Annotated in this window: 51 protein-coding genes and 6 tRNA genes (1 of these 57 only partly in view); 39 read left to right on the forward strand and 18 right to left on the reverse strand. The window is 63.4% G+C overall.

The window, feature by feature from the left end:
* Positions 1–2: 2 nt before the first annotated feature.
* The 4 genes from AB6804_RS12240 (at position 3) to AB6804_RS12255 (ending at position 990) form a co-directional block, all read left to right on the forward strand.
* Positions 3–78, forward strand: a tRNA-Gly gene (locus AB6804_RS12240).
* Between the two features lie 81 nt (positions 79–159).
* Positions 160–235: transfer RNA gene (locus AB6804_RS12245), tRNA-Gly, on the forward strand.
* Between the two features lie 78 nt (positions 236–313).
* Positions 314–387 (forward strand) — tRNA-Cys (locus tag AB6804_RS12250).
* A gap of 108 nt (positions 388–495) precedes the next feature.
* The gene (locus AB6804_RS12255) at positions 496–990 is read left to right on the forward strand and encodes a GNAT family N-acetyltransferase (RefSeq protein ID WP_370886676.1); all 495 of its coding nucleotides are present in this window, start codon (positions 496–498) and stop codon (positions 988–990) included.
* On the opposite strand, the gene AB6804_RS12260 is transcribed toward AB6804_RS12255, so the two are convergent.
* Both AB6804_RS12260 and AB6804_RS12265 read right to left on the reverse strand, forming a co-directional pair.
* Positions 897–1,805, reverse strand: coding sequence for a cytochrome c oxidase assembly protein (locus tag AB6804_RS12260; RefSeq protein WP_370886677.1), 909 nt, complete (start codon positions 1,803–1,805; stop codon positions 897–899). The genes AB6804_RS12255 and AB6804_RS12260 overlap by 94 nt on opposite strands.
* Positions 1,806–1,807: 2 nt before the next feature.
* On the reverse strand, positions 1,808–2,488 hold the full coding sequence (locus tag AB6804_RS12265; protein WP_370886678.1) for an SCO family protein: 681 nt from the start codon (positions 2,486–2,488) through the stop codon (positions 1,808–1,810).
* Positions 2,489–2,703: 215 nt separating this feature from the next.
* Between AB6804_RS12265 and otsB the strand changes: the two genes are divergently transcribed.
* Complete coding sequence (gene otsB / locus AB6804_RS12270; protein ID WP_370886679.1) at positions 2,704–3,456, forward strand: trehalose-phosphatase; 753 nt, start codon at positions 2,704–2,706, stop codon at positions 3,454–3,456.
* Positions 3,456–4,838 carry an alpha,alpha-trehalose-phosphate synthase (UDP-forming) gene (gene otsA, locus AB6804_RS12275; RefSeq protein ID WP_370886680.1) on the forward strand — a complete coding sequence of 461 codons (1,383 nt, stop codon included), beginning with the start codon at positions 3,456–3,458 and terminating at the stop codon, positions 4,836–4,838. Before otsB ends, otsA begins: the two co-directional genes overlap by 1 nt.
* Positions 4,839–4,880: 42 nt before the next feature.
* Here otsA and AB6804_RS12280 read toward each other — a convergent pair whose 3' ends face one another.
* Entirely contained in the window at positions 4,881–6,761 is a 1,881-nt protein-coding gene (locus AB6804_RS12280) for an ABC transporter ATP-binding protein (protein ID WP_370886681.1), read from the reverse strand.
* 836 nt (positions 6,762–7,597) lie between these two features.
* Between AB6804_RS12280 and AB6804_RS12285 the strand changes: the two genes are divergently transcribed.
* The 3 genes from AB6804_RS12285 (at position 7,598) to AB6804_RS12295 (ending at position 10,301) form a co-directional block, all read left to right on the forward strand.
* Entirely contained in the window at positions 7,598–8,659 is a 1,062-nt protein-coding gene (locus tag AB6804_RS12285) for a glycosyltransferase family 4 protein (RefSeq protein WP_035959565.1), read from the forward strand.
* A gap of 292 nt (positions 8,660–8,951) precedes the next feature.
* Positions 8,952–9,782 (forward strand): hypothetical protein, encoded by an 831-nt coding sequence (locus AB6804_RS12290; RefSeq protein WP_370886682.1) that lies wholly within the window; start codon positions 8,952–8,954, stop codon positions 9,780–9,782.
* 45 nt (positions 9,783–9,827) lie between these two features.
* Positions 9,828–10,301, forward strand: a complete 474-nt coding sequence (locus tag AB6804_RS12295; protein WP_370886683.1) for a DUF2214 family protein — start codon at positions 9,828–9,830, stop codon at positions 10,299–10,301.
* Between the two features lie 91 nt (positions 10,302–10,392).
* Here the strand turns inward: AB6804_RS12295 and AB6804_RS12300 are convergent.
* The 4 genes from AB6804_RS12300 to AB6804_RS12315 form a co-directional block, all read right to left on the reverse strand.
* A tRNA-Val gene (locus tag AB6804_RS12300) sits at positions 10,393–10,467 on the reverse strand.
* A gap of 67 nt (positions 10,468–10,534) precedes the next feature.
* Positions 10,535–11,272 carry a DNA polymerase III subunit epsilon gene (gene dnaQ, locus AB6804_RS12305; RefSeq protein WP_370886684.1) on the reverse strand — a complete coding sequence of 246 codons (738 nt, stop codon included), beginning with the start codon at positions 11,270–11,272 and terminating at the stop codon, positions 10,535–10,537.
* 25 nt (positions 11,273–11,297) lie between these two features.
* Positions 11,298–11,759 carry a ribonuclease HI gene (gene rnhA / locus AB6804_RS12310; RefSeq protein ID WP_244794370.1) on the reverse strand — a complete coding sequence of 154 codons (462 nt, stop codon included), beginning with the start codon at positions 11,757–11,759 and terminating at the stop codon, positions 11,298–11,300.
* Positions 11,759–12,580, reverse strand: coding sequence for a class I SAM-dependent methyltransferase (locus AB6804_RS12315; RefSeq protein WP_035959561.1), 822 nt, complete (start codon positions 12,578–12,580; stop codon positions 11,759–11,761). The genes rnhA and AB6804_RS12315 overlap by 1 nt, the downstream gene beginning before the upstream one ends.
* Before the next feature lie 17 nt (positions 12,581–12,597).
* Between AB6804_RS12315 and gloB the strand changes: the two genes are divergently transcribed.
* The 7 genes from gloB (at position 12,598) to AB6804_RS12350 (ending at position 22,486) form a co-directional block, all read left to right on the forward strand.
* Positions 12,598–13,449 (forward strand): hydroxyacylglutathione hydrolase, encoded by an 852-nt coding sequence (gene gloB, locus AB6804_RS12320; protein WP_370886685.1) that lies wholly within the window; start codon positions 12,598–12,600, stop codon positions 13,447–13,449.
* A gap of 159 nt (positions 13,450–13,608) precedes the next feature.
* A complete protein-coding gene (locus AB6804_RS12325) occupies positions 13,609–15,258 on the forward strand; it encodes a transglycosylase SLT domain-containing protein (protein ID WP_370886686.1) in 1,650 nt (549 codons plus the stop codon).
* A 114-nt stretch (positions 15,259–15,372) separates the two neighbouring features.
* A complete protein-coding gene (locus AB6804_RS12330; RefSeq protein ID WP_370886687.1) occupies positions 15,373–16,605 on the forward strand; it encodes an MFS transporter in 1,233 nt (410 codons plus the stop codon).
* Positions 16,606–16,944: 339 nt separating this feature from the next.
* Positions 16,945–18,087 carry a glutamine-hydrolyzing carbamoyl-phosphate synthase small subunit gene (gene carA, locus AB6804_RS12335; protein WP_370886688.1) on the forward strand — a complete coding sequence of 381 codons (1,143 nt, stop codon included), beginning with the start codon at positions 16,945–16,947 and terminating at the stop codon, positions 18,085–18,087.
* A gap of 38 nt (positions 18,088–18,125) precedes the next feature.
* On the forward strand, positions 18,126–21,380 hold the full coding sequence (gene carB / locus AB6804_RS12340; protein ID WP_370886689.1) for a carbamoyl-phosphate synthase large subunit: 3,255 nt from the start codon (positions 18,126–18,128) through the stop codon (positions 21,378–21,380).
* A 114-nt stretch (positions 21,381–21,494) separates the two neighbouring features.
* Positions 21,495–21,971 carry a transcription elongation factor GreA gene (gene greA / locus AB6804_RS12345; RefSeq protein ID WP_035959558.1) on the forward strand — a complete coding sequence of 159 codons (477 nt, stop codon included), beginning with the start codon at positions 21,495–21,497 and terminating at the stop codon, positions 21,969–21,971.
* Positions 21,971–22,486, forward strand: coding sequence for a DUF4149 domain-containing protein (locus AB6804_RS12350; RefSeq protein WP_370886690.1), 516 nt, complete (start codon positions 21,971–21,973; stop codon positions 22,484–22,486). The genes greA and AB6804_RS12350 overlap by 1 nt, the downstream gene beginning before the upstream one ends.
* 52 nt (positions 22,487–22,538) lie before the next feature.
* On the opposite strand, the gene AB6804_RS12355 is transcribed toward AB6804_RS12350, so the two are convergent.
* Complete coding sequence (locus AB6804_RS12355) at positions 22,539–23,078, reverse strand: YhbY family RNA-binding protein (RefSeq protein ID WP_035959556.1); 540 nt, start codon at positions 23,076–23,078, stop codon at positions 22,539–22,541.
* 327 nt (positions 23,079–23,405) lie between these two features.
* Here AB6804_RS12355 and AB6804_RS12360 point away from each other — a divergent pair, with 327 nt between their 5' ends.
* The 11 genes from AB6804_RS12360 to phoR all read left to right on the forward strand — a co-directional run bounded on the left by AB6804_RS12360 (position 23,406) and on the right by phoR (position 35,555).
* Positions 23,406–24,080: an RlmE family RNA methyltransferase gene (locus tag AB6804_RS12360; protein WP_035959555.1), complete on the forward strand. Its 675-nt coding sequence runs from the start codon at positions 23,406–23,408 to the stop codon at positions 24,078–24,080.
* A 173-nt stretch (positions 24,081–24,253) separates the two neighbouring features.
* Positions 24,254–26,140, forward strand: a complete 1,887-nt coding sequence (gene ftsH, locus AB6804_RS12365; protein WP_035959554.1) for an ATP-dependent zinc metalloprotease FtsH — start codon at positions 24,254–24,256, stop codon at positions 26,138–26,140.
* 178 nt (positions 26,141–26,318) lie between these two features.
* Positions 26,319–27,131, forward strand: a complete 813-nt coding sequence (folP, locus tag AB6804_RS12370; protein WP_370886822.1) for a dihydropteroate synthase — start codon at positions 26,319–26,321, stop codon at positions 27,129–27,131.
* 100 nt (positions 27,132–27,231) lie between these two features.
* The gene (gene glmM / locus AB6804_RS12375) at positions 27,232–28,590 is read left to right on the forward strand and encodes a phosphoglucosamine mutase (protein ID WP_370886691.1); all 1,359 of its coding nucleotides are present in this window, start codon (positions 27,232–27,234) and stop codon (positions 28,588–28,590) included.
* 205 nt (positions 28,591–28,795) lie between these two features.
* On the forward strand, positions 28,796–29,827 hold the full coding sequence (pstS, locus tag AB6804_RS12380) for a phosphate ABC transporter substrate-binding protein PstS (RefSeq protein ID WP_035959550.1): 1,032 nt from the start codon (positions 28,796–28,798) through the stop codon (positions 29,825–29,827).
* Positions 29,828–29,945: 118 nt separating this feature from the next.
* Positions 29,946–30,929: a phosphate ABC transporter permease PstC gene (gene pstC / locus AB6804_RS12385; RefSeq protein WP_035959549.1), complete on the forward strand. Its 984-nt coding sequence runs from the start codon at positions 29,946–29,948 to the stop codon at positions 30,927–30,929.
* Positions 30,930–30,979: 50 nt separating this feature from the next.
* Positions 30,980–31,813 carry a phosphate ABC transporter permease PstA gene (pstA, locus tag AB6804_RS12390; RefSeq protein WP_370886823.1) on the forward strand — a complete coding sequence of 278 codons (834 nt, stop codon included), beginning with the start codon at positions 30,980–30,982 and terminating at the stop codon, positions 31,811–31,813.
* A gap of 15 nt (positions 31,814–31,828) precedes the next feature.
* On the forward strand, positions 31,829–32,704 hold the full coding sequence (pstB, locus tag AB6804_RS12395) for a phosphate ABC transporter ATP-binding protein PstB (RefSeq protein ID WP_370886692.1): 876 nt from the start codon (positions 31,829–31,831) through the stop codon (positions 32,702–32,704).
* A gap of 41 nt (positions 32,705–32,745) precedes the next feature.
* The gene (gene phoU / locus AB6804_RS12400) at positions 32,746–33,450 is read left to right on the forward strand and encodes a phosphate signaling complex protein PhoU (RefSeq protein WP_370886693.1); all 705 of its coding nucleotides are present in this window, start codon (positions 32,746–32,748) and stop codon (positions 33,448–33,450) included.
* Positions 33,451–33,489: 39 nt separating this feature from the next.
* Positions 33,490–34,191, forward strand: coding sequence for a phosphate regulon transcriptional regulator PhoB (gene phoB / locus AB6804_RS12405; RefSeq protein WP_244794381.1), 702 nt, complete (start codon positions 33,490–33,492; stop codon positions 34,189–34,191).
* Positions 34,192–34,241: 50 nt separating this feature from the next.
* Positions 34,242–35,555: a phosphate regulon sensor histidine kinase PhoR gene (gene phoR / locus AB6804_RS12410; protein ID WP_370886694.1), complete on the forward strand. Its 1,314-nt coding sequence runs from the start codon at positions 34,242–34,244 to the stop codon at positions 35,553–35,555.
* Between the two features lie 25 nt (positions 35,556–35,580).
* On the opposite strand, the gene ppk1 is transcribed toward phoR, so the two are convergent.
* Entirely contained in the window at positions 35,581–37,668 is a 2,088-nt protein-coding gene (gene ppk1 / locus AB6804_RS12415; protein ID WP_370886824.1) for a polyphosphate kinase 1, read from the reverse strand.
* 206 nt (positions 37,669–37,874) lie between these two features.
* Here ppk1 and ppx point away from each other — a divergent pair, with 206 nt between their 5' ends.
* Entirely contained in the window at positions 37,875–39,386 is a 1,512-nt protein-coding gene (gene ppx / locus AB6804_RS12420) for an exopolyphosphatase (RefSeq protein WP_370886695.1), read from the forward strand.
* A 13-nt stretch (positions 39,387–39,399) separates the two neighbouring features.
* Here the strand turns inward: ppx and AB6804_RS12425 are convergent, their stop codons facing one another.
* Positions 39,400–40,191, reverse strand: coding sequence for a GNAT family N-acetyltransferase (locus AB6804_RS12425; RefSeq protein WP_370886696.1), 792 nt, complete (start codon positions 40,189–40,191; stop codon positions 39,400–39,402).
* A gap of 117 nt (positions 40,192–40,308) precedes the next feature.
* Positions 40,309–40,767 (reverse strand): histidine phosphatase family protein, encoded by a 459-nt coding sequence (locus AB6804_RS12430; RefSeq protein ID WP_370886697.1) that lies wholly within the window; start codon positions 40,765–40,767, stop codon positions 40,309–40,311.
* A gap of 107 nt (positions 40,768–40,874) precedes the next feature.
* Between AB6804_RS12430 and AB6804_RS12435 the strand changes: the two genes are divergently transcribed.
* The 3 genes from AB6804_RS12435 to AB6804_RS12445 all read left to right on the forward strand — a co-directional run bounded on the left by AB6804_RS12435 (position 40,875) and on the right by AB6804_RS12445 (position 41,469).
* A tRNA-Pro gene (locus AB6804_RS12435) sits at positions 40,875–40,951 on the forward strand.
* A gap of 72 nt (positions 40,952–41,023) precedes the next feature.
* Positions 41,024–41,200, forward strand: a complete 177-nt coding sequence (locus tag AB6804_RS12440; RefSeq protein ID WP_370886698.1) for a hypothetical protein — start codon at positions 41,024–41,026, stop codon at positions 41,198–41,200.
* Positions 41,201–41,325: 125 nt separating this feature from the next.
* The gene (locus AB6804_RS12445; RefSeq protein WP_370886699.1) at positions 41,326–41,469 is read left to right on the forward strand and encodes a hypothetical protein; all 144 of its coding nucleotides are present in this window, start codon (positions 41,326–41,328) and stop codon (positions 41,467–41,469) included.
* Positions 41,470–41,480: 11 nt separating this feature from the next.
* Here the strand turns inward: AB6804_RS12445 and AB6804_RS12450 are convergent, their stop codons facing one another.
* The 3 genes from AB6804_RS12450 to AB6804_RS12460 form a co-directional block, all read right to left on the reverse strand.
* Positions 41,481–41,792, reverse strand: a complete 312-nt coding sequence (locus tag AB6804_RS12450; protein WP_035959843.1) for a hypothetical protein — start codon at positions 41,790–41,792, stop codon at positions 41,481–41,483.
* A gap of 46 nt (positions 41,793–41,838) precedes the next feature.
* Complete coding sequence (locus AB6804_RS12455; RefSeq protein WP_370886700.1) at positions 41,839–42,588, reverse strand: peptidoglycan DD-metalloendopeptidase family protein; 750 nt, start codon at positions 42,586–42,588, stop codon at positions 41,839–41,841.
* Between the two features lie 113 nt (positions 42,589–42,701).
* Complete coding sequence (locus AB6804_RS12460; protein WP_370886701.1) at positions 42,702–43,613, reverse strand: aldose epimerase; 912 nt, start codon at positions 43,611–43,613, stop codon at positions 42,702–42,704.
* 526 nt (positions 43,614–44,139) lie between these two features.
* On the opposite strand from AB6804_RS12460, the gene AB6804_RS12465 reads away from it, so the two are divergent.
* From AB6804_RS12465 to AB6804_RS12475, 3 genes are all read left to right on the forward strand, one after another.
* Positions 44,140–44,970, forward strand: coding sequence for an undecaprenyl-diphosphate phosphatase (locus AB6804_RS12465; RefSeq protein ID WP_370886702.1), 831 nt, complete (start codon positions 44,140–44,142; stop codon positions 44,968–44,970).
* 62 nt (positions 44,971–45,032) lie between these two features.
* Positions 45,033–45,109 (forward strand) — tRNA-Arg (locus AB6804_RS12470).
* A 480-nt stretch (positions 45,110–45,589) separates the two neighbouring features.
* Positions 45,590–46,048, forward strand: coding sequence for a hypothetical protein (locus tag AB6804_RS12475; protein WP_370886703.1), 459 nt, complete (start codon positions 45,590–45,592; stop codon positions 46,046–46,048).
* Positions 46,049–46,113: 65 nt separating this feature from the next.
* Here the strand turns inward: AB6804_RS12475 and AB6804_RS12480 are convergent, their stop codons facing one another.
* Positions 46,114–47,676 (reverse strand): acid phosphatase, encoded by a 1,563-nt coding sequence (locus tag AB6804_RS12480; protein WP_370886704.1) that lies wholly within the window; start codon positions 47,674–47,676, stop codon positions 46,114–46,116.
* 251 nt (positions 47,677–47,927) lie between these two features.
* Between AB6804_RS12480 and AB6804_RS12485 the strand changes: the two genes are divergently transcribed.
* From AB6804_RS12485 to AB6804_RS12495, 3 genes are all read left to right on the forward strand, one after another.
* Positions 47,928–49,244 carry a cytochrome-c peroxidase gene (locus AB6804_RS12485; protein ID WP_370886825.1) on the forward strand — a complete coding sequence of 439 codons (1,317 nt, stop codon included), beginning with the start codon at positions 47,928–47,930 and terminating at the stop codon, positions 49,242–49,244.
* 88 nt (positions 49,245–49,332) lie between these two features.
* On the forward strand, positions 49,333–49,731 hold the full coding sequence (locus AB6804_RS12490) for an RT0821/Lpp0805 family surface protein (protein ID WP_370886705.1): 399 nt from the start codon (positions 49,333–49,335) through the stop codon (positions 49,729–49,731).
* A 22-nt stretch (positions 49,732–49,753) separates the two neighbouring features.
* Positions 49,754–50,215 carry an NUDIX hydrolase gene (locus tag AB6804_RS12495; RefSeq protein WP_370886706.1) on the forward strand — a complete coding sequence of 154 codons (462 nt, stop codon included), beginning with the start codon at positions 49,754–49,756 and terminating at the stop codon, positions 50,213–50,215.
* 28 nt (positions 50,216–50,243) lie between these two features.
* Here the strand turns inward: AB6804_RS12495 and AB6804_RS12500 are convergent, their stop codons facing one another.
* A complete protein-coding gene (locus tag AB6804_RS12500; RefSeq protein ID WP_370886707.1) occupies positions 50,244–51,221 on the reverse strand; it encodes a transporter substrate-binding domain-containing protein in 978 nt (325 codons plus the stop codon).
* Between the two features lie 97 nt (positions 51,222–51,318).
* The gene (locus AB6804_RS12505) at positions 51,319–53,028 is read right to left on the reverse strand and encodes a glutamine--tRNA ligase/YqeY domain fusion protein (RefSeq protein WP_370886708.1); all 1,710 of its coding nucleotides are present in this window, start codon (positions 53,026–53,028) and stop codon (positions 51,319–51,321) included.
* 321 nt (positions 53,029–53,349) lie between these two features.
* Between AB6804_RS12505 and AB6804_RS12510 the strand changes: the two genes are divergently transcribed.
* Complete coding sequence (locus tag AB6804_RS12510; RefSeq protein ID WP_035959522.1) at positions 53,350–53,562, forward strand: hypothetical protein; 213 nt, start codon at positions 53,350–53,352, stop codon at positions 53,560–53,562.
* Positions 53,563–53,631: 69 nt separating this feature from the next.
* Here the strand turns inward: AB6804_RS12510 and AB6804_RS12515 are convergent, their stop codons facing one another.
* Entirely contained in the window at positions 53,632–54,852 is a 1,221-nt protein-coding gene (locus AB6804_RS12515; protein WP_370886709.1) for a CaiB/BaiF CoA transferase family protein, read from the reverse strand.
* A gap of 215 nt (positions 54,853–55,067) precedes the next feature.
* Between AB6804_RS12515 and alaS the strand changes: the two genes are divergently transcribed.
* Positions 55,068–56,984, forward strand: partial view of an alanine--tRNA ligase gene (gene alaS, locus AB6804_RS12520; RefSeq protein WP_244794398.1) — the 5' portion only. Its footprint extends 708 nt past the window's final position; only the first 1,917 of its 2,625 coding nucleotides appear in the window; it begins with the start codon at positions 55,068–55,070; the stop codon falls past the right edge of the window.

Raw genomic sequence — 56,984 nt, forward strand, 5'->3', positions numbered from 1 at the left:
ATGCGGGAGTAGCTCAGTTGGTAGAGCGCAACCTTGCCAAGGTTGAGGTCGCGAGTTCGAGCCTCGTCTCCCGCTCCAGTTTGAAAGTTTCGGTGTAAGCAGCGCCCATCTGTTCGGTCGGCGAAGCGGCATCGGAAAAGCAGTAGCAGCGCAGGATATGCGGGAGTAGCTCAGTTGGTAGAGCGCAACCTTGCCAAGGTTGAGGTCGCGAGTTCGAGCCTCGTCTCCCGCTCCAGTCAAAGGGGAAGCAAAGCTTCCCTTTTTGTTTGGTAGACTGGCCGACTCAGATTGGCTGGCAAGCCACACCGCTTATGGCGCGATAGCAAAGCGGTTATGCAGCGGCCTGCAAAGCCGTTTAGACCGGTTCGACTCCGGTTCGCGCCTCCATTTAAAAAGCCCTGACTCGTCAGGGCTTTTTCTTTTTCCGCGGCGTTTTGCTCCGGCTGCCTCGCGGCATAATTGCGGCACGCCGCAAGGCCTCCGATACCTACAACGATGACCACCCAACTCTCCGACCTCGAGTGGCACTGGAAGCGCTTCGATGACCTGACCACCGCCGAAGTCTACGACATGCTCGCCGCGCGCAGCGCCGTGTTCGTCGTCGAGCAGAACTGCGTGTACGGCGATATCGACGGGCTCGATACCGACGCATGGCATCTGCTGGCCTACGGCAAAGGCGAGACGCGCCCGAAACTCGCCGGCTATCTGCGCGTGCTGTTGCCGGGTCATCCGGACGAAAACGAAAAGGACGTCCGTATCGGCCGCGTGCTGACGACCGTCGGCTTCCGCGGCATGAAGCTCGGCAACGCGATGCTTCAGCGCGCGCTCGAGGAAATCCTCAAGCAGTGGCCCGACCAGCCGGTCAGCCTGCATGCGCAGGCGCACTTGCAGCGCTTTTACGGCGCGTTCGGGTTCGTCGCTTCGTCGGGGGTGCACGACGAAGATGGCATCCCGCATGTCTGGATGCGCCGTCCCGGCTTCGACTCCTGACGCAACCGCGCGCGCGCCGACAATCGCAGCCAGTGGCGCAGCGCGATCAGCGCGCCGATCACACTCATCATCGAGCCGGGAATCCAGAGCAACAGTCCGCCGATCTGCTGGTCGCGCATCGGCGTGATCCAGGTGAACGCACGGCCGCAAATCGAATAGATCGGATACAGCTCGCGCGGCGTGAAGAAGATGAACGCGCCGAGCATGATCTGCGGCGGAATCGCGGCGATCACCACGAGAATGCGCCGGCCGGGTGCGAGCCGCGCGGGCGGCGCGGGACGCGGGTCGAGCACGAGCCACCAGAAAAGCAGGCCGTCGATCACCATGCTCCAGTTCATTACGCGATAGAGCCGGTAATCGAGCATCGCCTCGAAGTGAATCGGCGATAGCAGCCAGAAGTAGATCAGCCCGACGAACAGCGTCAGCGCGACAACCGGGTTGAACACGATATCGAACATTGTGCGTACGACGCGAGTCTGCGCGGCCGGACGCAGCCAGCGCCGCCGCCATTGGAACGGCACGCCTGCGCGCAGCGCCGCCCCCGGATACGACAGCGCAGTCAGGAAGGGCCCGAGGTGATGCAGCACCAGATGCTGCAGCCGATGCATGAAGAACTCGTGCTCGAAAAAGTAATCGAGCCGCGTGTGCAGCGCCACGTAGAGCGCACTCAATCCGGCCCAGAAAGCGATACGGCGCGATATCGACACGCGCGCATGCCGTGCGCCGCGCGCAAACAGCACGGCGGCGACGAGTATCGCGATCACGACCGTCGGCGACGGCTCCCACGGATCGAGCCAGTAGAGCAGCGTCGTCATCGTCAGGCGTCCTTCGCGTGGATGACGCGGCGCAGATCGGCAACGATGGCGTCGATCGAATCCCGGTCCGTGGCGAGCAGGCGCGCGTGGCCGTCGCGATCGAAGATATACACCGCCGAACTGTGCGTCACTTCGTATGCGCCGTTCGGATCGCGCTTCTCCATCTGATACGCCACGCGATAACGCTGCGCGATGGCTTCGATCGCGCGATCGGCGCCTGTCAGGCCGACGGCGTGCCGGTCGTCGAAGGCGCGGACATACGCGTGCAGGAGCGCGGGCGTATCGCGGGCGGGATCGACGGAAACGAACGCGATGCGCGCCGCGTCGGCATCCAGCCCGAGTTGCTGGAGCACCTGCATGAGACGCGCCATCGTTTCCGGGCAGACATCGGGGCAGTGCGTATAGCCGAAGTAGACGAGCGTCGCGCGGCCCATAAAAGATCGGCCGGTGACGTGCGCGCCGGTGTCATCGGTGAGAGAGAAGTCGAGGTCGGGCAGATGCCCGGAGACGTCGGTCAGATGCCACGGTTCGGCAGGCCGCGAGCACGCGGCCAGCGCCCAGAAGAAAACGAGAGGGATGAACCTGCGCCAGCGCAGAACACGCGAAACCGGCGAAACGGGGAACGAAGCGTGCATCGAAAACGGTGAAAGCGGCGTGCGGCGGGGGTTTGATGGCATGAACATCTATCGCAAAATACACGTCTTCGAGGCCGGAGGTGGCGCATCATCTATCCTGCGGCCTATTTTTGAGACGATTTGCCGCATACTTCAGGCTCGCCGAAAGCCGGACGAGCGAATCCGTAAGTCGCGCGTGTCGGAAATCGAAAGCTGGCGCACGTAACATGCGCGCCTCGGCCTTCGGCTCGCGCCACACGAGGCAAACCACAGGCTAAAGATCGATGCAAATTCTTCCCGATTCCCTGTCTCTTGCCGAGACCGCGTTCTTCTTCGATTTCGACGGCACACTCGTCGAACTCGCTTCGACGCCCGACGGCATTTTCGTGCCGCGTTCGGTGCCCGACATCCTCGCGTCGCTGCGGCGCGCGACCAATAATGCGGTCGCGGTCGTGTCGGGACGCGGCATCGACAATATCGATTCGTTCCTGCAGATGCCCGATCTGCCCGTCGCCGGGATGCACGGCGCGGAGCGGCGCGACGCCAATGGCGACGTGCAACGCATCGGCTTCCACGACGAGCGGCTCTTGCGCATGGAACACGTGCTCGAAGGCGTCGTCAGCGCGAATCCCGGCATGCTGCTCGAAATCAAGGGCGCGGCGCTCGCGCTGCATTACCGGAATGCGCCCGAGCGCGAGCCGACCGCGCGCGCGGCCACGGAGCGCCTTGTCGCGGAATACGCCGACGCCTACGTGCTCCAGCCGGGCAAGATGGTGTACGAGATCAAGCCGATGGGCGTCGATAAAGGCCGTGCGTTGCGCGCCTTCATGGCCGAGCCGCCGTTCACGGGCCGCAAGCCCGTCTTCATCGGCGACGATCTCACCGACGAGAAGGGCTTCGCGGTCGTTAACGAATTCGATGGCCTGTCGATCAAGATCGGCGCGGGCGATACCGTTGCGCGGGCGCGCATCGAATCGGTCGAATTGCTGCTCGACTGGCTGCAAGTGATCGCGGGCACCGCCGGGAAACACGCCTGATGGGCCGTCTGATCATCGTGTCGAATCGGGTTGCGCCGATTTCGGAAGGCGGCCCGGCGGCGGGCGGGCTCGCGGTCGGCGTCTACGACGCGCTCAAGGAGACCGGCGGCGTGTGGTTCGGCTGGAGCGGCGACGTGCTCACCGAGCCGCCCGAAGCGATAAAGCTGGAAGAGCAGGGGCCGGTGACGTTCGCGACCATCGGTCTCGTGCGCCGCGATTACGATCAGTACTACCGCGGCTTTTCGAACGCGACGCTGTGGCCCGCCTTTCACTATCGCCCGGATCTCATCGAATTCGATCGGGACGAGTACGACGGCTATTGCCGCGTGAATCGCTGGCTCGCCGCGCAACTCGCGCCGCTGCTCAGGCCCGATGACGTCATCTGGGTCCACGACTATCACCTGATTCCGTTTGCGCAGGCGCTGCGCGAGCTGGGCGTGAAGAACCGCATCGGGTTCTTCCTGCATATCCCGTTTCCGGCGTCGCAGATTCTGCTGAGCGTGCCGCGTCATCGCGAACTCGTCGAGGCGCTGTGTGCGTTCGATCTGCTCGGCTTCCAGACGGAGCCTGATCTGCACGCGTTTTGCGATTACGTCGAAACTGAAGCGGGCGGCACGCTCACCCGGCACGCGGCGAAGCCTGTGGAAGTGCGCGCGTTCGGCCAGACGCTGAAGGCGGCCGCGTATCCGATCGGCGTGTATCCCGATGAGGTCCGCGCGCTCGCGAAGGACGGCGAAAGCGGCCGCGACGTGCAGACTGTCAAGGCGACGCTGCACCAGCGCAAGCTCGTGATGAGCGTCGATCGCCTGGATTATTCGAAGGGACTGGTCGAGCGTTTCCGTGCGTTCGAGCGCCTGATGGAGCACGATCCGCAGCAGCGCAACAACGTGTCGTTTCTGCAGATTGCACCGCCGACGCGCTCGGACGTCGACGCCTATCGCGATATCCGCTTGCAACTGGAAGCGGAATCGGGCCGCATCAACGGCCGATACGCCGAGCTCGACTGGACGCCGATCCGCTATATCCATCGCCAGTACGAGCGGCCGGTGCTCGCCGCACTGTTTCGCGAGGCGCACGTCGGCTTCGTCACGCCGCTGCGCGATGGCATGAATCTCGTCGCCAAGGAATACGTGTCGGCGCAGGATCCGGACGATCCCGGCGTGCTCGTGCTGTCGCAATTCGCGGGCGCCGCGCGTGAGCTGAAAGCGGCGTTGATCGTGAATCCGCTCGACATCGACGGCATGGCGGAAGCGCTCGCCACTGCGCTCGCAATGCCGCTGGACGAGCGCCGCGCAAGGCATCGCGAGATGTATGCGCTGCTGCGGGATAACAACGTGTCGGTGTGGCGAGACAACTTCCTGCGCGATCTGAAGGCGCGCTGAGCGATAAAAAAGCCGCGTTTCTTTCGAGAACGCGGCTTGTTTTTATGCCGGCTGCTTATGCGGCGTCGCGACGATCGACGGCAGCTTGCCGTGCTGTTTCGCCAGCAACTCGCGATACAGCCCCGGCCGCTCGCGCAGTTCTTGCGGCGGGCCGTCGTCGATGACCTTGCCCGCGCTCATCACGATGATGCGATCGAAGTTCTGCAGCGTCGACAGACGGTGCGCAATCGCGATCACCGTGCGGCCGACCATCAGCCGGTCGAGCGCCTGCTGGATCGCTTCTTCCGATGCGCTGTCGAGCGCGGAAGTCGCTTCGTCGAGCAGCAGGATCGGCGCGTTCTTCAGAATGGCGCGCGCAATCGCTATGCGCTGCCGCTGGCCGCCCGACAGCTTCACGCCGCGATCGCCGACGATCGTATCGAAACCTTCCGGCATCGCTTCGATGAAATCCGTGCAGCGCGCCTCGCGTGCGGCGGCGAGCACTTCCTCGCGGCTCGCTTCCGGACGCCCGTACGCGATGTTCTCGAACACCGTGCGATGGAACAGCGAAATGTCCTGCGGCACCAGCGCGATCGCGTGGCGCAGGCTGTCTTGCGTGATCGTGGCGATATCCTGGCCGTCGATCTTGATGCTGCCTTTCTGCGGCTCGTAGAAGCGTTGCAGCAACGCCAGCACGGTGGACTTGCCCGCGCCCGACTTGCCGATCAGACCGACGCGCTGGCCCGGCTCGATGTGCAGATGGAAGTTGTCGAGAATCGGACGGCGGCGCGGATAGGCGAACGTGACGCCTTCGAAATCGACGCGCCCGCCTTGCGGCACCAGTTCCGTCGCGTCCGAACGATCGGGCATGCCGTGCGGTTCGAGCAGCGTCTGCACGGCTTCGGCGAGACGCGCGACGTGCTGGGTCACATCGACGAGCGCGACGGCGAGGTCGCGCGTGCCGTGCAGAATGGTGAAGCCGAGCGAGCTGACGAGCACGATATCGCCGGAAGTGGCGCGGCCTTCCGACCACAGCCACAGCGCCCAACCGAGCAGGCCGGCGGAGAGGATCGCCGTGACGACCGCGTGGAAGAGGCGCAGCTTTTCCAGATACAGCAGGCTCTGCTGGCGCGCGACCATTTCGGCCTTCACGGTCGAGCCGAAGCGCTTCTGCTCGTTGAAGGTCATGCCGAACGCGCGCACGAGCGACATGTTGCCGATCACGTCGACGAGCTCGCCGTCGACCGACGCCGCCTTCGACGCAAAACTGTGATGCCGTGCAGAGCCGCGTTTCGCGAGCCGGTACAGGATGAACGCAAGCACCAGCGAACAGCACATCAGCCCGGCGGCCATCAGCGGATTCACCGCGACGATCATCACGATCGCCCCCAGCACCGCAATGCAGGGCGGCAGGACGTTCCACGCCATCACGTTTTCGGACGTGTAGATCGCGTTCGAGGTCGCGGTGATGCGGCTCGCGAGCATCCCCGGCTGCTTCTCGGAGAAGTACGTCGGCGAGTGACCGGAGAGATAGGAAAAGAGATCCTTGCGCAGGTCGCCGGTGACGATCACGAACACATGAGCGCCGACCCAGCCGCCGACCCGCCAGAGCAGGTTGTCGGCGGCGATCAGGCCGACCAGGATCATGAAGGCGCCCCAGAGCGGACCGGGATGGCCGCGCCCCTGGCCGAGCACGTCGATCAGATGCTTGATCGCATATTGCGATGCGAGCGCGCAACCGACTGCGGCGAACACGCTGGCGAGCACGATGGCGTGCGCGACCGGATGCCGGCGGATATAGCGCATCAGGAACGCAAGCGGGCGGTTCGCGTAGCTCGCGAGCTTCGCGTTGTGCGCGTTACGCTGGGAGACGGTGAGTTGGTCCAATGGTCTTTTTTGGTCGTAAAGCGGTTGAGCGTGTGCTGCGTCCTGGGGCGATGCCATTCACATTGCACGTCCTGTCCGATGCGTCCGCCGTCGCGGCGCGATCGCATCGAACCCGGCGACGACGCGCCGTCTTCACTGGCTGAATTGTAGCCAGTAACCGGGGAGGCGAACGTCGTTCAGGCAAATGATGCGCGGACTTTCCTTCCGTCCGGCATCGAACCGTCGTTGTTTCAGCGAGCGAGGCTTCGTTGCTGCCCGCATGAAACCGACGCACACAGCTTTGGGCTTGGGCGCGCATTGTAAGCACAATGCGCGCTTTTTTGCGATGGAGCGTGGCCACGCGTGGAAATAGTCCACAAGGGCCGCGCTCGCAATCCGGAGCGCCTGCACGACAGCGACGACGAAAGCACGCGGCGCGCCAGCATCGCCAGGCGCGCCGCAACGGCCCCGAAAGCGCGAACCCGCTCCCGTGCGCCGTCGAGGGCACGTGCTCCAATGTAGAACAACCTTAATAAACAGGGGTTTCCAAAGTGTATCCCCCGTGTAACAAGGTAAATAAGTTGAAATGCCCCGCCTGCCGCCGCCAGCACAGGCTTCATAATCCGCCCCGGCTCGACCTCTGCCTTTTTCGACAGCTTTCTGTAGGACGCCGTCAACCTGCGGGGCAGAAGCGCGTTATTTCCATGCGCGGCGCTTTTTGAGATGTCGTCTCTGACTCGCTCGTTCTAAGTCGCGCCCAACAGTGATCGGCGACCCCGCTTTTTCACTCGAGCACCAGCTTTCACGCCGCGGCGAATGCGCGGCGGCCGCTTTCGCCCGAGGCGAGCGAATTGCTCCCGACGTAAACATGACAGCAGTACTTTGCCTGACCTTTCATTAGGAGTTTCACGACAATGCGAATCGCTCAAATCGCGCCCCTCCACGAGGCTGTTCCGCCGAAGCTGTATGGCGGCACGGAACGCGTGGTGTCATATCTGACCGAGGCACTCGTCGAGGCCGGACACGACGTCACGCTCTTCGCGAGCGGTGATTCGCAAACGTCCGCGAAGCTGGAAGCGTTCTGGCCGCAAGCGTTGCGTCTCGATCCGACGATCCGCGACACGATGGCTCCGCACATGCTGCTGCTCGAAGAAGTCCGCCGCCGCGCCGACGAATTCGACGTGCTGCATTTCCACATCGACTATTACCCGTTCTCGTTGTTCGCGCGCCAGCCGGTGCCGTTCCTGACGACGATGCACGGCCGCCTCGACCTGCCGGAACTGCAACCGATCTTCAACACGTTCAATGACGTGCCGGTCGTGTCGATCTCCGACAACCAGCGCCAGCCGCTGCCGCAGGCGAACTGGCTGTCGACGGTGTATCACGGCCTGCCGGAAAACCTGCTGACGCCGATCCCGAACGTGAAGCCGGGCTACCTGGCGTTCCTCGGCCGCATCTCGCCTGAAAAGCGCGTCGACCGGGCGATTCGCATCGCGCAGGCGGCAGGCATGAAGATCAAGATCGCGGCCAAGCTGGACAAGGCTGACCGTGCTTATTACGAAGACGAGATCAAGCCGCTCTTCGCGCTGCCGCACGTCGAGTACATCGGCGAAATCAGCGAATCGGAAAAGACCGAGTTCCTCGGAAACGCGCATGCACTGCTGTTCCCGATCGACTGGCCGGAGCCCTTCGGCCTCGTGATGATCGAAGCGATGGCCTGCGGCACGCCGGTGATCGCGTTCAATCGCGGCTCGGTGCCGGAAGTGATCGAGAACGGCGTATCGGGCTTTGTCGTGGAAGACGAGTTGTCGGCGATTGCCGCGGTGAAGCGTCTCGACACGCTGTCGCGCGCGAAGGTGCGCGAAACCTTCGAAACACGCTTCTCGTCGAAGGTGATGGCTGCGCGCTACGTCCAGAACTACGAGGAACTGCTGCGTCAGAAGCGCCGCACCGTTCTGCGCGAAGCCAGCGCCTGAGCGTCGTTGCATCGCTCGTGCCGCAGCGATGCGGCATGAAAACGCCCCGCGTGCCCCCAAGGTGCGCGGGGCGTTGTGCTATCGGCACAGTAAAACGACGATTTCGAGTGGCGGGCCGCGTTCGCGTTGCGAAACCTCTGACGACATCCGTAATCTCCCTATAATGTTCGGGCTTCGCAATGCGAAGCGCACGGCCGCGCGACGGCGTGCAACTGTATCGATAGCAATTAATCGCATGGGACCGAGTGCGGCGTACAAAGAGCGCCCGCTCCGGTCGAGAGGAGCGCACGTTTTGGCGAGAACCAGGCAAACCAGCGCGGCGCCGGCACCGGGCGCGGGCACCGTTTTCGCGCTGCGAGCGATCGGAGTGGTGCTCGCGGCGCGATGGGTGTTCGCCATGTCGCACACGGGCTATCTGTCCTCGCTGCGCGCGATGACTTTGTCGCCGTGGGCGTGCCTGAACCTCGTGCTGTTTTTCCTGCTGATCGTCCTGCCGGGCGCCAAGGCGCGCATGGACCGGCCGCTGCATCCGTTGCCGCAGTGGCTCAGGCAAGCGTTGCGCTTCCTCGCGCTGCTCACTTTCGGATTCGCGGTGTTTTCGCTTGTCCCTTTCGTCTGGACGGCGGGCTGGCGGGGCTTCGTGGAGGCGCTCGCGGCGACTAACGGCTGGCTCGTCGTCGGTCCGGCGCTCTATGCGGTCGTGATGTGGATCTGCCGGCCGCGCGCGCTATGGCGCACGAACATCGCGGCAAGGCGTTTCGCGATTGGCCGATACGCCATCTCCCTCGATCCCGTCACCCGCACCGCGATGGTCTGGGCCGAAAGCCGCAAGCTCGGCCAGTACGATGCGCGCGAGCTTTCGGTGAAATGGCCGACGCCGCCGGGCGCGGGTGCATCGTCAGCGACGATGCTCACGCCAGTGACGCAGCCGGCCGCATCGACACTGCAATCGAACGGCACCACGCGGCGGACCTGGTTCGCGCGCCGGCCCAAGGTCGAACTCATGTGGGATTCGCCGGCCGCCGCCGGGCACAACCGCACCACGGTGTTCCGTGCGCCGCTCGCCACGGAAGGCGATCGCAGCGCGGCCCGTGCGCTGGACGCCACTCTGCATCAGGTCTGAGCCGTTGTAGCGAGCAGGTCTTCCTTGTCGATGGTGGGGGAAACGATGCTGATACGCTGGTTGCTTGCCGCACTTCATCTGCTTGCTTTCGGCTTTGCGCTCGGTTCGGTGCTCGCGCGTGCGCGTGCGCTGCGAAGGCTCGACGTGGTGCAGTCGGTGCAAGCGAATGACACGCGTCTGCGCGACGTGTTCCGCTCCGACTCCGTGTGGGGCGTGACGGCCATCGTGCTGATTGTGACAGGCGTGATGCGCGCGTTCGGCGGCTTCGAGAAGGGCGCCGCGTACTATCTGCATGAGCCGCTTTTTCACTTGAAGATGACCGCGCTCGTGGCAATTCTCTTGGTCGAAGTGTCGCCGATGCTCGCGCTGATCCGCTGGCGGATTGCGCTTGCGCAGGGCGGGGCGATCGACCTCACGCGCGCCCGGCGCTTCGCATGGATGAGCGATGTACAAGCGGCGCTCGTCATCGTGATGGTGATTGCGGCGAGCGGAATGGCGCGCGGCGTGTGGGCGCATTGAAGCGGAAGCGCCGGACAAATGAAAAAGGCCCAAGTCGTGAGACTTGAGCCTTTTGATCTTCGGTGTCTTGGCTTTACCAGCACCAGAATTCTGGTGGGTAGTACTGGGATCGAACCAGTGACCCCTGCCGTGTGAAGGCAGTGCTCTACCGCTGAGCTAACCACCCGAAGAGATTGAGATTATGTCAGGACTATCGCTCTTCGTAAAGCCATTCTTTAAGAAACTTCGAAAAATTATGCGGCAACCGCGTCAGGCTCGGTTTCGGCCGCTTCTATGCGCCATACGCTCGTGCCTTTGACCGCCTTGTCTAGATCGTTGAGGACGGCTTCGTGGGCAGCGAGTTCGTCGGCGGTGGCGACGAGCACCGGCAGATCCAGATCGTCGAGCGAGATGCGCGGTGCGTCGCCCGCGCCTTCGGACTGCGTCTCGCCGAGCATGTCGATGACGAGGCTTTCCTGGCCGCGCGTCATCGCCAGATAGACTTCGGCGAGCAGCTCCGAGTCCAGCAGCGCGCCGTGCAGCGTGCGATGCGCATTGCTGATGCCGAAGCGGTCGCACAGCGCATCCAGCGAGTTGCGCTTGCCGGGGAACATCTGCTTGGCGTTGACGAGCGTATCGATCACGCCGGCGCACATCTCGGTCGTCTTCGGCAGCCCGAGCAGCGCGAATTCCATGTCGAGGAAGCCGATATCGAACGGCGCGTTGTGGATGATCAGCTCCGCGCCAGAGATGAAGTCGCGCAACTCGGCGGCAATCTCCGCAAACTTCGGCTTGTCACTGAGAAACTCGGTCGTGAGACCGTGCACCGCGAGTGCGCCGGGGTCGCTATCGCGCTCCGGGTTCACGTAGAAATGCAGGTTGTTGCCGGTCAGCCGGCGATTCACGAGTTCGACACAGCCGATTTCGATGATCCTGTCGCCCGTGCGAGCGTTCAGGCCGGTGGTTTCCGTGTCCAGTATCAGTTGGCGCATGAGATGTCTTTGTCGGTGCGTACGTTCAGCTATCGGCAAGCGATGTCACGCCGCGATTGGCGAGCGCATCGGCGCGTTCGTTCTCCGGATGGCCCGCGTGACCCTTCACCCAACGCCATTCGATCTGGTGTTGGCCGACGAGCGCATCGAGCCGCTTCCACAGATCGGCGTTCTTAACGGGCGTTTTCGCGGCGGTCATCCAGTTCTTTTTCTTCCAGCCGTGTATCCACTCGCTGATGCCTTTCTGCACGTATTGAGAGTCGGTGTGGATCACGGCGTGGCACGGCCGCTTGAGCGCTTCGAGCGCAGCGATCACGGCCATCAGTTCCATGCGGTTGTTGGTCGTGGCGGCTTCCCCGCCGAACAGCTCTTTTTCCAGCGAGCCGAAGCGGAGCAGGGCGCCCCATCCGCCGGGGCCGGGATTGCCCTTGCAGGCGCCGTCCGTGTAGATGTCGATTACTTTCGTCGATGCGGATTCTTCAGTCATCAATGCTCGTTGCGGGTGTGCGGGGCGGCGACGGGCGCGAGGCCGGGCGCGAGCGCGGGTTTCTTCAGTTTGCGCGGACCGATCAGCCGCATGCCGCGTACGCGTTTCACGGCGGTGATCATGTAGGCCGCGCCGAAGATGGGCCACCAGCGGTCGCCGGCCGGCTCCATGAACTCATAGCGCTGCAGCCATTTGTCGGTGAGTAGCGGCGGACGATAGCAGCCAAAACGCCCGCGTTCAAGATCGAATCCAAGCAGCTTGATCCAGTCCTTGATACGCGTGAACGCGATCATCTCGTGCGCGGCCGGCACGAACGGGCGTCCGGCGACCTTGCCGAGGGATTGCCGCGCACCCCACAGACTCAACGAATTGAAGCCGAGGATGATCAGTTGACCCTCGGGCACGAGAACGCGCTCGGCTTCGCGCAGCAGCCGGTGCGGATCGCGCGAAAACTCGAGCGTATGCGGCAGCACGAGCAGATCGACGCTCTGCGCTTCGAACGGCAAATCCAGCAGATCGCACCAGACGGTGCTGCGACCGTCCGGCGCGCTCGCGGCGGGCAGCGCGCTCACGCCGTTGCCGGCCGCATGCGGCAGCGTGTACGGGGCGCTCGCGCCGCTTTCCGAATCGAGCACGAGGGCGCGGCCGGTCATGCGATTTTCGCGCAGCGCATCGAGCTGGGGCATGCCGAGCTGAAGCGCGTGATAGCCGAAGATATCCGACACCACGCGATCGAGCTGCGCCTGCTCCCATTCGAGCACGTAGCGTCCGGGCGCGGAGTTCGTCCAGGCGGGCCAGTCTATAATCGCTCGGTCAGACATGTTCGGATGCCGCGTAGATGATCGCCATGGATTCACTTGCTGAAGATTCGTCCAAACGCACGCCCAAGCCGGCGCTGGAATACGTGCCGGTCCCGGCGTTCGAGGACAACTACATCTGGATCGTGTCGGATTCGCGCGATGCCGTCGTCATCGATCCGGGCGACGCCGCGCCGGTCGAAGCGTATCTCGCTAAACGCGGCTGGCGGCTGACCGCTATTTTACTCACGCACCATCATCACGACCACGTCGGCGGCGTGAAAGCGCTCCTCGATAGCCGAACGGCAGAGGGCGGCGTGCCCGTGTACGGCCCGGCTGGCGAGCGCATCGAGCATGTGACGACGCGGCTCGCCGGTGGGGATTCGGTAAGCATCGCGCAGCCTGCGCTCGAATTCACGGTCATCGACGTTCCCGGTCACACGGCTGGCCACATCGCGTACTTCCAGGCGGCCGATGCGCGCGGCACGCCGCATCTCTTTTGCGGCGACACGCTGTTTGCAAGCGGCTGCGGGCGTCTGTTCGAAGGCACGCCGCAACAGATGCTCGCCTCGCTCGATTCGCTCGCCGCGCTTCCCGACGACACGCAGGTGCATTGCGCGCACGAGTACACGCTGTCGAACATCCGCTTTGCGCGCGCATGCGAGCCGGAGAGCGCCGCGCTCGTCCGCTGGAACGACGAAGCGCAGAACTTGCGCGCCGCCGGCAAGCCCACGTTGCCGACGACGATCGCGCACGAGAAGGCGGTCAATCCGTTCCTGCGCGTCGACCATCCTGCGATTCAGGCCAGGCTCGCCGCGCAGTTCGGCACGCCGATCGCGGACCGGCTGGACGCATTTCGCGTGATGCGCGGCTGGAAAGACACGTTCCGATAATCCCGAAACTTCGCGAGAAGTTCATCCGATACCTCGGAAACGGCGTTAGATACAAGATTTTGCAGGGGTTTTGCGCGCATTCTTATTGACGTCCTAGGTGCGGTTCCGTACTATCGGCTCCAAATTTCCAAGCCTCACTCTTTGGAAGCAGAGACGTTCATGCGACTAACACTGAGTGCGCTATCCGTCCTAATGCTGGCCGCCTGCGCCAGTCAAGGACCGACAGCGCCCGCCACGAGTACAACCTCCGCCACTCCTACCGCCGCCTCGCAGCAAGAAGTCGCTGACACGATTCGCCGCACCGCAGCCGCCAAGGAAACCATCAACGTCGACAAGACGCCTGTCACCTCGCTCGCGGGGTCGGCCGACTTGTGGAGCCGCATTCGTGGCGGCTTTCAGATTCCGGATCTGCAAAGCGACCTCGTCGACATGCAGGCGAACTGGTATGCGCAGCGCCCCGACTACGTCGAGCGCATGACGACGCGTTCGCAGAAATACCTGTATCACATCGTCGAAGAACTCGAGCAGCGCCACATGCCGACTGAGCTGGCCCTGCTGCCGTTCATCGAATCGGCGTTCAATCCGCAGGCTTTGTCGGTGGCGAAGGCGGCCGGCATGTGGCAGTTCGTGCCGGGCACCGGCCGCGACTACAACTTGAAGCAGAACATGTGGCAGGACGAGCGGCGCGACGTGCTTGCGTCGACGAGCGCCGCGCTGGACTACCTCTCGCGCCTGCACGACATGTTCGGCGACTGGCATCTCGCGCTCGCCGCATACAACTGGGGCGAGGGCAACGTGCAGCGCGCGATTGCGCGCAACGAAGCGGCCGGCTTGCCGACCGACTACGAAAGCCTGCGCATGCCCAACGAAACGCGCAACTACGTGCCGAAGTTGCAGGCAGTCAAGAACATCGTAGCGAATCCGCAGCAATATGGCCTCGCGCTGCCGGATATCCCGAATCACCCGTACTTCGTGACCGTCACGACCGCGCGCGATATCGACGTGACCATGGCCGCGAAGCTCGCCGGCATGAGCGTCGAGGAGTTCCGCTCGCTGAATCCGTCGTTCGCCAAGCCGGTCATTCTCGGTGCGACGAACCCGCAGATCCTGCTGCCGTTCGACAACGCCGCCACCTTCCAGCGCAACCTTGGTTCGTACACGGGCGCGCTGTCGTCGTGGACCACGTACACGGTGACGGAGCGGGCGCGTCCTGCGGCCATCGCCGAGAAAATCGGTGTCGATGCGGACACGCTCATGTCGGTCAACCGCATTCCGGCAGGCATGCGCCTGAAGCCAGGCTCGACGATCGTCGTGCCGCGCACGGATGACGACGACGAAGACATCAGCGCCGACGTCGCAGCCAACGCGATTCTCGCCGTCGAGCGCGACGTGCCGGACACGCGCAAGATGGCTATTCGCGTGCGCCGCAAGCAAAGCATTGCCACGCTGGCTGACCGGTACAACGTATCGGTGGCGCAAGTGAAGGCCTGGAACCGCACGAGCCGCGATATGTTCATGCCGGGTCAGGTCGTCGTCCTGCACGTGCCGTATGGGCGTCCGGTGCCGGCCGAGCCGGGTCCGGTGCGCGTTGAAACGGTGGCGGCGTCGAGCCGTTCGTCGGGCGGCGTGCGGAAGATCGGCACGCGCGTGACGGCGAAAACGCCTGGCGGCAAGGCGCCGGGCCATACGGTGACGCGCGTGTCGTCGTCAGGCGGTGCATCCAAGGCGGGCAGCAGTCATCCCGCCGCGCCGAAAGCGACGAAGGCTGCCGCCACGCACGCCAGCAGCGCCAAGAGCAAGAAGAAGTAAGCGCGAGCGCTTCGCCTTATCGCGTTATCCACGCCGTCACCAAGGTGACGGCGTTTTCATTTGGCGGCACGGTTAAACTGGCGTTCCAGAAGAATTAAGCAGGCAATGAATCGCATGCCGTCCTCCGTTCGTCTCCGCGTCTTTCTGCTGTTCGCTGCCGGATACTTCGTGTCCTACGTATTTCGGGGCGTCAACCTCGGCTTTGCTCCGCTTATCACGCACGATCTCGGCCTGTCCGCAGCCGATCTGGGTCTGCTTACGTCGCTGTACTTTATCGGCTTCGCCGTCGCACAGATTCCTGTCGGCGTGATGCTCGACCATTTCGGGCCTCGCCCGGTCACCGCCGGGATGCTCTTGTTCGCGGCGGCGGGCATCTGGGTGTTCGGGGCGTCGCATGGGCTGGCTGGCCTCATGGCGGGGCGCTTGTTGATTGGCGTCGGCGTATCCGTCTGTCTGAGCGCGGCGTTCAAGGCGTCGGCGCAGCATTTCCCGGTCGCGCGGCTGCCGCTCATCAACGGCCTCACGATGGCGGTGGGCGGGCTGGGCGGCGTCGTGGTCGGCTCGCCGCTTGCGTCGCTGCTGCATGTCGCGAGCTGGCGGCAAGTGTGTGTCGGGCTGGGTGTCTTCACGCTGCTTGTCGCGGCCGCGATCGCGCTGTTCGCGCCGCGCACCCGGGACACGCGTCATCAGGCGGATGTCATCTCCCAGTTTCAGGGCACGTGGCACATTCTGATGAGCGGTGCGTTCTGGAAGATCGCGTCGTTTTCGGTCGTGTCACAAGGCGTGTTCTACGCGATGCAATCGCTCTGGATACGCCCCTATCTGCTCGACGTGATGGGCCTCACGCCCGCGCATGCCGCCGCGCTCGTTTCCGTGCTCGGTTTCGCGATGATGTTCGGCTGCGTCGGTTTCGGTGCGGCGGCGCGCGGTATGGAGCGGCGGGGCGTCTCGGTGTACGCGTTCTGCGGCGCCGGAATGGCGCTCTATGTCGCCGTGCAATTGCTGATGGTGTTGCGCGTGCCGTTGCCGCCCGCCGCGCTGCTTGCGGCGTACGGCATCTTCGGCGGCGCCGGCATTCTCAGCTACGCGGTGATGGCCGAGCACTTTCCCGCGCATATGATCGGCCGCGCGAACACGACGCTCACGCTCGTGCTCTTCCTGCTGATCTTCGGCTTTCAGGTCGGCATCGGCGCGATGCTGTCGTTCTGGCCGGCCGAGGGCGGTCATTTTCCGGCGACGGCGCATCAGACCGTGTGGGTGACGCTGATCGCGTTGCAGGTGGCCAGCGCCGTCTGGTATGTGCTGCCGAGCAGGGCGCTTCGAAAGACCGAGCGCACTGCGTCATGAGCGATCGGCTTTCCGCATCGGCCGCAAGCGGAAATTCCCGAAACATGGCCAAGTGGCCGACTTCGCGCTATAATTCGAAGGTTTGAGCATATCAACCCGCACCCTAGCGCCTACCTCCCATTCCCCGTCGTTCGCTGCGCCTGGCAGCGCGCGCCGCACGCCGCCGATCGTCCGCTTCGATACTCCGCTCGCCGCGCGCAAGCGGGCCGCTTCGAGCCACGATGCCCGCCTGTGAGCCGCCGCCATCGTGCTAAGGAAACCCGTGCTCCCGGAGCGCGGCCCCAAGCCTGAATTTCGGACAGACAGGTCGGTAACAGGGTGTTCCCCAAGGAGCTTCCCGTGTTGCCGTCATTCTCCCCCGCATTACTCGCACTTGCCGACGGCACGGTCTTTCGTGGTCAATCCATCGGCGCCGCCGGTTCGACGATCGGCGAAGTGGTGTTCAACACCGCCATCACCGGCTATCAGGAAATCCTGACCGACCCGAGCTATGCCCGCCAGATCGTCACGCTGACGTATCCGCATATCGGCAATGTCGGCGTGAATGCCGAAGACGTCGAAGCCACCAAGGTCCATGCCGCCGGTCTCATCATTCGTGATCTGCCGGTGCTGGCCTCGAACTTCCGTTCGGAGCAAACCCTTTCCGATTATCTGAAGGCGCAAGGCGTCGTCGGCATTGCGGGCATCGACACGCGCAAGCTGACGCGCGTGCTGCGCGACAAGGGTGCGCAAAACGGCTGCATTCTCGCTGGCAGCGACGACGAAGCCGAAGCGCTGCGTCTCGCGCGCTCGTTCCCCGGACTTGCCGGCATGGATCTCGCGAAAGTCGTGTCCACGCAGGATCGCTACGAGTGGACGCAAACCGAATGGCGCCTCGGCAGCGGCTACGGCGAGCAGAAGTCGCCGAAATTCCGCGTCGTCGCGTTCGATTACGGCGTCAAGTACAACATCCTGCGCATGCTGGCCGAGCGCGGCTGCCACGTCACCGTGCTGCCGGCGCAGGCCAGCGCCGCCGACGCGCTCGCGCTCAATCCGGACGGCATCTTCCTGTCGAACGGTCCCGGCGATCCGGAACCGTGCGACTACGCGATCCGCGCGACGCGCGAATTCATCGAGCGCGGCATTCCGACGTTCGGCATCTGCCTCGGGCACCAGATCATGGGTCTCGCCGTCGGCGCGAAGACGACCAAGATGAAGACCGGCCACCACGGCGCGAATCATCCGGTGAAGGACATGGAAGACGGCCGCGTGGTCATCACGTCGCAGAATCACGGCTTCGCAGTCGATGCCGCCACGCTGCCCGCGAACGCGAAGGTCACGCATGTCTCGCTCTTCGACGGCACGCTGCAAGGCTTCGCGCTCACCGACAAGCCGGCGTTCTGTTTCCAGGGACACCCGGAAGCGTCGCCGGGGCCGCACGACATCGCTTATCTGTTCGACCGCTTCATCAAGTTGATGGAGTCGGCGAAGGTCGCCGCCTGATCACGAACAGAAACCGTACATAGACATCGAGAGCAGTTATGCCGAAGCGCACAGACATCAAGAGCATCCTCATCATCGGCGCGGGCCCGATCATCATCGGCCAGGCGTGCGAATTCGACTATTCGGGCGCGCAGGCGTGCAAGGCGCTGCGTGAGGAAGGCTACAAGGTCATCCTCGTCAACAGCAATCCGGCGACGATCATGACCGACCCGAACACGGCGGACGTCACCTATATCGAGCCGATCTCGTGGGAAGTGGTCGAGCGCATCATCGCGAAAGAGCGCCCTGATGCGATCCTGCCGACGATGGGCGGCCAGACCGCGCTGAATTGCGCGCTCGACCTGTTCCATCACGGCGTGCTGGAGAAGTACAACGTCGAACTGATCGGCGCGTCGCCGGAAGCCATTGACAAGGCGGAAGACCGTCAGAAGTTCAAGGACGCGATGACGAAGATCGGCCTCGGTTCGGCCAAATCGGGCATCGCGCATTCGATGGAAGAAGCGCTCGCGGTGCAGGCGCAGATCGCCGAAGTCACCGGCAGCGGCGGTTATCCGACCGTCATCCGCCCGTCGTTCACACTGGGCGGCTCGGGCGGCGGCATTGCGTACAACAAGGAAGAGTTCGAGGAAATCTGCCGCCGCGGTCTCGATCTTTCGCCGACGCGCGAACTGCTGATCGAAGAATCGCTGCTCGGCTGGAAAGAGTACGAGATGGAAGTCGTCCGCGACAAGAAGGACAACTGCATCATCGTGTGCTCCATCGAGAACCTCGACCCGATGGGCGTCCACACCGGCGATTCCATCACCGTCGCGCCCGCGCAGACGCTGACCGACAAGGAATATCAGGTCCTGCGTAACGCGTCGCTCGCGGTGTTACGCGAAATTGGCGTGGACACGGGCGGCTCCAACGTGCAGTTCGCAATCAATCCGAAGGACGGCCGGATGGTCGTCATCGAAATGAATCCGCGCGTGTCGCGTTCGTCCGCATTGGCGTCGAAGGCAACCGGCTTTCCGATCGCGAAGGTCGCGGCGAAGCTTGCCTGCGGCTATACGCTCGACGAACTGAAGAATGAGATCACTGGCGGCCAGACGCCGGCATCGTTCGAGCCGACCATCGACTATGTCGTGACGAAGGTGCCGCGTTTCGCGTTCGAAAAATTCCGCGAGGCCGATTCGCGCCTGACCACGCAGATGAAGTCGGTCGGCGAAGTGATGGCGATGGGCCGCACGTTCCAGGAGTCGTTCCAGAAGGCGCTGCGCGGTCTGGAAGTCGGCGTCGACGGGCTCGACGAAAAGACCACGAGCCGCGACGAAGTGATCCGCGAAATCGGCGAGCCGGGTCCGGACCGCATCTGGTATCTCGGCGACGCATTCCGCCTCGGTCTCTCGCAAGAGGAAATCTTCGAGGAAACGTCGATCGACCCGTGGTTCCTCGCGCAGATCGAGCAGATCATCCTGAAGGAAAAGGCGCTCGAAGGCCGCACCCTCGAAAGCCTGAGCCGCGACGAACTGCTGTATCTGAAGCGCAGCGGCTTCTCCGACCGGCGCCTGGCGAAGCTGACCGGTTCGAACCAGGCCGACGTGCGCAAGAAGCGTCACGAACTGAAGGTGCGTCCGGTGTACAAGCGCGTCGACACCTGCGCGGCCGAGTTCGCGACGAAGACCGCGTACATGTACTCGACGTACGAAGAAGAGTGCGAAGCGAATCCGACGGACAAGAAGAAGATCATGGTGCTCGGCGGCGGGCCGAACCGGATCGGGCAGGGCATCGAGTTCGACTACTGCTGTGTGCATGCCGCGCTCGCGATGCGCGAAGACGGCTATGAAACCATCATGGTGAACTGCAATCCGGAAACGGTTTCGACTGACTACGACACGTCGGATCGCCTGTACTTCGAGTCGCTGACGCTCGAAGACGTGCTCGAAATCGTCGATCTGGAAAAGCCGGTCGGCGTGATCGTGCAGTACGGCGGCCAGACGCCGCTCAAGCTCGCGCTCGATCTCGAAGCGAACGGCGTGCCGATCATCGGCACGTCGCCGGACATGATCGACGCAGCAGAAGACCGCGAGCGCTTCCAGCAACTGCTGAAAGATCTCGATCTGCGCCAGCCGCCGAACCGCACGGCGCGCGCCGAAGAAGAAGCGCTCGCGCTGGCCGAGGAAATCGGTTATCCGCTGGTCGTGCGTCCGTCGTATGTGCTGGGCGGCCGCGCGATGGAAATCGTCCACGAGCCGCGCGATCTCGAGCGCTACATGCGCGAGGCCGTGAAGGTATCGAACGACTCGCCGGTGCTGCTCGACCGCTTCCTGAACGATGCGATCGAATGCGATGTCGACTGCATCTCGGACGGCGAGGCCGTATTCATCGGCGGCGTGATGGAGCACATCGAACAGGCGGGCGTGCATTCGGGCGATTCGGCCTGCTCGCTGCCGCCGTATTCGCTGTCGAAGGAAACCGTTGACGAGCTGAAGCGCCAGACCGCCGCGATGGCGAAGGCGCTGAACGTGATCGGCCTGATGAACGTGCAGTTCGCGATCCAGCAGGTTCCGCAGGACGACGGCTCGAAGAAGGACATCATCTACGTGCTCGAAGTGAACCCGCGCGCATCGCGCACGGTGCCTTACGTGTCGAAGGCGACGAGCCTGCCGCTCGCGAAAATCGCCGCTCGCGCGATGGTCGGCCAGACGCTCGCGCAGCAAGGCGTGACGAAGGAAGTCGTGCCGCCGTACTTCAGCGTGAAGGAAGCCGTGTTTCCGTTCATCAAGTTCCCGGCGGTCGATCCGGTGCTCGGGCCCGAAATGCGCTCGACCGGCGAAGTGATGGGCGTAGGCCGCACCTTCGGCGAAGCGCTCTTCAAGTCGCAACTGGCGGCGGGCTCGCGCTTGCCGGAGTCGGGCACGGTGCTCATCACCGTGATGGACGCCGACAAGCCGAAGGCCGTCGAAGTGGCGAGCATGCTGCACGAGCTCGGCTATCCGATCGTCGCGACCAAGGGCACGGCGGCGGCTATCGCAGCGGCGGGCGTGCCGGTGAAGGTCGTCAACAAGGTGAAGGACGGCCGGCCGCATATCGTCGACATGATCAAGAACGGCGAGATCGCGCTCGTCTTCACGACCGTCGACGAAACCCGCGCCGCCATCGCCGATTCGCGTTCCATCCGCATGAGCGCCCAGGCCAACAAGGTCACGTACTACACGACCATGTCGGGCGCGCGCGCGGCGGTGGAAGGCTTGCGTTACATGCGCGATTTGGAAGTCTATGATTTACAAGGCTTGCATGCTCGCCTAAACTAAGGCTTCGATTACTGGTCCAAGCATCACGAGCCGCGGTTAAGCGGCGTCTCCTCGTCTCGGGGAGATGCGCTTAACCGCGGTAATTTTTTTGACGTTTTTGTTTCTGGGTTGTCTATGAGCACGATTCCCTTGACGAAGCGCGGCGCGGAGTTGCTGCGCGACGAATTGCAACGCCTTAAGGCTGTCGAGCGTCCGGCGGTCATCAATGCGATCGCGGAAGCGCGCGCGCAGGGCGATCTGTCCGAAAATGCGGAATACGACGCCGCGAAGGAAAAGCAGGGCTTCATCGAGGGCCGCATCGCGGAGATCGAATCCAAGCTGGCCGCCGCGCAAGTGATCGACCCGACGACGGTCGACGCCGATGGCCGCGTCGTGTTCGGTGCGACGGTGGAACTGGAAGACCTCGAATCCGGCGATACGGTCACGTATCAGATCGTCGGCGACGATGAAGCCGACATCGATCACGGCCTTATTTCGGTCAGTTCGCCGATCGCGCGGGCGCTGATTTCGAAGTCGCAAGGCGACGTGGCGTCGGTGCAAGCGCCAAGCGGCGCGCGCGAGTATGAAATCATCGCGGTTCGTTACGTCTGATGGCGCACCGGCTCTTTCGCTTCGTGACGATGATCTGGGTCGGCAGCCTGCTGACCCTCGGCCTCGTCGCCGCCCCCGTTCTCTTTTCGATGCTCGATCGCGCGGCCGCCGGATCGGTCGCCGCGCAATACTTCCGCATCGAAGCGTTCGTCGGCGTGGCGAGCGCGCTGATTCTGATTCTGATCGGCAATCGCTTCGTGAAAAGCGGCATCGCTGATTACAAGCGTGTGCGGTGGATTGTCGCGGTGATGCTCGGGTGCGTGCTCGCCGGCTACTTCGCGTTGCAGCCGTTCATGGAGTCGCTGCGAGTGGCCGCGCAGGAGTCGGGCGTCGCACTGGCCGATTCCCCGTACGCGAAGCAGTTCGGCATCCTGCATGGCATCTCGAGCGCCATCTATATGGTTCAGTGCCTGTTCGGCATCGCGCTGGTGTGGCGCTTGCCGGGCAACGCGCCGACCGCCATCGTGCCGAAGAACAAATCGGCGAAAATGGCAGCCAAACGCGCAAGAAGCTGAGCGCTGTTCGCCAATACGGCGCGAGCGTCGTGTTCGACGCCGCGCCGTACGATTACTTCACCGCCTGGTGCTGACGCTTCGAACCGGCCTGACGCTTCTTCGCCCGCTTGACGTTGCCGCCCGCCGTGACGCGTTCGTTACCGAGCACCTTCAACGTCTGCTTGCGCGGCTTTTTGACGGCAGGCGCGTCACGCGTGATCTTCACGGCCTTGACGATGCGCGGCGCGCGGCCCTTGGCAGGACGCTCCGCCGCTTCGGCGGCGCTCGGCGGCATCGTGCTGCGCGTGCGTTCGCCGCGGGTCTTCGCGGGCGCGGCGCCTTCCGGCCTCCAGATCACGAGCAGTTTGCCGATATGCTGGATCGGCGCAGCGTTCAGGCGATCGCAGATTTCGTCGTAGATTGCGACGCGGGCTTCGCGCTCGTCGCCGAACACGCGAATCTTGATGAGCTGATGCGCATCGAGGTGCACGCCGATTTCCTTCAGCACGGCGTCCGTCAGACCCTCCGCGCCGACGAGCACGACGGGCTTGAGCGCGTGAGCCTGGGAGCGCAGGTCGGAGCGTTGGGCAGGGGAGAGTTCAAGAGCTGGCATGAGAAATTTGGGACTCGACTAAAATGGGCGGCGCTTGGCGCCAGGCGGCATGCTGAAACGCGAAGGGCGAAAAGCCCGTACCGGAACGATCTGGCGCAGCGCGTTTTATCGCCGCACAAACGAAATAGGCCGGATACGCGATTGCCGGGCGCATGGAGCGCCCGCGGAAACGTTCCGGCCGACAAAACGCGTATTATCCGCTAAAAGCATCGCGCGTTGCAGCAAGATTACCGCGCAACCGTCACAGTACACGCATCCGCGCCACGTCCGGCGCGCAACAGCAACACACCCGCGAGCGCGCACGCGCGCAGCATGAGTTCAGTTTGAATGGCAAAAAATCGCTTCAATCATTCGTGGTTGCATGACCACATCAACGATCCCTACGTGAAGATGGCGCAGCGCGAGGGCTATCGCGCACGCGCTGCGTACAAGCTGAAGGAGATCGACGAGCAGGACAAGCTCATCAAGCCCGGTCAGGTGATCGTCGATCTCGGCTCGACGCCCGGCAGCTGGAGCCAGTACGCGCGCAACAAGCTCGCTCAGGGCTCGAAGCGCGATGCGCAGCGCGAGGGCGGCATCGACGGCACGATCATCGCGCTCGATATTCTGCCCATGGAGCCGATCGCGGACGTGACGTTTATTCAGGGCGACTTTCGCGATGATGCGGTGCTCGCCCAGCTAAATGAATTCGTCGGCGAGCGTCAGGTGGACCTTGTTATTTCGGACATGGCCCCAAACCTCTCAGGCGTGGCAAGTGCGGATGCGGCGCGGATCGAGCATCTTTGCGACCTGGCGCTCGAATTCGCGCAAAACCACCTGAAACCGGAAGGTGCGCTGCTAGTCAAATGTTTTCATGGCAGCGGTTATAGCCAGATCGTCGAGAAATTCAAGCACCAGTTCAAAGTGGTGGCGCCGCGCAAGCCCAAGGCCTCTCGGGACAAGTCGTCCGAGACTTTTATTCTCGGGCGGCGGCTCAAACATCCGGCTGCGGGACCCGTTTAGACTGCCTCGGCGAAAATCAGCGATATTTTCGCCGAATATGCCGAAAAAAGACCATCTGCCGCTATTTAGACGGTAGATAAACCTTATGGCAGGGGTTAGCGGTCTGGATTAGAATGCTTTGGTGGCGCTGCAAGGTTTATGTAGGCGCCCGTCTATGAGTGAGGAGTGGTGCTTTGAACAACAATATGTTCTCTAAAGCGGCAGTGTGGCTCGTGATCGCACTGGTGCTGTTTACGGTGTTCAAGCAGTTCGATAAGCCCCGCGTCCAGGAAGGCGTGTCGTATTCGCAGTTCATGGACGACGCGAAGAACGGCAAGGTCAAGAACGTTACCGTTCAGGGCCGCAATCTCACGGTCACTCCGAACGACGGCCAGAAATACCAGATCGTCTCTCCCGGCGACATCTGGATGGTCGGCGACCTGATGAAATACGGCGTTCAGGTCAGCGGCAAGGCTGACGATGAACCGAACGCGCTCGTCTCCGCGCTTTACTACCTCGGGCCGACCATTCTGATCATCGGCTTCTGGTTCTACATGATGAGACAGATGCAGGGCGGCGGCAAAGGCGGGGCGTTCTCGTTCGGCAAGTCGCGGGCGCGGCTGATCGACGAAAACAACAACGCAATCAATTTCACCGACGTAGCTGGCTGCGACGAAGCGAAGGAAGAAGTTTCGGAACTGGTCGATTTCCTGCGCGATCCGCAGAAATTCCAGAAGCTGGGCGGACGCATTCCACGCGGCGTGCTGCTGGTCGGGCCTCCGGGCACGGGTAAGACGCTGCTGGCTCGCGCCATCGCCGGCGAGGCGAAGGTGCCGTTCTTCAGCATCTCGGGTTCGGACTTCGTGGAAATGTTCGTCGGCGTGGGCGCGGCGCGCGTGCGCGACATGTTCGAGCAGGCGAAGAAGCATGCGCCTTGCATCGTGTTCATCGACGAAATCGACGCTGTCGGCCGTCATCGCGGCGCTGGCATGGGCGGCGGCAACGACGAGCGCGAGCAGACGCTGAACCAGATGCTCGTCGAAATGGACGGCTTCGAGGCGAATTCGGGCGTTATCGTGATCGCCGCGACGAACCGTTCCGACGTGCTGGACAAGGCGCTGCTGCGTCCGGGCCGTTTCGACCGCCAGGTGTATGTCGGTCTGCCGGACATTCGCGGTCGCGAGCACATCATGAAGGTGCACCTGCGCAAGGTGCCGATTGCAAACGACGTCGATGCATCGGTGATCGCACGCGGCACGCCGGGCTTCTCGGGCGCGGACCTCGCGAACCTCGTCAACGAAGCGGCGCTGTTTGCGGCGCGTCGGGGCAAGCGCATCGTCGAGATGCAGGATTTCGAAGACGCGAAGGACAAGATCTTCATGGGTCCGGAGCGCAAGTCGGCTGTCATGCGCGAGGAAGAGCGTCGCAACACGGCGTATCACGAGTCGGGTCACGCGGTGGTGGCGAAGCTGTTGCCGCACGCCGATCCGGTGCACAAGGTCACGATCATGCCGCGCGGCTGGGCTTTAGGCGTGACGTGGCAGTTGCCGGAGCATGACCGCGTCAACCTGTATCGCGACAAGATGCTGGAAGAAATTGCGATCCTGTTCGGCGGCCGGGCAGCGGAAGAAGTGTTCATGAACTCGATGTCGACCGGTGCTTCCAACGACTTCGAGCGCGCGACGAAGATGGCGCGCGACATGGTGACGCGTTACGGCATGTCGGACGTCCTCGGCACGATGGTGTACGTCGATACCGAAGAAAACGGCATGTTCGGCAAGATGGGTGCGAAGTCGGTATCGGAAGCCACGCAGCAGAAGGTCGACGCGGAAATCCGCCGTATCCTCGACGAGCAATACGCGCTCGCCCGTAAGCTGCTGGAAGACAACCGCGACAAGGTCGAAGCCATGACCAAGGCGCTGCTCGAGTGGGAAACCATCGACGCAGACCAGATTAGCGACATCATGGCGAATCGTCCGCCGCGTCCGCCGAAGAACCTGCCGCCTCCGTCCGGCGACACGCCGTCGGGCGGCAATAGCGGCAACGAAGTCAAACCGGGCAACGCGACAGCGCCGGCATAACTTCTCCGAGTCTGACAATGGGCCGGTGTGCACTGCACGCCGGCCCATTTTTGCTTTAAGGCTCGCGTTTCATCACTTGCTTTGCAGGCATCGCTTGACTACCTCCTCCGAACCTCTCGTTTCCGCGCAGCCGCTGCAATGCGGCCGTTTCACGCTCCGCTTCGACCGTCCGCTGGTGATGGGCATTCTCAATGTCACGCCGGATTCGTTCTCCGATGGCGGCCGCTTCCTGTCGCGCGACGCCGCCCTCGCTCGCGCCGAGCAGATGATCGCCGATGGCGCCGACATGATCGACATAGGCGGCGAGTCGACGCGTCCCGGTGCGCCGCCGGTATCGCTCGACGAGGAACTGGCGCGCGTGGTGCCGATCGTCGAAGCGCTGCATGCGGTGCGTGTGCCGATTTCCGTCGACACCTACAAGCCCGCCGTCATGCGAGCCGTCCTCGATGCGGGCGCGGACATGATCAATGACATCTGGGGCTTCCGTCAGGAAGGCGCGATCGAAGCCGTCGCCGGCAGCCAATGCGGCCTGTGCGTGATGCACATGCTTGGCGAGCCACGCACGATGCAACTCCACGAGCCGGTCTACGACGACGTCGTCGCTTCGGTGCGTGATTTCTTCGTCGAGCGCGTCGCCGCGTTGAACGCGGCCGGTGGGTCGGCGGACCGTATCAGCCTTGATCCCGGCTACGGTTTCGGCAAGACGATCGGGCATAATTACACGCTACTTGCCGAACTTCCGGCGACGTTGCCCCACGGCACGCATTTCCCATTATTGGCTGGCATGTCGCGCAAGTCGATGCTCGGCGGCGTGACCGGGCGCGGCGCGGGCGAGCGCTTGCCCGCGAGTCTCGCGGCGGCGGTGTGCGCGGCGGAGCGTGGCGCGGCGATCATCCGCGTTCACGATGTCGCGGAAACCGTCGACGCATTGAAAGTCTGGCGGGCCACCCAGGACGCAGCCCGTCGCGGGCATCATTCAAACCGGCTTTGAAACGGGCAGGACTGCCGCGCAGGCGCTCGCTGGCAGCGTAGTCAACAAACACCGCGGACCACAACAGGCGCCAAAAGTCCGCGAGGAGGGTCAAACAACGATGGCACGACGATACTTTGGAACTGACGGCATCCGTGGACGCGTGGGCGCGGCCCCGATCACGCCGGACTTCGTCCTCAAGCTCGGCTATGCAGCCGGCAAGGTGCTCGCCGGCGCGGACCGGTCGCCGCAGAAGGGCAACCGGCCGACTGTGCTGATCGGCAAGGACACGCGCGTCTCGGGTTACATGCTCGAAGCCGCGCTCGAATCCGGCTTCTCGGCGGCAGGCGTCGACGTGATGCTGGCCGGCCCGATGCCGACGCCCGGCATCGCGTACCTGACGCGGGCGCTGCGGCTTTCGGCGGGCGTGGTGATCAGCGCGTCGCATAATCCGTACGACGACAACGGCATCAAGTTCTTCTCCGCCGACGGCAACAAGCTGCCCGACGAGGTCGAATTGCAGATCGAAGCGCAGCTCGAGCAGCCGATGGAATGCGCACCGTCCGAGCGCCTCGGCAAAGCGCGCCGTCTCGACGACGCGGGCGGGCGCTACATCGAGTTCTGCAAGAGCACGTTCCCCGCGAGCTTCGATCTTCGCGGCATGAAGATCGTGCTGGACTGCGCACACGGCGCCGCCTATGACGTCGCGCCGCACGTATTCCACGAACTGGGCGCGGAAGTCGTGCCGATCGGCGTGTCGCCGAATGGCTTCAATATCAACGACGGCGTCGGCGCAACCGCGCCCGATGCGCTCGTTCGCGCGGTCAAGGAGCACCACGCGGACATCGGCATCGCGCTGGATGGCGACGCGGACCGCCTGCAGATCGTCGATTCGACCGGCCGTCTTTATAACGGCGACGAGTTGCTCTATGTGCTGGTGAAGGACCGCATCGCGACACACGGCAAAGTGGAAGGCGCGGTCGGCACGCTGATGACCAACATGGCGGTCGAGGTGGCGCTGAAAGAGGCGGGCGTGCAGTTCGTGCGCGCCGCGGTCGGCGACCGCTACGTGCTCGAAAAACTGCGCGAGCACGGCTGGCAACTCGGCGCGGAAGGCTCGGGTCACATTCTGTCGCTCGACAGGCATTCAACCGGCGACGGCATCGTCTCCGCGCTCCTCGTGCTGGCGGCGATCAAGCGCAGCGGCAAGTCGATCGCCGAATTGCTCGACGGCGTGAGCCTCTTCCCGCAAAAGCTGATCAACGTGCGCATGAGTCCCGGCGCGGACTGGAAAAAGAGCGACGAGATTCGACGCGCGGTCGAGCAGGCCGAGCGTGCGCTCGACTCGCATGGACGTGTGCTGATCCGCGCATCGGGGACCGAGCCGGTGTTGCGCGTGATGGTGGAAGCCGCCGCGCAGCAAGACGCCGTTCGGCACGCGGAAACGATTGCGCAGGTCGTGAAAGAGGTGACTTCGTAGACGTTCCGGAAACGCGCGTACTTCGCAAGAAAGCGGGCTTCGGCCCGCTTTTTTTATGTCCGCAGCCGGCTGACGAGTGATCGCCCGACCGGCTTTCGATTCGTAAGACCGCTGTCACGGAAGCATCACCAAACGTCATATTACTGTCACAGACTCCGCCTATATTTCGCCGTGACGTACACATGCTCACAACTCTGGAGGTCTCATGAAATTGATGCACACCGCGCTGGCTGCCGTGATTGGCGCAATGTTCGCCATCTCTGCGCAAGCGGCCGATATCACCGGCGCGGGCAGTACCTTCGCAGCTCCGATCTACACCAAGTGGGCAGACGCGTATCAGAAAAGCGGCGGCGGCAAGGTCAACTACCAGGGCATCGGTTCTTCGGGCGGCATCAAGCAGATCGTCGCAAAGACCGTCGATTTCGCGGGCTCGGACGCGCCGCTGAAGGACGACCAGCTTGCAAAGGACGGTCTCTTCCAGTTTCCGACGGTGGTCGGCGGCGTCGTGCCGGTGATCAACGTCCCCGGCGTGAAGGCGGGCGAAGTGATTCTGTCGGGTGAAGTGCTCGGCGACATCTATCTCGGCAAGATCAAGAAGTGGAACGACCCGGCGATCGCCGCGCTTAACCCGAAGGTCAAGCTGCCGGATACGGACATCGCTGTCGTGCGCCGCGCGGACGGCTCGGGCACGAGCTTCATCTGGACGAACTACCTGTCGAAGGTCAACACCGAGTGGAAGTCGAAGGTCGGCGAGGGTTCGACGGTCAACTGGCCGACCGGCACGGGCGGCAAAGGCAACGACGGCGTCGCGGCTTTCGTGCAGCGTCTGCCGGGCGCGATCGGCTACGTCGAATGGGCGTACGCGAAGCAGAACAAGATGACCTACGTCGGGATGAAGAACTCGGCGGGCACGGTCGTCGAGCCGGAAACGAAGACGTTCAAGGCAGCGGCTGCGGGCGCGGACTGGTCGAAGTCGTTCTACCAGATCCTGACGAACGAACAGGGCAAGGACGCATGGCCTATCGTCGGCGCGACCTTCGTGCTGCTGCATTCGACGCAGGACAAGGCGGCGCAGGGCGCGGAGACGCTGAAGTTCTTCGACTGGGCGTTTAAGAACGGCGGTCAGGCGGCGAACGATCTGGACTACATCTCGCTGCCGGAATCGGTCGTGGCGGAAATCCGCTCGCAATGGAAGGCGAAGGTGAAGGACGCGTCGGGCAAGCCGGTCGCGGAGTAAGCAGTACGCGCAGTTTGAAACTGTCCTAAGCTGCACTGGCGGGACAGCAGCAACAACAAGCCGCGCGGCGCGCCAGAAGCCGCCGCGCGGTCTGACACGCAGCGTAACCAAGGCTCCCATGTCGGACACCAACCTCGCGTCGGCACCTCCGGCGGCGCACGCGCAGCGCGCCCCTGGCCGTATCGGCGACATCATCTTCGGCGGCATCACGCGGCTCGCGGCGGTGGTGACGCTGCTTCTGCTCGGCGGCATCATCGTTTCGCTGCTCGTCGCGTCGATGCCGACCATCGAAAAGTTCGGGCTCAGCTTTCTGTGGCGCGCGGACTGGGATCCACCCAGCGACAGCTTCGGCGCGCTCGTGCCGATCTACGGCACGCTCGCCACGTCGATCATTGCGCTCATCATCGCAGTGCCGGTCAGCTTCGGCATCGCGCTCTTTCTGACGGAACTGTCGCCGGCTTGGCTGCGCCGTCCGCTCGGCGTCGCGATCGAACTGCTCGCGGCGATTCCGTCGATCGTCTACGGCATGTGGGGCCTGCTCGTGTTCGCGCCGATCTTCGCGAAGTACTTCGAGAAGCCGCTCGGCGCCGTGCTTGGCGGCGTGCCCGTGATCGGCGCGCTGTTTCAGGGACCGCCCATCGGTATCGGCATTCTGTGCGCGGGCGTCATTCTCGCGATCATGATCATCCCCTACATTGCATCGGTGATGCGCGACGTGTTCGAAGTCACGCCCGTGCTGCTGAAGGAATCGGCATACGGCATCGGCTGCACGACCTGGGAAGTGATGTGGAAGATCGTGTTGCCGTACACGCGCGCCGGGGTGATCGGCGGCGTCATGCTCGGTCTCGGCCGCGCGCTCGGCGAGACGATGGCCGTGACCTTCGTGATCGGCAACACGAATCTGCTCGATAACGTGTCGCTGTTTTCGCCGGGCAACAGCATCACGTCCGCGCTCGCCAACGAGTTCGCGGAAGCAAGCCCTGGCCTGCATACATCGGCGTTGATGGAGCTTGGCCTGATTCTCTTCGTCATCACGTTCTTCGTGCTCGCGCTCTCCAAACTGATGCTCTTGCGCATGGAACGCGGGGAGGGTGTCAAGTGAACCGTCCCGCCACGTTCGATCAGGACCACGACCGCGTGCAAGCGACGCGCATGAAGCTGCAGCGCCGCCGCCGCGGCACCAATGCGATCGCGCTGACGCTGTCGCTCGCGGCGATGGCCTTCGGCCTGCTCTGGCTCGTGTGGATTCTCTTCACGACGCTGAAGCTCGGCGTTTCCGGCTTGTCGATGGATCTGTTCACGCAATCGACGCCCCCGCCGAACACCGATGGCGGCGGTCTCGCGAACGCGATCGTCGGCAGCCTGATGCTCGTCGTGCTCGCGACATGCGTCGGCACGCCGCTCGGCATTCTCGCGGGCGTCTATCTCGCGGAATACGGGCAAAAGCGCTGGCTCGCGAACATCACGCGCTTCATCAACGACATCCTGCTGTCTGCACCGTCGATCGTCGTCGGCTTGTTCGTGTATGCGCTCGTCGTCGCGAAGATGGGGCGTTTCTCCGGCTGGGCGGGCGTCATCGCGCTCGCGCTGCTGCAGATTCCGATCGTCATCCGCACCACGGAGAACATGCTGAAGCTCGTGCCGAACGCGCTGCGCGAAGCGGCGTTCGCGCTCGGCACGCCGAAGTGGAAGATGGTGATGTCGATCACGCTGAAAGCGTCGGTAGGCGGCATCGTCACCGGGGTGCTGCTCGCGGTTGCGCGCATCGCCGGGGAAACCGCGCCGCTTCTCTTCACGGCGCTGTCGAACCAGTTTTTCTCGCTGGACATGAATCAGCCGGTGGCGAATCTGCCGGTGACGATCTACAAGTTCGCGATGAGCCCGTTCCCGCAATGGCAAGTGCTCGCGTGGGCCGGTGTGTTCCTGATTACGCTCGGCGTGCTGGGTCTGAATATCCTGGCGCGTGCGATCTTCACGAAGAAATAAGGGCGGAGTGATTCCATGAATCTGGTCGAAAGTGGTGTCAACCACCTTGAATCGAAGGCCGGCAACGCGAGCATCGAACGCGGTCCGGTGCCCGGCAGCGTGCGCCCGACGCACGCCTCGCAGCCGGCCGATTCCATCAAGCCGAAGATCGAGGTCAACAACCTCAACTTCTTCTACAACAAGTATCACGCGCTGAAGAACATCAACCTGCGCATTCCCGAGAAGAAGGTGACGGCGTTCATCGGTCCGTCGGGATGCGGCAAGTCCACGCTTCTGCGCACGTTCAACAAGATGTACGCGCTCTACCCCGAGCAGCGCGCGGAAGGCGAAATCCTGATGGACGGCGCGAACCTGCTGGAGACCACGCGCGACATCTCGTTGCTGCGCGCGCGCATCGGCATGGTGTTTCAGAAGCCGACGCCGTTCCCGATGTCCATCTACGACAACATCGCGTTCGGCGTGAAGATGTTCGAGCAGCTGTCGCGCTCGGAGATGGATGACCGGATCGAATGGGCGCTGACGAAGGCCGCGCTCTGGACCGAAGTGAAGGACAAGCTGCAGCAAAGCGGCTACGGACTGTCGGGCGGCCAGCAGCAGCGCCTGTGCATCGCGCGCGGCATCGCGATCCGCCCGGAAGTGCTGTTGCTCGATGAACCTTGCTCCGCGCTGGACCCGATCTCGACGGGCCGCATCGAAGAACTGATCGCGGAGCTGAAGAACGACTACACCGTGGTGATCGTCACTCACAACATGCAGCAGGCGGCGCGTTGCTCGGACTACACTGCTTATATGTACCTTGGTGAATTGATCGAATTCGGCGATACGGAGAAGATCTTCATCAAGCCCGCCCGCAAGGAGACGGAAGACTACATCACGGGCCGGTTCGGCTGAAGCGCGCGCAGCCAATCGCACGAAAGGAACAGGAGCAGAATATGTCCGATAAACATCTGTCGAGTCAGTTCGACGCCGATCTCAACGCGGTGTCGTCGAAAGTGCTGGCAATGGGCGGTCTCGTGGAGTCGCAAATCGTCTCGGCGATGCACGCGCTGAATGAGTTCAATATCGAGGTCGCCGACCAGGTGATCGCCGCGGAAGCGCGCCTGAACATGATGGAAGTCGAGATCGACGAGGAGTGCAGCAACATCATCGCGCGCCGTCAGCCGGCCGCACGCGACTTGCGTCTTCTGATGGCGATCTCGAAGACCATCACGAATCTCGAACGCGCCGGCGACGAAGCCGAGAAGATCGCGAAGCGCGTAAAGCGCATCAACGAAGACGGCGCGGGACGCACCGTGAATATCGCGGAAATCAAGCTGTCGGGCGAAATGGCGGTGTCGATTCTGCGCCGCGCGCTCGATGCCTTCGCGCGTCTGGATACCGTCGCCGCCGCCCAGATCGTGCGCGACGACAAAGCCATCGACGAAGAATTCCGCGCCTTCGTGCGCAAGCTCGTCACGTACATGATGGAAGACCCGCGCACCATTTCGGCGGGCCTCGATTACCTGTTCATCGCGAAGGCGGTGGAGCGAATCGGCGATCACGCGAAGAACATCGCGGAGTTCATCATCTACATCGTGAAGGGGACCGACGTACGCCATATCTCGCGCGACCAGCTCGAACGCGAAGCGCTCAGCTAATCCTCCTTTCACTTCAAGCAAAAGGTCAAAGAGGTGCCGATGCCCAGCAGTATCCTCGTCGTCGAAGACGAACCCGCGATCTCCGAACTCATTGCGGTGAACCTGCAACATGCGGGACATTGCCCGATTCGCGCGTACAACGCGGAGCAGGCGCAAAACCTCATCAGCGACGTGCTGCCCGATCTCGTGCTGCTCGACTGGATGCTGCCGGGCAAGTCGGGCGTCACGTTCGCGCGCGAGTTGCGCAATCACGAGCGCACGAAGCATATTCCGATCATCATGCTGACCGCGCGCGGCGACGAGCAGGACAAGGTGCTCGGCCTCGAAATCGGCGCGGACGATTACGTCACCAAGCCCTTCTCGCCGAAGGAACTGATGGCGCGCATCAAGGCGGTGTTGCGCCGGCGCGCGCCGCAGCTGACCGAAGACGTCGTCGCGATCAACGGCCTGCGCCTCGATCCGGCGACGCATCGCGTGGCTGCGAGTCATTCGGGCAACGACATCAAGCTCGATCTCGGCCCGACCGAATTCCGCCTGCTGCATTTCTTCATGACGCATCCGGAGCGGGTGCACAGCCGCACGCAACTGCTCGATCAGGTCTGGGGCGATCATGTGTTCGTCGAAGAACGAACGGTCGATGTCCATATCAAGCGCCTGCGCGCCGCGCTCAAGCCCGCCGGTTGCGATGCTATGATCGAAACGGTGCGCGGCAGCGGTTATCGGCTGGCCAAGGGCGCGTGACGCCCGCGCATGCGTGGCGTGCAATCGCGCTCATCTGATCGATCGACAACATGAACATCATCTGGACGCGTTCCATCGTGTCCCTCGTCCTGCTCGCCGCGCTCAGCGCGGCGATCGGCGCGTTCGCCGGCGTGCCCGTCGCGCTCGGTTTCGCGGTGCTCATGCTCGTCGTGCAGACCTTCTTCAGCACGTTTCACACACAGCGTTTGTGGCGTCTGCTGGAAGCGCCGGTCTATGGCGAAGTGCCCAGCGCGCTTGGCATCTGGGGCGAAATCTACTACCGCCTGCACAAGCTCGCGAAGCGCTGGCACGCGCAAGTGCGCCAGGTCGAACAGCAGCATTCACGCTTTATCCAGGCGATACAGGCGTCGCCCAACGGCGTCGCGATGCTCGACGATCACGATCAGATCGAGTGGTGCAACGCCATCGCCGAGGCGCACTTCGGGCTGGATGCGAAGCGCGACCTGCGGCAGCACATCACGCATCTCGTGCGTCAGCCGGACTTCATCCGCTATCTGAATTCGCATCATTACGAGCAGATGCTGATCATGCGCGGGATGGGCGAGAACCGGCAGCGCACCATCTCCGTGCAGGTGTTTCCTTATGGCGAGCATCGCAAGCTGATTCTCACGCAGGACATCACCGAGCTCGAGCGCACCGACTCCATGCGCCGCGATTTCGTCGCGAACGTATCGCACGAACTCAAGACGCCGCTGACGGTGCTATCGGGCTTTCTTGAAACCTTGCGCGACCTGCCGCTCGACGAAGCCGACCGCCGGCGCTATCTCGACATGATGGATCAACAGGCGACGCGCATGCAGAACATCGTGCGTGACCTGCTCGTGCTGGCGAATCTCGAAGGCGATATTCATCCACCGAGCGATGATCTGCTCGACATGCGCGCCGTGCTCCGTCATCTGGAGAACGATGCGAACAACCTGTCGGGCGGGCGGCATCGCATCGCCTTTCATGTGGACGACGCCGTGACGGTCGCCGGTGCGGAGACGGAAGTGGTGAGCGCGCTCGGCAACCTCGTGACGAACGCCGTGCGTTATACGCCCGAGGGCGGTGCGATCGATGTGACCTGGCAGCGCGAGAACGATCGCGCGATGTTCATCGTGCGCGACAGCGGGCCGGGGATCGCCGCCGAACATATTCCGCGGCTGACGGAGCGTTTCTATCGCATCGACCGCAGCCGTTCGCGCGACACCGGCGGAACGGGACTGGGTCTCGCCATCGTGAAGCACGTGCTGCAACGGCATCACGCCGAGCTGGATGTGAAGAGCGAAGTGGGGCGGGGCAGCACGTTCATCGTGCGCTTTCCCGCGTCGCGCACGGCGTTGAGGAAATCGCTGGCGGCGTGAGCCGCTTCATCGCTTCGATAGAGCGTTACGAGCAGAACTTCGCGAGCAGGCCCAACTGCGCATTGCGAATGGCCTTGCCCGAACGGCGCTTGCGATAGTGTCCATCGCTTTGCATGACCCACGCCGACTGATTGTCGCCGAGACACACGGACAATCCTTCGGCGATCACGCGGCGCTTGAGGCGCCGGTCGTGAATCGGGAACGCGACTTCCACGCGACGGAAGAAGTTGCGGTCCATCCAGTCGGCGCTCGACAGATACACGTCTTCCTTGCCATTCGCATAGAAATAGAAGATGCGATGGTGCTCGAGAAAGCGCCCGACGATCGACCTGACCGTGATGTTCTCCGACAGATCCTCGACGCCCGGCTTCAGCGAACACACGCCGCGCACGATCAGATCGATCTTCACGCCCGCGTGCGACGCCTCGTAAAGCGCGGCGATGACGGTCGGCTCCAGCAGCGCGTTCATTTTCGCGACGATGCGCGCGCGGCGGCCCGCGCGGGCGTGCTCGGCTTCGGAGCGGATCGCGTCGATGAGCTTCGCGTGCAGCGTGAACGGCGACTGCCACAACTGATTCAGCGTGAGTTCGCCGCCGATGCCGGTGAGCTGTTGAAAGACGTGGTGCACATCCTCGCACAATTGCTGATCGGCGGTCATCAGGCCGAAGTCGGTATAAAGACGCGCCGTGCGCGGATGATAATTGCCCGTGCCGAGATGCGCGTAACGCTTCAGCACGGTCTTGCCGTTCTGCGAGACGCGCCGCACGATCAGCATCATCTTCGCGTGGCACTTGTGGCCCACGACGCCATACACGACATGCGCACCCACTGCTTCCAGTTGCGACGCCCAGTTGATGTTCGTCTCTTCGTCGAAGCGCGCGAGCAGTTCGACGACCACTGTCACTTCCTTGCCGTTGCGCGCGGCCTGCATGAGCGCGTCCATCAGCGGCGAATCGGTGCCGGTGCGATAGATGGTTTGCTTGATCGCGACGACTTGCGGATCTTTGGCCGCCTGAAGCAGCAGTTCGAGCACCGGCTGAAAGCTCTCGTACGGATGATGCAGCAGGATATCGCCCTGATCGATGACATCGAAGAGATGCGTTGCATTGGCGATCGTCTTCGGCACCGATGGAATGTGCGGCACGAACTTGAGGTCCGGACGGTCCACCATTTCGGGCAACTGCATGAGCCGCACGAGATTGACCGGACCGCTCACGCGATAGCAATCACGCGCGTTCAACTGGCTTTCATCGAGCAGGCGGCGAATCAGGTGCGGCGGCGTCTCGGCCGATACTTCGAGCCGCACCGCATTGCCGAGATGCCGCGCCGGCAATTCGCCCTGCAGCGCGACGCGCAGATTCGTGATTTCGTCCTCATCGACGAAAAGCTCGCTGTTGCGCGTGATGCGAAACTGATTGCAGCTGCGCACGACGAGATGCGGGAACAGTTCGCTGACGAAGCGCTGCATGAACGAACTGAGCAGCACGAAGCCATGCGGATAACCGGACAGCGCCTCCGGCATGCGGACGAGGCGCGGCAGTGCGCGCGGCGCCTGCACGATGCCCATCATCGCCTGGCGGCCGAAGGCGTCCGTGCCTTCCAGTTCGACGACGAAGTTCAGGCTCTTGTTCAGCACGCGCGGGAACGGGTGCGCGGGATCGAGGCCGATCGGCGTCAGCACCGGCAGCACTTCGTTCAGGAAATACTCGCGCGCCCACGCGGTCTGCTGCTCGCTCCAGCTTTCGACGCCATGAAAATAGATGCCTTCCATTTCGAGCGCGGGCAGCACGATGTCGTGCAGCATCGCGTATTGTTGATGCACGAGGCGTTGCGCGCGTTCGGACACGAGGTCGTAGACGTGTTGCAGCGACATGCCGTCCGGCGAAAGCGAGCCGGGATTGTCGCGCATCTGTTCCTGAAGCCCGGCCATGCGGACTTCAAAAAATTCGTCGAGATTGCTGCTGGTGATGCAAAGAAAGCGCAGGCGTTCCAGCAATGGCACCGAAGTATCGGCCGCTTGCGCGAGTACCCGCTCGTTGAAACCTAGAATGCCGAGTTCACGGTTAAACAGCGGATAGCGTATGGACATCGGCTGTGAGGAAGAAGTCTCGATTGGATGGGCACAAGAACGCTCAGATAATCTCACAGTAAGATGGCTTTTTTGTGACAGAACGATTGTCACAAATTCTACTCACATTGCGGATAGCGTCGCTAGCGCGAGGCGCGCGTCCCCGATCCGTTCCTCGCGCGGCATGGAATAGAATTCGTGCGCCGCGGCCGTGCCGCTGCGTTCCTTAATTCACGATTCCCGGATCTCCGATGGTCACTCATCCTCATCTCCTCGCCGCCGTCGACCTCGGATCGAACAGCTTCCGGCTGATCGTCGGACGCGTCGAGGAAACGCCCGCGGGCAGCCAGATCTATCAGGTCGACGCGTTGCGCGAACCCGTGCGGCTCGCGGCGGGATTGTCGCGCGACAAGATGCTCGACCGTGCGTCGCAATTGCGCGGCTGGGAGGCGCTCAAGCGCTTCGGCGAGCGTCTGCGCGACTTCCATCCGGATCAGGTGCGCGCGGTCGCCACGAACACGCTGCGGGTCGCGAAGAACGCGCACGACTTTCTCGTCGAAGCCGAGAACGCGCTCGGCTTTCCGATCGAAGTGATCGCGGGCCGCGAGGAGGCGCGCCTCATCTATGCGGGCGCGGCGCATTCGGTGCCGGCGAGCGCGGGCAAGCGGCTCGTCGTGGATATCGGCGGGGGATCGACGGAATTCATCATCGGCTCGCATTACACGCCGATCCACATGGAAAGCCTGTATATCGGCTGCGTGAGTCACAGCCGCCAGTTTTTCCCCGCCGGCAACGTCGACGAATTCACGATGCGTCAGGCCGAACTCGCCGCCAAGCGGGAAATCCAGATCATCTCGCGCGAGTACAAGCAGACCGGCTGGGATCAGGCGATCGGTTCGTCCGGCACGGCGCGCGCGCTCGCCGAACTGGTCGAAGCGAACGGCTTCAACGATGCGCAATACACGCACGGCATTTCACGCGGCGGCCTCGAGCGGTTGAAACGCGCGCTGATCAAGGCGGAGAACGTCAACCGGCTGAAGCTCGTCGCGCTGAAGCCCGACCGCATTCCGGTGCTGGCGGGCGGCTTGTCGATCATGCTGGGCGTGTTCGAGGAACTGGGCATCGATTACGTCGATACCACCGACGGCGCCTTGCGTCTCGGCGTGCTCTACGACCTGCTCGGCCGTTCGCAGCATCAGGACATGCGCACGGTGACGGTGGAGGGCTTCAAGCGCCGGTATGGCGTCGATGCCGCGCAGGCCGATCGCATCGGCGATCTCGCGATCAGCTTCTACGATCAGCTCGGCGAACCGGATGCCGAGCGTCGCCAGGAGAATCGCATGTTTCTCGCGTGGGCGGCGTCGCTGCACGAGATCGGCTTGTCGATTGCGCACAGCGCGTATCACAAGCATTCGGCCTACATCGCGAGCAACGCGGACATGCCCGGCTTCTCGCGCACGGATCAGGCGCGGCTCGCGGCGCTCGTGCTCGGCCACGCGGGCAAGCTCGGCAAGCTCGCGCAGGCGAGAGACGTCGACTGGACGCTGCTCTTCTGCCTGCGCCTTGCGGCATTGCTGTCGCGGCGCCGGACGGACGTGGGGCTGCCCGGCATCGAGGTGCGGGCGGCGGCGGGTGGCTTCGAAGTGCGTCTGCCGAGCCAGTGGGTGACCAACAACCCGCTCACCGATTACAGCCTCGTCCAGGAAGCGATGGAATGGGAGAAGATCGGACGCCCGTATCGCGTGGTCTATACGGGCGAATGAGCGGTTGCGGCTTTCAGCGCGCGGTATCGCCGATGAAGTGCCGCGCGTAACGCGCGTTGATCTCGGACAGGCGGAACAGCGTCAGAAAGTCCGCCGTGTTGAAATCCGGATCCCACGCGGGCGCGCCGCAAATCTTAGCGCCGAGGCGCAAATAGCCTTTGACGAGCGGCGGCGCGTTGACTGCCACGCCCGTTCGCAAGTCGTCGACCGGCAGCGGCGTGTGCGGGAACGCGCGGTATTCCGGCGCGGCGAGCGCATCGGCGGACAACGAGTGATACAGATTCGCCGCGTAATGACCGCCGTCGTTCATGCCGACGCTCGCGCAGCCGAGCATCGTCTCGTAGCCGTTTTGCATCATGTAGGCGGCGAGCCCGCCCCATAGCGACATGATGACCGCGCCGCTGCGATAGTCGGCGTGCACGCACGAGCGTCCCACTTCGACGAGTTTCGGACGAAGATGGGTCAGCCGCGAAATATCAAATTCGCTTTCCGCGTACAGCCGTCCGATGCGCGCGGCCTGATGCGGCGGCAGCACGCGATACGTGCCGACCACTTTCAGTGTGTCGAGATCGCGCACGAGCAGGTGATCGCAGTAGCCGTCGAATTCGTCGACATCGAGACCGGCTCGGCCGGACAGACGCGCGCCCATTTCATCCGAGAACACGCGATAGCGCAGGCGCTGGGCTTCGCGCAGCGCGTCGTCGGAACGCGCCCACGCGACTTGCAGACGGTGCTGGCTGGTGACGGTTTCCGCGGTGCGCGGAAGGTGACGGCGCGAATGGACGGGCGTCGGCAGATCTTGCATGGGCGTTCCTCGGCAGGACGTGGCTTGAAGTCCCCGCCAATGTAGTAACGCCGGGTGACGCTCGCATGGCTTCGCAATGACGTTTCGATGAAACGACACACGCGCCGCGTGGTCCCGCTACAGCATGTCCGGATTCATCACTGCGCGCAGCACGATCTGGCCGTCGCCGCCGCGCGTGCGCCCCTGGAACCACCAGATGCCCGTCTTCTTGATCGGCCATTCCGCTTCGTGCCCGGTCAGGAGCAACGCGGCGACGCGCCCGAGCGTGGGCTGATGACCGACGATCACGACCGTCCCGGCGGCGCCATCCGGCCAGCCTGCGGCATCGAGCGCGTGCTGGGCGGACTTGCCTGGCGCCAGGTCATCGACGACGCGATAGCGGTCACCGAACGCCTCGACGGTCTGGATGGTGCGCGTCGCGGGACTCGCGAGGAAAAGGGCGTCATCGTCGATACGCGCCTTCAGCCACTTCGCGATGCCTTGCGCCTGCTTGCGCCCGCGCGGCGTCAGTTGGCGCGCGAGGTCGCTCGATGCCTGATCTTCGGCTTCGGCGTGACGCCACAGAATGAGGTTCATCGATCGTCTCCGTGAGAGGGGTCTTGTGCCTTCGACCTTGCATAGAACGATACGTGCCAGGGCCGCATTGCGGTTATCAATCATCGACGCTACAATACGCGGCTTGTCGGAGCGTAGCGCAGCCTGGTAGCGCATCTGATTTGGGATCAGAGGGTCGAAGGTTCGAATCCTTTCGCTCCGACCACGAAACAAACGAAGGGGTTACAAGTCACGGCTTGTAACCCCTTTGTCTTTTCGACACTCGCCAAGAGGCCTCATGCCGCGTTACGTCCTGTCTCTCGCCGTCACCGCTCTCGCTGCGCTCGCGCTCTCCGCGTGCGCCGATTCTTCCGATCACCGCAAGCATCCGCCGCAGGATCCGCCCGATTATCAGGGCGTGCCGACCGATACGCGTCCGCCGTCGATGCAGACCGCGCCGTCACAGCCGAAGTAACGAAAACGTGGTGCCGCGATGAACGAATCGGTCATCGCTACCTGACGGAAGCCTCTAGCTGTCGCACAAGCGAACTATTTGCCACGCGGCTAATATCGGACACCTTGTTGGAAATCGGTGCCGTCATGAATTTGCTGTGGGTGTTTGCTGCCGTGGCCCCTGTCGCGCTCGCTTCGCTCGTTGCGTTCGCCGCGCATATCGATCCGTTGTCGGTGCGCTGGCGAACGCGGGCGGGCAGGCGCCGCGACGGCGAGCCGTCGGAGGCATGAGCCTTCAGGCGTCACTGCTTGCAGCGAATCACCATCGAACGATTCTTGATGTTCGCACCGAAGATTCCGGCCACCGATCCGCCCGCAGTCGCGCCGCTGTCGGCGTCCTTCGAGATCACGTCGTAGCCGTACGCGCCGCATACTTCGCCCGCCTGCTTGTAGCAGGCCGCCCAACTGGTGCTGGCGTCGCCGCCGCTGCAGTTGATGGCGAAGCCGGTATCGCCCGAGGGCAGATAAGTCATCGTCGCGTTGTGGGCGCAGCCGCCCAGCGTCGCGATCGAGGCGGCCGCGGCCAATACCGCGAACATCGCGGCTGTGTTCATCTTCTTCGCCAATCTCTTTCCTCTTCCTCAGAACGCCGTCACGCGCTCAGCGCGGCGGCAGATAGCGCGACGGGTCCGTCGAACGGCCCATGTAGCGCACTTCGAAATGCAGCATCGTGCGATCGCTGTCCGTGTCGCCCATTTCGGCGATCTGCTGTCCCTTCTGCACGGTCTGACCTTCCTTGACCAGCAGCGTCTTGTTGTGGGCGTAGGCGGTCAGATAGTCGTCGTTGTGCTTCACGATCAACATGTTCCCATAGCCGCGCAAGCCGTTGCCCGCGTAGACGACGTTGCCCGCCGCCGCCGCGACGACCGGCGTGCCCGCCGCATTCGCGATGTCGATCCCCTTCGAGTTCTTGCCGTCGAAGCCGCGAATCACCGTGCCTTGCGCGGGCCAGGACATCGCCATGGCGGGAGCGGGTGTGCTGGATGCGCGCGCGTCGGCTGCGGCGTCGCTCCTGGCCGCGCTGGAACCGCTGGAACCGCTCGAACCGCCGGAGCCACTGGAACCGCCGGAACCGCCGGAACCGCTCGGCCCGCTGGAACGGCCCGCCGCTGCGGCGCTGCCGGCGGGCGGCTCGATGCGCAGCACTTGCCCCACTTCGATTGCATCCGGATTCGCAAGCCCGTTCCAGCGCGTAATGTTCTTGACCGACGTGCGATTGTCACGCGCGATCCTGAGCAGCGTATCGCCCCGCTGCACGCGGTAAAACCCCGGCGCGACCGGTCCGGAGCCGCAGGCGGTGAGCGCGGCGGTGAGCAACGCGCAGACGAACAGTCGACTTCTTTTACGCAAAACCTGACCTCGCAAAGCGCCGCCGGACAACCGTTGGCCCGGCGGATCGAAACGCAGGATTCTACCGTTTCGAGTTTCGTCCGACAGAACGCCGGCATGGCTTCGCGTGCGCGTTACGCCGTCGGCGTGACGACGAGCCTCAGCAACGCGGTCTCCGTCTTGCCGGGCGCAAGCCAGCGCAACCCGCGCCCGTTATGGATGGCGTCGGGCAGTCCGGTCCACGGTTCGACGCAATAGAAGTCCGCCGTGTCGGACTCGGTCCACGTGGTGACGGCATGCCACGGCACCGAATCTGGCTGATGCAGTTCGAAGCTGACGACGCGTTTGAGGCCGGGCGTCACGAGCCGCACCGGTTCGTCGGACGGTCCTTTGAGGCAATGAAAACAATCGATGATGCTGTCGTCGCTCAGCGCGTATCGCGGCGCGCCCGGTTCGACTTCGGTGATCGAACCGTCCGCCCGTTGCCGCCGCCGTTCGGTGCGCGGCAGCTCCACGCTGCTCTCGCCGCGCTGGGCGTGCGGCAGATGAAAGTAGAAGTGATGTCCCGTGTAGTACGGCAACGCGACTTCGCCGGGATTCGATGTGGTGAGTTCGACTTCGAGCGTGGTCGCATCGACGAGGCGGTACGCCGCTTCGAAGCGAAACGCGAACGGATAACCTTCGCGGGTCGCGTCGCTGTCGACGAGCGTCATGCGCAAGCCGTGTCCGTCGGCATCGCGCGTGGCGGAGAACGGCAGGTTGCGCGCGAAGCCATGCGTCGGCAGCGAATGGACGACGCCGTCCGCATCGCGCCATTTGCCGATTTCGCCATCGACGAAATGCCGCCCGAGGAAGGGGAACAGCAACGGATTGCCGCCGCGGATTTTGGCTGCGTTCGACCAGGCGGCGTCATCGAGCGGATCGGGCCAGTGGATGACCGGCTCGCCGCCGACGCGCCAGGTCATGAGCCGGCCGCCCGCGTGGGGCGCGAGCTGGATGACGGCGCCGTCGCGCTCGATTTCGATGATGTCTTTCTCGGATGACATGGTGACAACGCACTCCGTCGAAGGGCGGCGCGCGGCATGAGGATTGAGCCGGCGACTGGTTACGGGATCCGCCGATTCTGCCTCGCTTTTTCATGCGGAGAAACCCTCTGCGGGAAATTGCGACTTTCGAAGGGAAATGCAATGTGTTGTTATATCCTCCGAATGTTGGGAATCAGACGGACAGGAGTCGGTATGGATCTGGCGATGGCGATGGGCGTTGCGATGTTTGGCCTCTTCGGCGCGAGCACGGCAGTCTTCCTCTATAAGCTCAAGGGCTGATTCAGATCGCGAGTCTTTGCGATTCTTTCGTTTTCCTTTGTATTTGCTTGCAAGTCTTTTCTCTTTCGCCGACGGTTTGCTGTCGGCGTCTTCTTGTGTGCGCATAGCGCTTGGCGGTCCATTTGCCCCTAGGCATAATCGGGTCCGGCTTGCGCGCTGCACCATTTCTTTAGCCCTTCCTTCACGCTTCTGGATCGGAAAGCGGCTGCGGCGCGTCCTCTCTCCTCTTCACGACAAGGACCGTCGCGTGACTCTCTGGTTTCTCGTTTTTCTCAGTGTGCTTCAAGGCGTGACCGAACTATTTCCGGTCAGCAGTCTGGGCCATACGTTGCTCGTGCCCGGCGTGATCGGGATGCATATCGACAAGCATGCGCCGCAGTTGCTGCCGTTTCTAGTTGCGCTGCATCTCGGCACGGCGGTCGCGCTGCTCTGGTATTTCCGCAAGCGCTGGATTGCGCTGATCGGCGGCTGGTTTGCATCGCTCGGCGGTCGCCGCAACGACGACGGGCACATGATGTGGGCGCTCATCATCGGCACGATCCCGACCGGCATCGTGGGCCTCGTGCTCGAAAAGCGGCTCGAGACGATCTTTCACGACTTGCGGATCGTTTCGGCGGCGTTGATCGTCAACGGCGTGCTGTTGTGGATGGGCGATCGTTTGCAACGCAACCGTGCATCGCGTGCGCCGGAAAAGCTCACGTTCAAGCAGGCGTTTCTCGTCGGGCTGGCGCAGATCGGCGCGCTGATTCCGGGCTTCTCGCGCAGCGGCCTGACGATGATCGCGGGCGTCGGCGCGGGCCTGACGGCGGAAGCGGCGGCGGAGTTTTCGTTTCTGCTCGGCACGCCGATCATTTTCGCGGCGGGTGTGCTGGAACTGCCGAAGCTCTTTCACGCGCCGGGGCAACTGTCCGATGCGTTGCTGGGCGGCGTGCTGACGGGCATTGCGGCTTATCTGAGCGTGCGGTTCTTGATGCGCTACTTCGAAGGTCACGGCAAGCTGGCGTCGTTCGGCGTGTATTGCGTGATCGCCGGTGTGTTCTTTCTTGGCTGGTTCATGACGCACGCCCAGCCGGTGTGACGACGGCTAGACGCGCGGCAGGGCGGATGAGGTAAAATCCCGGGTTCTCTGCTGCGCCATACCCGCCCTTAGCTCAGTTGGATAGAGCAACGGCCTTCTAAGCCGTAGGTCACACGTTCGAATCGTGTAGGGCGGGCCAGTCGCATCGAGGGTTGCGGTATCGAACCGTGGCCCTTCTCACTTCTCAGCGTCCTGCCATTGCCATGCACGGCAGTCAGACAGCGGTGGATTCGTCATCCCGACACGCCATAGTTGCCGCCGATCGCCTTCGTGACTAGCGCGTGGATCGCCGGACCTGAAGCACGCATGCCGCTGATACTCGGCTTTGTCTGCACTCAAATTCCGGACTACCTATCGGCGACGCGCCGCCATTCATGTGCCCATGTTGCTCATCTTGAGAGCAACCGATGACCATGCAGCAAGCGTTTCATTCTGCTCCCGACAATGGCGCCTGCCGCGCGAACCCGCGGTACCTGCCCGCCACTGGCCCATTTCCTGCCACCACTTTCCCCATCGGATCCTGCAGGGCCCGATTCACGCACACCCCGACCCAACCCGGTGCACTCGTGCATCGCGATAAAGCGCCATGCACCGGACGCACCGTCGAAGGAGGGCGATCTTGAACAACCGGGCATACGAAACCAGTCCGGCGCAATGCTCGCTATGGAACCGCAAGCGGCTGCGCGTGGAACCCGATTCGCGTCGCGTGGTCGTCGCGCTCACCGAGCGCGCGCTCGGCGAATCGCTCGTCTCGCTCTTCGATCTGAAGGGCTTCCCTTCGCGATACGCGCCCGATGTGTCATCGCTGAAGCGCAGCATCGGCGAATGGCGTCCGCATGCGGTCTTCGTCGATACGCGCATCGGCGGTTGCGGCAACTATACGCTCGTGCGCGAGCTGCGTAGCCGCGACGACGACAACGCGAACCGCCTCGTCATCGCGATGAGCGCCTTCCTGCCCGAAGAACCGCTCGCGCATCTCAAGGAAGCAGGCTACGACGGACACTGCCGCCGGCCGTGTCCCGTATGGCAGATGACCGATATCCTCGACGCCTTCTTCACCACCCATCCGCCACGCTAACCCCACGCCAAACGCAAAACGGGCCGCATCTCAACGATAGCGGCCCGCCCCATCCAACGACCCTCTTACTGCGAGAAATCCAGCGCGCCCGTCAGATCGCCCATCGGCTTGGCGCCGTTCGCGGTCAGCGCGGCGTCGCGGGCAGCGATGCCCGGCAGCGTCGGCAGCGAATACCGCTTCGTGATGAAGCGCAGGATCGACGTCGTATCGTACTGCGTATGATCGACGAATCCCTTCTTCGCATACGGCGACACGATCAGCGCCGGAATGCGCGTGCCCGGACCCCAGCGATCGCCCTTCGGCGGGGACACGTGATCCCAGAAGCCGCCGTTTTCATCGTACGTCACGATGACGACCATGTTCTTCCACTGCGGACTGTTCTGCAGATGCGTGATGAGATCCGCAATGTGCTGATCGCCCGACGCGACATCCGTATAACCCGCGTGCTCGTTCAGGTTGCCCTGCGGCTTGTAGAACGACACTTGCGGCAGCGTGCCGGCGTCGATCGCCTTGATGAACTCCGAGCCATTCGTGCCGCCATCGAGCAAATGCTGCGCGCGATTGGCCGTGCCCGGTGCGAGGTCCGCGAAGTAGTTGAACGGCTGATGATGCGTCTGGAAGTTCGGCACCGCATTCGGCGACCCGCCGATGACCGAACGATTCGCCAGCGCCGCGCCCCACGAGCCGCCGTACCACGCCCAGCTCACGCCCGCGTTGTTGAGCAGATCGCCGATGTGCGTCGATGTTTGCGGCGGCAGCGTCGTCGCGGCGGACGGATCGGCGAGCGTCGCATCGCCGCCGGAAGCCGGTGCATTGCCGCTCGGCTGATAGGGCGGCTGCATCGTGTTCACCGCGTAGAAGTCGGGCGTGAGGTTGCCCGAATTCACGTACTTCGGCGCGCCGCTGAGCGCGGACGCCGGACTATTCGATGCGAGCGTCAGCGATACGCCATCCGCATTGACGACTGAAATCGAGCCTTTGGCAACGCTCTTGTCCGCGTTCGGGTACGTCGGCGTGCACGCGCACACGAGCCACTGGTGATTCAGGAACGAGCCGCCGAACGCGCCCATGAAGAAGTTGTCGGCGAGCGTGTATTGCTGCGCCACTTTCCAGAGCGGCAGTTTCGTGGGCGGCGTGCTGTAGTGGCCCATCACGAGGCCGCCCGAATCGGCCCATGCGGCGAACTTGTCGTTCTTGCCGCCATCGATCTGCATCTGGTTCTCGTAGAAGCGGTGATACAAGTCGCGCGTCGTGACGGAAAGCGGCGTGTTGAAGCCGTTCGGATCGTCGATCGCGAAGGGCGCGTTCGGCAGGTTCGCCGTCATCGCTTCGCCGATCGCGGGCGTCACGCCCGTCGCGGTCAGGCCCGACCAGATCTTCGGCAAGGTCGCGAGAACGGTGCCGTCACGATCGAGCTGCTGCGCGCTCGCGGCCGTCACGCTCTGCAGGCCATTCGCGCCGGGAAAGCTGCCATAGAGGTTGTCGAAGCTGCGGTTCTCCGCATAGATCACCACGACGTTCTTCACGGATGCAATATCGTCGCTGCGATGATCGTCGCCGCCGCATGCGTTCAGTCCGAATGCGAGCGCCGCAGCGATCGGCACCGCGCACACGAGTTTCTTGTTCATTAGGCTCTCTCTTGTGTTGGGGAGCCGGCGCATGACGTAAGTCCGTCGCATCGACGAGGCTTTTTGCCCGCCGGCGTGCGCAGTGTGCGGCCGCTCTTTTACGCCGGTATGTAATGGCGCTTTCGGCGATGTAATGTTCGCTTAACATTTCGCCGCTCACGCGCCGCATATGACGGAATCAAGGCTTGTCATATCGGAGCAACAAAGGCCGCATACCCTTCGCGTCTCTTCGGTTTCTCTTCTTCACGTTCATGCCTTCGATGCGTCTTCCGTTCGTTCTGTGTGCAATCGCGCTCGCTGCGTTGTCGGCGGCATTGAGCGGATGCGATTCGCGGGAGGCCAGTGCAGCAACGAACCCGCCGACGCAAGGGCAATCGCGCGCCGAAGTCTTCGCGCATGTGAAGATGATGTCGTCCATCGGCGAGAAGCTCTTCTTCGATCCCGCGCTGTCCGGCTCGGGGAAGCTCGCGTGCGCGTCGTGCCATAGTCCGGGGCATGCGTTCGGTCCGCCTAACGCGCTGTCGGTGCAGCTCGGCGGCAGCGACATGCATCGCTCCGGCTTTCGGGCGGTGCCTTCGCTGAAGTATCTGCAATCGGTGCCGCAGTTCACCGAGCATTTCCACGATTCCGACGACGAAGGCGACGAAAGCGTCGATGCCGGCCCGACTGGCGGACTCACCTGGGATGGCCGCGTCGATCATGGCTCGGATCAGGCGCGCATTCCGTTGCTGTCGTCGTTCGAAATGGGCAGCACGCCGGCGAAGGTCGCGCAATCGGTGAAGGCGTCGCCGTATGCGGACGATTTCCGTCGCGCATTCGGTGCGAACGTCTTCGATAGCGACGACAACACGTTCAAGGCGGCGCTCGCCTCGCTCGAAGCGTTCGAGCAGACGCCGCAGAAGTTCTTCCCCTACACGAGCAAGTTCGATGCGTTCCTCGCGGGCCGCGCGAAGCTCAACGATGCCGAACTGCACGGCCTGCAGCTTTTCAACGACGAGAAGAAGGGCAACTGTGCGGCCTGCCATATCAGCCAGCGTGCGAAAGACGGCTCGCCGCCGCAGTTCAGCGACTTCGGGCTGATCGCGATCGGCGTGCCGCGCAATCGCGCGTTGCCGGTCAACAAGGACGCGAATTTCCACGATCTCGGCGCATGCGGTCCCGAGCGCACGGATCTCAAGGGCCGCGCTGAATTCTGCGGCCTGTTCCGCACGCCGTCGCTGCGCAACGTCGCGACTCGCAAGACGTTCTTCCATAACGGCATCTACCATTCGCTGGACGATGTCGTGCGCTTTTACGTGCAGCGCGATACGAACCCGGAGAAGTTCTATCCGGTATCGAAGAAGGGCGCCGTGCAGAAGTTCGATGACCTGCCGCGCCGCTATTGGGACAACATCAACACCGAGCCGCCGTTCGATCGCAAGCGCGGCGACAAGCCTGCACTCGACGATGCCGAAATCAAGGATGTCGTCGCGTTTCTCGGCACGCTCACCGACGGCTACGATCCCGCCAGGGACAAGGACGCGCAGAAGGGCACGGCGGTGCAGGACATGAAGGCGTCCGCGAACTGACGCGACGCGGGGCGCGCCAACGCCTCGTGCTATCCTCGTTGCGTTCCGGCGGCCGCCGCCGGATCACCTTGCAACGAGGAGATTTTCCATGTCGATTCATCAACGAGCGCTTGCTCAAGCCTGCATCCGGACGATCGCGGCCGCCGCGCTCGCTGCGTCGAGCGCAGGCGCATTCGCCGCCAATCTCGGCTTCCTGAACAATACGCCGATCACCTATATGAAGCAGCGCGACCTGCAGGCCCTCAACAAGGCCGCTCAAGTCGCGCTCAACTCAAAGAAGCCCGGCGAATCGCTCGACTGGAACAACGAGGGCGCGGGCAACCCGGTGCCGGTCAATGGCACCGTGACGCCGCACGAAACCTTCGAAGCGGACGGCATGCAATGCCGGAAAGTCACGCTCGTCGCGAACGCGAAAGGGCAGACGCAGACCTGGACGCCCACGGCCTGCAAGCAGGCCGACGGCAAGTGGAAGCTCAGGAAGCAATGATCGCGGCCGGGGTTGACGCACGATGACCGGCCGCACCGTATCGTGCGGCGTGGTCATCCTGAACGCGCACGGCGATGTGCTGCTCTGCCACGCGACCGAAACCACGCATTGGGACGTGCCCAAGGGCCAGGCAGATCCCGGCGAAAGCCCGCGCGATGCCGCGTTGCGCGAACTCGTCGAGGAGACGGGCATCGTGCTGTCGCCGGAACGGCTCGCGCATCTGAAGGATCTGGGGCGCTTCGTCTATCGGCGGGACAAGGACCTGCATCTGTTCGCCGTGCGCGTCTCCGACGGCGAGGTGGACCTCGCGAAGTGCGTGTGCGAGTCCTTTTTCCCACGCTATGGCGACGGCACGATGATCCCCGAAATGGATGCCTACCGCTGGGTCAGCCCGGACGACGTCGACCGCTTTGCGAGCCGCAGCCTCGCGCGCCTCTTTCAAAGCACGCTGTCGCTTGCCGAGCTGAACGAAGCGCTCGACTGAACGAGGCTAGGCGCGGCGGATCAGTCGATCAGTCGATCGTGCGGTCGTTGGGATTCGCGAAAAGCGCTTTCATCTCCGCCGACATCGGGAACTGCAGGTTGATGCCGGCCGGCGGGATCGGCTGCATGAACCACGCATCGTAGAGCTTCGTGGCTTCGCCGGAGCGCTGCATGTTCGCGATCACGTCGTCGACGATGCGCTTGAACACGGGATCGCCCTTGCGCATCATGCAGCCGTACGTCTCGTTCGCAAGCGATTCGCCCGTCACCATGTATTCATGGCGCGCCGCGCCTTGCTCGGCGATCTGCCCGTACAGCAGCGGATCGTCCATCACGAACGCGACGGCGCGATCGTTCCTGAGCGCGGCGAAGCCTTCCGCGTGATCGCGCGCGCTGATGATGCGCATGTTGAGCTTGCGCTCCATCGTCATTTGCCGAAGGATGCGCTCGTCGGATGTGCCCGCCGTCGTCGCGACGGTCTTGCCCGCGAGATCGGCGTAATCGCGAATGCCCGATTTGCGCTTCACCGCCATGCGGATGCCGTATCGAAAGAAGCTGTTCGAGAACGCGACGAGCGGATCGCGTTCCGCGAGATGCGCAGTCGAGCCGCATTCGAGATCAACCTGATTGTTGACCACGTACGAGATGCGGTTCGCGGACGTCACGACCACGTGCTTCACCGTGAGGTTCGGCATCATGAGCCGGCGCTTGACCTCGTCGACGACCTTGAGCGCGATCGCATACGAGTAGCCCGTCGGCTGCTGCTTGACCATGTACGAAAACGGAATCGACGATTCCCGCGCGCCGAGCACGATCGCGCCGTTCTCCGCGATCTTGCGCAGCGTCGCCGATGGCGGCATGTGATCGACGAGCGCCTGCGCCGAGCTGATCTCCGCCGCGGTGGCGGCATGAACGGGAAGGGCCGCGAACGAGAGCGCGGCGGCAATTGCGCATGAAACGCGCTGCGCGCGCAGGCGGCGGGGCAAGGGGCGATGCGGCAGCTTCATGATGTCCTCGCTTGAAGCGGCGGGGTCTTGCTCGACTTCGTTGCGGCAGGCTGACGCCGCATGGCGGTGCGGCGTCCTTCAGGCGATGCGGCCGGCCTCAGGCCGGCTTGCCCCAGCTGTCGCGCAGGCTGACGATGCGGTTGAACACCGGCTTGCCCGGCTGCGAATCGACGCGATCCGCGACGAAGTAGCCGTGCCGCTCGAACTGGAAGCGATCTTCGGGCAACGCTTCGCGGGCGCTCGGTTCGAGATACGCGTTCACGACGCGCTTCGATGCCGGGTTGAGCGCATCCAAAAACTCCGCGCCACCCGCGCCGGGCTGCGGTTCCTTGAACAGCCGGTCGTAGATGCGGACTTCGGCGGCATAGGCCGTGGCCGCGCTGACCCAGTGAATCGTGCCCTTCACCTTGTACGCGTTCGCGCCTTCCGTGCCGGACTTGCTGTCGGGGAAGTAGTTGCAGTGGACGGCGATCACGTTGCCGTTTTCGTCCTTGTCCGCGCCGGTGCATTCCACGACGAAGCCGTATTTGAGGCGCACCTTGTTGCCGGGGAACAGGCGGAAGTAGCCCTTGGGCGGCGTTTCCTGGAAGTCTTCGCGCTCGATCCACAGTTCGCGCGAAAACGGGAAGGTGCGCGTGCCGCGATCCGCATGATGCGGATGCACCGGTGCGCTGCACTCGTCGGTCTGTCCTTCCGGATAGTTGTCGATGATGAGCTTCAGCGGATCGAGCACGGCGATCGCGCGGGGCGCTTTTTCGTCGAGATCGTCGCGCAGCGCGCCTTCGAGGATGCTCATGTCGATCCACGAATCGACCTTCGTCACGCCGACGCGCTCCACCATCAGCCGGATGCTTTCCGGCGTGAAGCCGCGCCGCCGCACGCCGACGATGGTCGGCATGCGCGGATCGTCCCAGCCTTCGACGTGGTTGTCCTGCACGAGCTGCAGCAGCTTGCGCTTGCTGGTGATGGCATACGTGAGGTTCAACCGCGAAAACTCGATTTGCTGCGGCAGCGGACGCACGAACACGCCGTCGTCGGCGAGCTGCGCGAGGAACCAGTCGTAAAGCGGCCGATGATCCTCGAATTCCAGCGTGCACAGCGAATGCGTGATGTTCTCGAGCGCGTCCGAAACGCAGTGCGCGTAGTCGTACATCGGGTAGATGCACCACTTGTCGCCCGTGCGGTAGTGATGCGCGAAGCGGATGCGGTAGATCACCGGATCGCGCATGTTGAAGTTCGGCGACGCCATGTCGATCTTCGCGCGCAGCACGTGCTCGCCTTCCTTGAACTCGCCCGCCTTCATGCGGCGGAAGAGGTCGAGGTTTTCCTCGGGCGTGCGGCTGCGATACGGCGAGTTGATGCCGGCTTCGGTGGCCGAGCCGCGCGTCGCGCGCATCTCTTCGGCGCTCTGGCTGTCGACATACGCCTGGCCTTTCTCGATGAGCTTCTCGGCGAACTCATACAGCTTGTCGTAGTAGTCGCTCGCGAAGTACTTGTGCTCGCGGCCGTCCTTGTTCCAGTCGAAGCCGAGCCACTTCACGGCGTCGATGATGGAATCGACGTATTCGACGCTTTCCTTCTCGGGATTCGTATCGTCGAAACGCAGGTGACAGACGCCGCCATAGTCCGCAGCCAGCCCGAAGTTCACGCAGATGCTCTTCGCATGGCCGATGTGCAGGTAGCCGTTCGGCTCGGGCGGAAAGCGCGTCTCGACGCGCTGCGCCCATTTGCCGGAGCGGTTGTCGTCTTCGATGATGTTGCGGATGAAATTGGATGGCGCCGGGGCGTCGTTGCGATCGGTGTTCATGCGGAGAAGAGTGCCAACGTGCTGCTGCGTGGGGAATCGGTTCGGGAAACGTTCGTCGCGGCTAGAACGCGTTCGAATGCATTAAATATCGGGACGATTCTACCTTACGCAACCGCGACGGGCGTGGTTCCGGCGTCAGGCGGCGGGATCGCGAGCGCGTCGATCGTAACGACGGTAACGGGACGTAAATCGGCTTGTGGGCGGCGTTCGGAGAATTTTAAGATCGCGTCGCCAAGTCCGGTTCCGGCCGCTTTCGAAACTGCCGGGATGCCGGGCGCAGGACGCACAAGACATCACAACGACAACACAAGGATTTCGACCATGAAGAAGATCGCCATCACGACCATGAAGCTCGCGGCTGCCGCCGCACTCGTTTCCAGCCTTGCCGCGTGCTCGGGATTGTCGCGCCAGCAGGCTCACGCGGCCATCGGCGCAGGCGCGGGCGGCGCGCTCGGCTACGTGCTGACGGGCGGGCCCGTGGGGACCATCGCGGGTGCGGCGGCGGGCGGCCTGATCGGGGCGGGGACGCGGTAAGGGCGGAGCAAGGGCGCATGAGGCCGATGCGCTCCGGCGTCGGCCGGCGGGAGCGCATCGCACTGAGCCTCAGATCACCTTCGCTTCCCGCAACCGCGCGATCCGCGCCTCGTCGTACCCCAGCACGTCCGACAGCACGCTGGCCGTATGCTCGCCCAGCATCGGCGGATGCGTGCGCGCTTCGGGCGGCGTCGCGCTCATTTTGATCGGATTGGCGACGAGCTTCACCGCGCCCGCTTCGGGATGCGGCAGATCGATCTGCATCTGACGCGCGATCACCTGAGGGTCGTCGAAGACTTCGCCGAGATCGTTGATCGGCCCGCACGGCACGCCCGCCGCTTCGAGCGCCGCGAGCCATTCGTGCTTGCCGCGCGCACGCACCATGTCCGCGAGGATCGGCACGAGCACGTCGCGGTTGCGCACGCGCGACGGATTGGCTGCGAAGCGCGCATCGTCGGCGAGTTCGGCGCGTCCGCCGGCTTCGACGAACTTGCGGAACTGGCCGTCATTGCCCACGGCGACGATGATCCATCCATCGCTCGTCTGGAACGTCTGATACGGCACGATGTTCGGATGCGCGTTGCCCCAGCGCACCGGCGGCTTGCCGCTCGCCAGGAAATTCGTGTTCATGTTCGCGAGCATCGCGACCTGGACATCGAGCAGCGCCATGTCGATGTATTGCCCTTCGCCCGTCCGGTCCCGATGCGCCAGCGCCGCAAGCACGCCGACCGTCGCGTACATGCCCGTCATCAGATCGGCGATCGCGACGCCGGCCTTCTGCGGCCCGCCGCCCGGCTGGCCGTCACGCTCGCCGGTGATGCTCATGAAGCCGCCGATGCCCTGAATGATGAAGTCGTAGCCCGCGCGCTGCGCATACGGCCCGGTCTGCCCGAAGCCCGTCACCGAGCAATAGACGATGTCCGGCTTCACCGCTTTCAGCGACGCGTAATCGAGCCCGTACTTCTTCAACTGGCCGACCTTGTAGTTCTCCAGCACGACATCGCTCTGCGCGGCCAGTTCGCGCACGATCCGCTGGCCTTCGGGCGTGGCGATATCGACCGTCACCGAACGCTTGTTGCGGTTCGCCGCGAGGTAATAGGCGGCTTCGCGGGTGTCCGCGCCGTCGGCTGTCTTCAGGTACGGCGGACCCCAGTGACGCGTGTCGTCGCCGGTTTGCGGCCGCTCGATCTTGATGACGTCCGCGCCGAGGTCGCTCAAGGTCTGGGCGCACCACGGCCCCGCCAGCACGCGGGTCAGGTCCAGTACGCGGATGTGGCTTAACGCTCCCACAGGCTTTGTCTCCGGTTTTTGTTCGGTTTCGACTGCTCAACGGTGGTTGAGCGGGCCAGGTGCAAGCTTAACGCAGCAGCGTTGGCGGGCGCGGTGGCAACGGGCCAATCCCGTATAATCAAAAACTTACTTTTAGTCTTGCCGAGCCCCCGGTTCACGGGCTTCGAAAAGGCTTCGTCAGAAAACCAGCAGAAACGCAAAAAGCCCCGTACGCCATGAAAGCCGCCGAAATACGCGAGAAATTCCTGAAGTTTTTCGAATCGAAGGGTCACACGATCGTCCGCTCGTCGAGCCTCGTGCCCGGCAACGACCCGACGCTGCTTTTCACCAACTCGGGCATGGTCCAGTTCAAGGACGTGTTCCTCGGCGCGGAATCGCGGCCCTATTCGCGGGCGACCACCGCGCAGCGCAGCGTGCGCGCGGGCGGCAAGCATAACGATCTCGAGAACGTCGGCTATACCGCGCGTCATCACACGTTCTTCGAGATGCTCGGCAACTTCTCGTTCGGCGACTACTTCAAGCGCGACGCCATCCACTATTGCTGGGAGCTGTTGACCAAGGTCTACATGCTGCCGCCGGAGAAGCTCACCGTCACCGTCTATCAGGAAGACGACGAAGCCTTCGACATCTGGGCGAAGGAAATCGGCGTGCCGGTCGAGCGCATCATTCGCATCGGCGACAACAAGGGCGCGCGCTACGCATCGGACAACTTCTGGCAGATGGCCGACACCGGCCCGTGCGGTCCGTGCTCCGAAGTGTTCTACGACCACGGCCCGGAAATCTGGGGCGGCCCGCCGGGATCGCCCGAGGAAGACGGCGACCGCTTCATCGAGATCTGGAATCTCGTGTTCATGCAGTTCAACCGCGACGCCCAGGGCAACATGACGCCGCTGCCTAAGCAGTGCGTCGATACCGGCATGGGCCTCGAACGTCTCGCAGCGGTGCTGCAGCACGTGCACAGCAACTACGAGATCGATCTCTTCCAGACGCTCATCAAGGCCGCCGCCCGCGAAACCAGCACCGCCGATCTCGAGAACAACTCGCTGAAGGTCATCGCCGACCATATCCGCGCGTGCTCGTTCCTGATCGTCGACGGCGTGATCCCCGGCAACGAAGGCCGCGGCTATGTGCTGCGCCGTATCGTGCGCCGCGCGATCCGCCACGGCTACAAGCTCGGCAAGAAGGGCGCGTTCTTCCACAAGCTCGTGGCCGATCTCGTCGCCGAGATGGGCGCGGCGTATCCGGAACTGAAGGATGCGCAGCAGCGCGTGACCGACGTGCTTCGCCAGGAAGAAGAGCGCTTCTTCGAGACGATCGAACACGGCATGTCGATCCTCGAAGGCGAACTCGCCGAACTGGAAAAGAAGGGCGTCAAGCAACTGGACGGCGAACTCGCGTTCAAGCTGCACGACACCTACGGCTTTCCGCTCGATCTGACCGCGGACGTGTGCCGCGAGCGCGGCGTGACCGTCGACGAACCCGCGTTCGACGACGCAATGGCCCGCCAGCGCGATCAGGCCCGCGCGGCCGGCAAGTTCAAGCTCGCAGCGGGGCTGGAGTACTCGGGCGCGAAGACCACCTTCCACGGCTACGAAAAGGACATCTTCGACGACGCGAAAATCGTCGCGATCTATGTCGAAGGCGCTTCGGTGAAGGAGGCGGCTCACGGCCAGCAGGCCGTCGTCGTGCTGGATCACACGCCGTTCTACGCGGAATCCGGCGGTCAGGCGGGCGATCAGGGCGTGCTCGTGAACGCCGCCACGCGCTTCGAAGTCGCCGACACGCTGAAGGTGCAAGCCGATGTCGTCGGCCATCACGGCACGGTCGCACAAGGAACGCTGAAGGTCGGCGACGTGGTGAAGGCGCAGATCGACGCCATCCGCCGCGCCCGCACCGCGCGCAACCACTCGGCCACGCACCTGATGCACAAGGCGTTACGCGAAGTGCTCGGCGGCCACGTGCAGCAGAAAGGCTCGCTCGTCGATGCCGATAAAACCCGCTTCGACTTCGCGCACAACGCGCCGATGACGGACGACGAAATCCGCCGCGTCGAGGAAATCGTCAATGCGGAAATCATCGCGAATGCGCCGGGCGTCGTGCGCGTGATGCCTTACGACGAAGCCGTGAAGGGC

The sequence above is a fragment of the Caballeronia sp. RCC_10 genome (assembly GCF_041360715.1).
Taxonomy (GTDB): Bacteria; Pseudomonadota; Gammaproteobacteria; order Burkholderiales; family Burkholderiaceae; genus Caballeronia; species Caballeronia grimmiae.

Bases quoted from the DNA above. Each gene is read 5' to 3' on its own strand.
- AB6804_RS12255 (WP_370886676.1), top strand. From the start codon at position 496: ATGACCACCCAACTCTCCGACCTCGAGTGGCACTGGAAGCGCTTCGAT.
- AB6804_RS12260 (WP_370886677.1), bottom strand. From the start codon at position 1,805: ATGACGACGCTGCTCTACTGGCTCGATCCGTGGGAGCCGTCGCCGACG.
- AB6804_RS12265 (WP_370886678.1), bottom strand. From the start codon at position 2,488: ATGTTCATGCCATCAAACCCCCGCCGCACGCCGCTTTCACCGTTTTCG.
- otsB (WP_370886679.1), top strand. From the start codon at position 2,704: ATGCAAATTCTTCCCGATTCCCTGTCTCTTGCCGAGACCGCGTTCTTC.
- otsA (WP_370886680.1), top strand. From the start codon at position 3,456: ATGGGCCGTCTGATCATCGTGTCGAATCGGGTTGCGCCGATTTCGGAA.
- AB6804_RS12280 (WP_370886681.1), bottom strand. From the start codon at position 6,761: ATGGCATCGCCCCAGGACGCAGCACACGCTCAACCGCTTTACGACCAA.
- AB6804_RS12285 (WP_035959565.1), top strand. From the start codon at position 7,598: ATGCGAATCGCTCAAATCGCGCCCCTCCACGAGGCTGTTCCGCCGAAG.
- AB6804_RS12295 (WP_370886683.1), top strand. From the start codon at position 9,828: ATGCTGATACGCTGGTTGCTTGCCGCACTTCATCTGCTTGCTTTCGGC.
- dnaQ (WP_370886684.1), bottom strand. From the start codon at position 11,272: ATGCGCCAACTGATACTGGACACGGAAACCACCGGCCTGAACGCTCGC.
- rnhA (WP_244794370.1), bottom strand. From the start codon at position 11,759: ATGACTGAAGAATCCGCATCGACGAAAGTAATCGACATCTACACGGAC.
- AB6804_RS12315 (WP_035959561.1), bottom strand. From the start codon at position 12,580: ATGTCTGACCGAGCGATTATAGACTGGCCCGCCTGGACGAACTCCGCG.
- gloB (WP_370886685.1), top strand. From the start codon at position 12,598: ATGATCGCCATGGATTCACTTGCTGAAGATTCGTCCAAACGCACGCCC.
- AB6804_RS12325 (WP_370886686.1), top strand. From the start codon at position 13,609: ATGCGACTAACACTGAGTGCGCTATCCGTCCTAATGCTGGCCGCCTGC.
- AB6804_RS12330 (WP_370886687.1), top strand. From the start codon at position 15,373: ATGCCGTCCTCCGTTCGTCTCCGCGTCTTTCTGCTGTTCGCTGCCGGA.
- carB (WP_370886689.1), top strand. From the start codon at position 18,126: ATGCCGAAGCGCACAGACATCAAGAGCATCCTCATCATCGGCGCGGGC.
- greA (WP_035959558.1), top strand. From the start codon at position 21,495: ATGAGCACGATTCCCTTGACGAAGCGCGGCGCGGAGTTGCTGCGCGAC.
- AB6804_RS12350 (WP_370886690.1), top strand. From the start codon at position 21,971: ATGGCGCACCGGCTCTTTCGCTTCGTGACGATGATCTGGGTCGGCAGC.
- AB6804_RS12355 (WP_035959556.1), bottom strand. From the start codon at position 23,078: ATGCCAGCTCTTGAACTCTCCCCTGCCCAACGCTCCGACCTGCGCTCC.
- AB6804_RS12360 (WP_035959555.1), top strand. From the start codon at position 23,406: ATGGCAAAAAATCGCTTCAATCATTCGTGGTTGCATGACCACATCAAC.
- folP (WP_370886822.1), top strand. From the start codon at position 26,319: ATGGGCATTCTCAATGTCACGCCGGATTCGTTCTCCGATGGCGGCCGC.
- glmM (WP_370886691.1), top strand. From the start codon at position 27,232: ATGGCACGACGATACTTTGGAACTGACGGCATCCGTGGACGCGTGGGC.
- pstS (WP_035959550.1), top strand. From the start codon at position 28,796: ATGAAATTGATGCACACCGCGCTGGCTGCCGTGATTGGCGCAATGTTC.
- pstC (WP_035959549.1), top strand. From the start codon at position 29,946: ATGTCGGACACCAACCTCGCGTCGGCACCTCCGGCGGCGCACGCGCAG.
- pstA (WP_370886823.1), top strand. From the start codon at position 30,980: ATGAAGCTGCAGCGCCGCCGCCGCGGCACCAATGCGATCGCGCTGACG.
- pstB (WP_370886692.1), top strand. From the start codon at position 31,829: ATGAATCTGGTCGAAAGTGGTGTCAACCACCTTGAATCGAAGGCCGGC.
- phoU (WP_370886693.1), top strand. From the start codon at position 32,746: ATGTCCGATAAACATCTGTCGAGTCAGTTCGACGCCGATCTCAACGCG.
- phoB (WP_244794381.1), top strand. From the start codon at position 33,490: ATGCCCAGCAGTATCCTCGTCGTCGAAGACGAACCCGCGATCTCCGAA.
- phoR (WP_370886694.1), top strand. From the start codon at position 34,242: ATGAACATCATCTGGACGCGTTCCATCGTGTCCCTCGTCCTGCTCGCC.
- ppx (WP_370886695.1), top strand. From the start codon at position 37,875: ATGGTCACTCATCCTCATCTCCTCGCCGCCGTCGACCTCGGATCGAAC.
- AB6804_RS12425 (WP_370886696.1), bottom strand. From the start codon at position 40,191: ATGCAAGATCTGCCGACGCCCGTCCATTCGCGCCGTCACCTTCCGCGC.
- AB6804_RS12430 (WP_370886697.1), bottom strand. From the start codon at position 40,767: ATGAACCTCATTCTGTGGCGTCACGCCGAAGCCGAAGATCAGGCATCG.
- AB6804_RS12440 (WP_370886698.1), top strand. From the start codon at position 41,024: ATGCCGCGTTACGTCCTGTCTCTCGCCGTCACCGCTCTCGCTGCGCTC.
- AB6804_RS12445 (WP_370886699.1), top strand. From the start codon at position 41,326: ATGAATTTGCTGTGGGTGTTTGCTGCCGTGGCCCCTGTCGCGCTCGCT.
- AB6804_RS12450 (WP_035959843.1), bottom strand. From the start codon at position 41,792: ATGAACACAGCCGCGATGTTCGCGGTATTGGCCGCGGCCGCCTCGATC.
- AB6804_RS12460 (WP_370886701.1), bottom strand. From the start codon at position 43,613: ATGTCATCCGAGAAAGACATCATCGAAATCGAGCGCGACGGCGCCGTC.
- AB6804_RS12480 (WP_370886704.1), bottom strand. From the start codon at position 47,676: ATGAACAAGAAACTCGTGTGCGCGGTGCCGATCGCTGCGGCGCTCGCA.
- AB6804_RS12485 (WP_370886825.1), top strand. From the start codon at position 47,928: ATGCCTTCGATGCGTCTTCCGTTCGTTCTGTGTGCAATCGCGCTCGCT.
- AB6804_RS12490 (WP_370886705.1), top strand. From the start codon at position 49,333: ATGTCGATTCATCAACGAGCGCTTGCTCAAGCCTGCATCCGGACGATC.
- AB6804_RS12495 (WP_370886706.1), top strand. From the start codon at position 49,754: ATGACCGGCCGCACCGTATCGTGCGGCGTGGTCATCCTGAACGCGCAC.
- AB6804_RS12500 (WP_370886707.1), bottom strand. From the start codon at position 51,221: ATGAAGCTGCCGCATCGCCCCTTGCCCCGCCGCCTGCGCGCGCAGCGC.
- AB6804_RS12505 (WP_370886708.1), bottom strand. From the start codon at position 53,028: ATGAACACCGATCGCAACGACGCCCCGGCGCCATCCAATTTCATCCGC.
- AB6804_RS12510 (WP_035959522.1), top strand. From the start codon at position 53,350: ATGAAGAAGATCGCCATCACGACCATGAAGCTCGCGGCTGCCGCCGCA.